At 72.5% G+C, this 57,374-nt stretch carries 48 protein-coding genes (1 of these 48 running past the window's edge); 25 read left to right on the top strand and 23 right to left on the bottom strand.

What is annotated here, in order from left to right; all coding sequences use genetic code 11:
• Positions 1–176: the 3' end of a TetR/AcrR family transcriptional regulator gene (locus tag AB0K34_RS24725; protein WP_364551088.1), read on the top strand. 424 nt of this gene lie to the left of the window's left edge; only the last 176 of its 600 coding nucleotides appear in the window; the start codon falls outside the window, past its left edge; its stop codon occupies positions 174–176.
• A 20-nt stretch (positions 177–196) separates the two neighbouring features.
• Positions 197–691, top strand: coding sequence for a MaoC family dehydratase (locus AB0K34_RS24720; protein ID WP_138634573.1), 495 nt, complete (start codon positions 197–199; stop codon positions 689–691).
• Between the two features lie 15 nt (positions 692–706).
• Here the strand turns inward: AB0K34_RS24720 and pcrA are convergent, their stop codons facing one another.
• The 4 genes from pcrA to dhaK form a co-directional block, all read right to left on the bottom strand.
• Positions 707–2,962 (bottom strand): DNA helicase PcrA, encoded by a 2,256-nt coding sequence (pcrA, locus tag AB0K34_RS24715; protein WP_171068858.1) that lies wholly within the window; start codon positions 2,960–2,962, stop codon positions 707–709.
• A gap of 129 nt (positions 2,963–3,091) precedes the next feature.
• A complete protein-coding gene (gene dhaM / locus AB0K34_RS24710; protein ID WP_138634570.1) occupies positions 3,092–3,478 on the bottom strand; it encodes a dihydroxyacetone kinase phosphoryl donor subunit DhaM in 387 nt (128 codons plus the stop codon).
• On the bottom strand, positions 3,478–4,131 hold the full coding sequence (dhaL, locus tag AB0K34_RS24705; protein WP_364551085.1) for a dihydroxyacetone kinase subunit DhaL: 654 nt from the start codon (positions 4,129–4,131) through the stop codon (positions 3,478–3,480). Before dhaL ends, dhaM begins: the two co-directional genes overlap by 1 nt.
• Positions 4,128–5,123, bottom strand: a complete 996-nt coding sequence (gene dhaK / locus AB0K34_RS24700; RefSeq protein ID WP_364551083.1) for a dihydroxyacetone kinase subunit DhaK — start codon at positions 5,121–5,123, stop codon at positions 4,128–4,130. Before dhaK ends, dhaL begins: the two co-directional genes overlap by 4 nt.
• Before the next feature lie 94 nt (positions 5,124–5,217).
• Between dhaK and AB0K34_RS24695 the strand changes: the two genes are divergently transcribed.
• From AB0K34_RS24695 to AB0K34_RS24680, 4 genes are all read left to right on the top strand, one after another.
• Positions 5,218–6,174, top strand: a complete 957-nt coding sequence (locus tag AB0K34_RS24695; protein ID WP_301174201.1) for a nucleoside hydrolase — start codon at positions 5,218–5,220, stop codon at positions 6,172–6,174.
• Positions 6,175–6,367: 193 nt separating this feature from the next.
• Positions 6,368–7,051: a PIG-L deacetylase family protein gene (locus AB0K34_RS24690; RefSeq protein WP_364551097.1), complete on the top strand. Its 684-nt coding sequence runs from the start codon at positions 6,368–6,370 to the stop codon at positions 7,049–7,051.
• Positions 7,052–7,155: 104 nt separating this feature from the next.
• A complete protein-coding gene (locus AB0K34_RS24685; RefSeq protein ID WP_138634561.1) occupies positions 7,156–7,611 on the top strand; it encodes an SRPBCC family protein in 456 nt (151 codons plus the stop codon).
• A gap of 43 nt (positions 7,612–7,654) precedes the next feature.
• Positions 7,655–8,560 carry a serine hydrolase gene (locus tag AB0K34_RS24680; protein WP_138634558.1) on the top strand — a complete coding sequence of 302 codons (906 nt, stop codon included), beginning with the start codon at positions 7,655–7,657 and terminating at the stop codon, positions 8,558–8,560.
• Positions 8,561–8,647: 87 nt separating this feature from the next.
• Here AB0K34_RS24680 and AB0K34_RS24675 read toward each other — a convergent pair whose 3' ends face one another.
• The 3 genes from AB0K34_RS24675 to AB0K34_RS24665 form a co-directional block, all read right to left on the bottom strand.
• Positions 8,648–9,406 (bottom strand): DUF4190 domain-containing protein, encoded by a 759-nt coding sequence (locus AB0K34_RS24675; protein ID WP_301174200.1) that lies wholly within the window; start codon positions 9,404–9,406, stop codon positions 8,648–8,650.
• Between the two features lie 125 nt (positions 9,407–9,531).
• Positions 9,532–10,173 carry a response regulator transcription factor gene (locus AB0K34_RS24670; RefSeq protein ID WP_138634552.1) on the bottom strand — a complete coding sequence of 214 codons (642 nt, stop codon included), beginning with the start codon at positions 10,171–10,173 and terminating at the stop codon, positions 9,532–9,534.
• A 53-nt stretch (positions 10,174–10,226) separates the two neighbouring features.
• The gene (locus tag AB0K34_RS24665) at positions 10,227–11,399 is read right to left on the bottom strand and encodes a PspC domain-containing protein (protein ID WP_364551095.1); all 1,173 of its coding nucleotides are present in this window, start codon (positions 11,397–11,399) and stop codon (positions 10,227–10,229) included.
• A 233-nt stretch (positions 11,400–11,632) separates the two neighbouring features.
• Between AB0K34_RS24665 and AB0K34_RS24660 the strand changes: the two genes are divergently transcribed.
• The 3 genes from AB0K34_RS24660 to AB0K34_RS24650 all read left to right on the top strand — a co-directional run bounded on the left by AB0K34_RS24660 (position 11,633) and on the right by AB0K34_RS24650 (position 13,965).
• Positions 11,633–12,913, top strand: a complete 1,281-nt coding sequence (locus AB0K34_RS24660; protein ID WP_171068857.1) for a PspC domain-containing protein — start codon at positions 11,633–11,635, stop codon at positions 12,911–12,913.
• A complete protein-coding gene (locus AB0K34_RS24655) occupies positions 12,906–13,139 on the top strand; it encodes a hypothetical protein (RefSeq protein WP_138634546.1) in 234 nt (77 codons plus the stop codon). The genes AB0K34_RS24660 and AB0K34_RS24655 overlap by 8 nt, the downstream gene beginning before the upstream one ends.
• Before the next feature lie 121 nt (positions 13,140–13,260).
• The gene (locus AB0K34_RS24650) at positions 13,261–13,965 is read left to right on the top strand and encodes a TetR/AcrR family transcriptional regulator (protein WP_364551079.1); all 705 of its coding nucleotides are present in this window, start codon (positions 13,261–13,263) and stop codon (positions 13,963–13,965) included.
• Here the strand turns inward: AB0K34_RS24650 and AB0K34_RS24645 are convergent.
• Positions 13,962–14,429, bottom strand: a complete 468-nt coding sequence (locus AB0K34_RS24645; protein WP_364551077.1) for a cysteine dioxygenase — start codon at positions 14,427–14,429, stop codon at positions 13,962–13,964. The two genes, AB0K34_RS24650 and AB0K34_RS24645, sit on opposite strands and share 4 nt — an antisense overlap.
• A gap of 257 nt (positions 14,430–14,686) precedes the next feature.
• Between AB0K34_RS24645 and AB0K34_RS24640 the strand changes: the two genes are divergently transcribed.
• The 6 genes from AB0K34_RS24640 to AB0K34_RS24615 all read left to right on the top strand — a co-directional run bounded on the left by AB0K34_RS24640 (position 14,687) and on the right by AB0K34_RS24615 (position 22,130).
• The gene (locus AB0K34_RS24640) at positions 14,687–16,210 is read left to right on the top strand and encodes an alkaline phosphatase D family protein (protein WP_301174195.1); all 1,524 of its coding nucleotides are present in this window, start codon (positions 14,687–14,689) and stop codon (positions 16,208–16,210) included.
• A 345-nt stretch (positions 16,211–16,555) separates the two neighbouring features.
• Positions 16,556–17,047 (top strand): (2Fe-2S)-binding protein, encoded by a 492-nt coding sequence (locus AB0K34_RS24635; protein WP_138634538.1) that lies wholly within the window; start codon positions 16,556–16,558, stop codon positions 17,045–17,047.
• Positions 17,044–19,443 carry a xanthine dehydrogenase family protein molybdopterin-binding subunit gene (locus AB0K34_RS24630; RefSeq protein WP_364551075.1) on the top strand — a complete coding sequence of 800 codons (2,400 nt, stop codon included), beginning with the start codon at positions 17,044–17,046 and terminating at the stop codon, positions 19,441–19,443. Before AB0K34_RS24635 ends, AB0K34_RS24630 begins: the two co-directional genes overlap by 4 nt.
• Positions 19,440–20,294 (top strand): xanthine dehydrogenase family protein subunit M, encoded by an 855-nt coding sequence (locus AB0K34_RS24625; protein WP_138634532.1) that lies wholly within the window; start codon positions 19,440–19,442, stop codon positions 20,292–20,294. The genes AB0K34_RS24630 and AB0K34_RS24625 overlap by 4 nt, the downstream gene beginning before the upstream one ends.
• Positions 20,295–20,458: 164 nt before the next feature.
• The gene (locus AB0K34_RS24620; RefSeq protein ID WP_364551073.1) at positions 20,459–21,283 is read left to right on the top strand and encodes an SRPBCC family protein; all 825 of its coding nucleotides are present in this window, start codon (positions 20,459–20,461) and stop codon (positions 21,281–21,283) included.
• Between the two features lie 145 nt (positions 21,284–21,428).
• Positions 21,429–22,130, top strand: a complete 702-nt coding sequence (locus AB0K34_RS24615; protein ID WP_364551071.1) for a class I SAM-dependent methyltransferase — start codon at positions 21,429–21,431, stop codon at positions 22,128–22,130.
• A gap of 45 nt (positions 22,131–22,175) precedes the next feature.
• On the opposite strand, the gene AB0K34_RS24610 is transcribed toward AB0K34_RS24615, so the two are convergent.
• The 4 genes from AB0K34_RS24610 to AB0K34_RS24595 all read right to left on the bottom strand — a co-directional run bounded on the left by AB0K34_RS24610 (position 22,176) and on the right by AB0K34_RS24595 (position 31,805).
• Complete coding sequence (locus AB0K34_RS24610) at positions 22,176–25,715, bottom strand: bifunctional glycosyltransferase family 2 protein/CDP-glycerol:glycerophosphate glycerophosphotransferase (RefSeq protein WP_364551069.1); 3,540 nt, start codon at positions 25,713–25,715, stop codon at positions 22,176–22,178.
• A 60-nt stretch (positions 25,716–25,775) separates the two neighbouring features.
• A complete protein-coding gene (locus AB0K34_RS24605; protein ID WP_364551067.1) occupies positions 25,776–29,210 on the bottom strand; it encodes a CDP-glycerol glycerophosphotransferase family protein in 3,435 nt (1,144 codons plus the stop codon).
• A 122-nt stretch (positions 29,211–29,332) separates the two neighbouring features.
• On the bottom strand, positions 29,333–30,277 hold the full coding sequence (locus tag AB0K34_RS24600) for a LysR substrate-binding domain-containing protein (protein WP_364551065.1): 945 nt from the start codon (positions 30,275–30,277) through the stop codon (positions 29,333–29,335).
• 73 nt (positions 30,278–30,350) lie between these two features.
• Positions 30,351–31,805 carry a carotenoid oxygenase family protein gene (locus AB0K34_RS24595; protein ID WP_364551063.1) on the bottom strand — a complete coding sequence of 485 codons (1,455 nt, stop codon included), beginning with the start codon at positions 31,803–31,805 and terminating at the stop codon, positions 30,351–30,353.
• 71 nt (positions 31,806–31,876) lie between these two features.
• On the opposite strand from AB0K34_RS24595, the gene AB0K34_RS24590 reads away from it, so the two are divergent.
• From AB0K34_RS24590 to AB0K34_RS24580, 3 genes are all read left to right on the top strand, one after another.
• Positions 31,877–32,512 carry a TetR family transcriptional regulator gene (locus AB0K34_RS24590; protein ID WP_364551061.1) on the top strand — a complete coding sequence of 212 codons (636 nt, stop codon included), beginning with the start codon at positions 31,877–31,879 and terminating at the stop codon, positions 32,510–32,512.
• A gap of 367 nt (positions 32,513–32,879) precedes the next feature.
• Complete coding sequence (locus AB0K34_RS24585) at positions 32,880–33,440, top strand: peroxiredoxin (protein WP_138634512.1); 561 nt, start codon at positions 32,880–32,882, stop codon at positions 33,438–33,440.
• 69 nt (positions 33,441–33,509) lie between these two features.
• A complete protein-coding gene (locus AB0K34_RS24580) occupies positions 33,510–34,052 on the top strand; it encodes a carboxymuconolactone decarboxylase family protein (protein WP_138634509.1) in 543 nt (180 codons plus the stop codon).
• A gap of 70 nt (positions 34,053–34,122) precedes the next feature.
• Here the strand turns inward: AB0K34_RS24580 and guaA are convergent, their stop codons facing one another.
• Positions 34,123–35,736 (bottom strand): glutamine-hydrolyzing GMP synthase, encoded by a 1,614-nt coding sequence (gene guaA / locus AB0K34_RS24575; RefSeq protein ID WP_301174185.1) that lies wholly within the window; start codon positions 35,734–35,736, stop codon positions 34,123–34,125.
• A 239-nt stretch (positions 35,737–35,975) separates the two neighbouring features.
• Here guaA and AB0K34_RS24570 point away from each other — a divergent pair, with 239 nt between their 5' ends.
• Positions 35,976–36,971: a zinc metalloprotease gene (locus tag AB0K34_RS24570; protein ID WP_364551058.1), complete on the top strand. Its 996-nt coding sequence runs from the start codon at positions 35,976–35,978 to the stop codon at positions 36,969–36,971.
• A gap of 24 nt (positions 36,972–36,995) precedes the next feature.
• Here AB0K34_RS24570 and AB0K34_RS24565 read toward each other — a convergent pair whose 3' ends face one another.
• Entirely contained in the window at positions 36,996–37,724 is a 729-nt protein-coding gene (locus AB0K34_RS24565; RefSeq protein ID WP_364551056.1) for a DNA alkylation repair protein, read from the bottom strand.
• 168 nt (positions 37,725–37,892) lie between these two features.
• On the opposite strand from AB0K34_RS24565, the gene AB0K34_RS24560 reads away from it, so the two are divergent.
• A complete protein-coding gene (locus AB0K34_RS24560; RefSeq protein WP_364551054.1) occupies positions 37,893–38,786 on the top strand; it encodes a zinc metalloprotease in 894 nt (297 codons plus the stop codon).
• 66 nt (positions 38,787–38,852) lie between these two features.
• Here AB0K34_RS24560 and AB0K34_RS24555 read toward each other — a convergent pair whose 3' ends face one another.
• Both AB0K34_RS24555 and AB0K34_RS24550 read right to left on the bottom strand, forming a co-directional pair.
• Entirely contained in the window at positions 38,853–40,604 is a 1,752-nt protein-coding gene (locus AB0K34_RS24555; protein ID WP_364551052.1) for a GMC family oxidoreductase, read from the bottom strand.
• 10 nt (positions 40,605–40,614) lie between these two features.
• Positions 40,615–42,195, bottom strand: a complete 1,581-nt coding sequence (locus AB0K34_RS24550) for a succinic semialdehyde dehydrogenase (RefSeq protein ID WP_364551050.1) — start codon at positions 42,193–42,195, stop codon at positions 40,615–40,617.
• Positions 42,196–42,469: 274 nt separating this feature from the next.
• On the opposite strand from AB0K34_RS24550, the gene AB0K34_RS24545 reads away from it, so the two are divergent.
• The gene (locus tag AB0K34_RS24545) at positions 42,470–43,207 is read left to right on the top strand and encodes a helix-turn-helix domain-containing protein (protein ID WP_364551048.1); all 738 of its coding nucleotides are present in this window, start codon (positions 42,470–42,472) and stop codon (positions 43,205–43,207) included.
• Positions 43,208–43,234: 27 nt separating this feature from the next.
• On the opposite strand, the gene glpD is transcribed toward AB0K34_RS24545, so the two are convergent.
• From glpD to guaB, 3 genes are all read right to left on the bottom strand, one after another.
• Positions 43,235–44,974, bottom strand: a complete 1,740-nt coding sequence (gene glpD, locus AB0K34_RS24540) for a glycerol-3-phosphate dehydrogenase (RefSeq protein ID WP_138640124.1) — start codon at positions 44,972–44,974, stop codon at positions 43,235–43,237.
• 98 nt (positions 44,975–45,072) lie between these two features.
• Positions 45,073–46,188: a GuaB3 family IMP dehydrogenase-related protein gene (locus AB0K34_RS24535; RefSeq protein ID WP_364551093.1), complete on the bottom strand. Its 1,116-nt coding sequence runs from the start codon at positions 46,186–46,188 to the stop codon at positions 45,073–45,075.
• A 205-nt stretch (positions 46,189–46,393) separates the two neighbouring features.
• Positions 46,394–47,890 (bottom strand): IMP dehydrogenase, encoded by a 1,497-nt coding sequence (guaB, locus tag AB0K34_RS24530; protein ID WP_138640125.1) that lies wholly within the window; start codon positions 47,888–47,890, stop codon positions 46,394–46,396.
• A gap of 244 nt (positions 47,891–48,134) precedes the next feature.
• On the opposite strand from guaB, the gene AB0K34_RS24525 reads away from it, so the two are divergent.
• Positions 48,135–48,524 (top strand): DUF5319 domain-containing protein, encoded by a 390-nt coding sequence (locus AB0K34_RS24525; protein ID WP_089324405.1) that lies wholly within the window; start codon positions 48,135–48,137, stop codon positions 48,522–48,524.
• 29 nt (positions 48,525–48,553) lie between these two features.
• Here the strand turns inward: AB0K34_RS24525 and AB0K34_RS24520 are convergent, their stop codons facing one another.
• The 4 genes from AB0K34_RS24520 to groES all read right to left on the bottom strand — a co-directional run bounded on the left by AB0K34_RS24520 (position 48,554) and on the right by groES (position 52,396).
• A complete protein-coding gene (locus tag AB0K34_RS24520; protein WP_364551045.1) occupies positions 48,554–49,393 on the bottom strand; it encodes a hypothetical protein in 840 nt (279 codons plus the stop codon).
• A complete protein-coding gene (locus AB0K34_RS24515) occupies positions 49,390–50,085 on the bottom strand; it encodes a sigma-70 family RNA polymerase sigma factor (protein WP_364551043.1) in 696 nt (231 codons plus the stop codon). The genes AB0K34_RS24520 and AB0K34_RS24515 overlap by 4 nt, the downstream gene beginning before the upstream one ends.
• Before the next feature lie 279 nt (positions 50,086–50,364).
• The gene (gene groL, locus AB0K34_RS24510; protein WP_364551041.1) at positions 50,365–51,999 is read right to left on the bottom strand and encodes a chaperonin GroEL; all 1,635 of its coding nucleotides are present in this window, start codon (positions 51,997–51,999) and stop codon (positions 50,365–50,367) included.
• 85 nt (positions 52,000–52,084) lie between these two features.
• Positions 52,085–52,396 (bottom strand): co-chaperone GroES, encoded by a 312-nt coding sequence (groES, locus tag AB0K34_RS24505; protein WP_200841863.1) that lies wholly within the window; start codon positions 52,394–52,396, stop codon positions 52,085–52,087.
• A gap of 232 nt (positions 52,397–52,628) precedes the next feature.
• Here groES and AB0K34_RS24500 point away from each other — a divergent pair, with 232 nt between their 5' ends.
• The 3 genes from AB0K34_RS24500 to AB0K34_RS24490 all read left to right on the top strand — a co-directional run bounded on the left by AB0K34_RS24500 (position 52,629) and on the right by AB0K34_RS24490 (position 57,277).
• Entirely contained in the window at positions 52,629–53,855 is a 1,227-nt protein-coding gene (locus tag AB0K34_RS24500) for a class I SAM-dependent methyltransferase (RefSeq protein ID WP_364551039.1), read from the top strand.
• Between the two features lie 627 nt (positions 53,856–54,482).
• Entirely contained in the window at positions 54,483–56,132 is a 1,650-nt protein-coding gene (locus AB0K34_RS24495; RefSeq protein ID WP_138641519.1) for an apolipoprotein A1/A4/E domain-containing protein, read from the top strand.
• A 200-nt stretch (positions 56,133–56,332) separates the two neighbouring features.
• The gene (locus AB0K34_RS24490) at positions 56,333–57,277 is read left to right on the top strand and encodes an aminoglycoside phosphotransferase family protein (protein ID WP_364551037.1); all 945 of its coding nucleotides are present in this window, start codon (positions 56,333–56,335) and stop codon (positions 57,275–57,277) included.
• The last annotated feature ends 97 nt before the right edge of the window (positions 57,278–57,374 follow it).

Here is a 57,374-nt window from a genome sequence, read left to right as displayed (position 1 = left end):
GCGGCGAGCTGCCCGGCTCCCGCGACGTGGACGAGGTCGTCGCGTCCGCCGCCGCCTTCGCGCACGGGCTCGTCGTCCACGCCCTCTTCGACCCCGCGGCCTTCCCGCCCGACCGGCAGATCGCCATGCTCGACGGGTTCCTGGCCTCCCTCGCCCCGGGCTCCCCCGCGGAGTGAGAACGCGCGATGCTGGGGCCATGACGATCAGCACGCGGGCCCTCGGCGCCGACTTCCCCACCCCGATCGACGACCGCTACTTCGAGGACTACAAGGAGGGCTCGGTCTACGAGTACGGCCACGTCACGCCGGACGAGGCCGAGATCATCGAGTTCGCCCGCCGGTTCGACCCGCAGCCGATCCACGTCGACCCGGAGTTCGCCGCGACCGGCCCGTTCGCCGGCATCATCGCGAGCGGCTGGCACACCGGCTCGATCATGATGCGGCTGTTCGCCGACCACTTCCTGTCCCGCGTCGCGAGCCTCGCCTCCCCCGGCGTGGACGAGCTGCGCTGGCCGGCGCCCGTCCGCCCCGGCGACCGCCTCCGGCTGCGCGTCGCCGTCCTGGAGGCGCGCCCGTCCCGCTCCAAGCCCGACCGCGGCATCGTCCGCACCCGGGCCGAACTCCTCAACCAGGACGACCAGGTCGTCCTGCACACCCTCCCGATGAACCTCCTGCGCCGCCGCCCCGCCTGACCGGGGCCGGGCGGGTCAGAGCTTCTCGATGGTGGCGAAGCGCAGGACGAGGGTGCGGACCCCGTACTCGCCGCCGAAGTCGATGCTGGCCTTCTCGCCGCGGTCGTAGACCGAGACGACGGTGCCGAGCCCGAACGCGTCGTGGGTGACCTTGTCGCCCGGGGCGAGGGACGGGACGGGGCGGTTCCCCGGTGAGCGGGTGCCGGGCCGCGCCGCCATGCGCGACATCGCCGGGCTGGACGTCGACGACGCCTCGCGCTCCCACTCGACGAGGCTCTTCGGGACCTCGCCGAGGAACCGGGACGGCGGGTTCACCTGCGGCGCGCCCCACGAGCTGCGCATCGCGGCACGGGAGACGTAGAGGCGCTGCCGGGCGCGGGTGATGCCCACGTAGGCGAGGCGGCGCTCCTCTTCGAGCTCCTTCGGGTTGCTCATGGCGCGCAGGTGCGGGAAGACGCCGTCCTCCATGCCGGTGAGGAACACGACCGGGAATTCGAGGCCCTTCGCGGTGTGCAGGGTCATCAGGGTGACGACGCCGTGCTCGCTCTCCTCGGGCTGCTCGCCCGGCGGGACGGGGCCGCCCTTGGCGCCGCCCGGAATGGAGTCGGCGTCGGCGACCAGCGCGACCTGCTCCAGGAACTCGGGGAGGCGGCCCTCGGCGGACTCGCCGTCGAGGCGCTCCTCGAACTCGCGGGCGACGGCCTCCAGCTCCTGGAGGTTCTCGACGCGGGTCTCGTCCTGCGGGTCCTTGGAGTTCTGGAGCTCCTCCAGGTAGCCGCTGGCCTTGAGCACCTCGGCGATCAGGTCGGCGGGGGTGAGCGACTCGGCGGCGGCGCGCAGCTCGTCCAGCAGGGTGACGAACTCGCGGACGGCGTTGATCGAGCGGGTCGCCATGCCGGGGACGTCCTCGGGCACGCGGAGCGCCTGCCAGAACGAGATGCGCTCGCGGGACGCGTACGCCTCGACGCACGCTTCGGCGCGGTCGCCGATGCCGCGCTTCGGGACGTTCAGGATGCGCCGCAACGAGACGGTGTCCTCGGGGTTGGCGAGGCAGCGCAGGTAGGCGAGGGCGTCGCGGATCTCCTTGCGCTCGTAGAACCGGACGCCGCCGACGACCTTGTAGGGCAGGCCGACCCGGATGAACACCTCTTCGAAGACGCGCGACTGGGCGTTGGTGCGGTAGAACACGGCGACGTCGCCGGGGCGGGCGTCGCCCTCGTCGGTGAGCCGGTCGACCTCGTGGGCGACGAACGCGGCCTCGTCGTGCTCGTTGTCGGCCACATAGCCGGTGATCTTGTGGCCCTCGCCCTGGTCGGACCACAGCTTCTTCGGCTTGCGGTCGGCGTTGCGCTCGATCACCGCGTTGGCCGCGGACAGGATCGTCTGCGTGGAGCGGTAGTTCTGCTCCAGCAGGATCGTCGTGGCGTCCGGGTAGTCGCGCTCGAACTCCAGGATGTTGCGGATCGTCGCGCCGCGGAACGCGTAGATCGACTGGTCGGCGTCGCCGACGACGCACAGCTCCGCCGCGCCGACCCCCTCCACGGGGGCGGTCAGCTCGCGGACGAGTTCGTACTGCGCGTGGTTGGTGTCCTGGTACTCGTCGACGAGGACGTGCCGGAACCGGCGCCGGTAGTGCTCGGCGGCCTCCGGGAACACCTGCAGCAGGTTGACCGTCATCATGATCAGGTCGTCGAAGTCCATGGCGCCGGCCTGCTGGAGCCGCGCCTGGTACATCTCGTACGCCTCGGCGAGCGTCTGCTCCATGTGGGTCGAGGCGCGGTCCTTGAACGTCTCGTAGTCGATCAGCTCGTTCTTCAGGTTGGACACCTGGGCGCTGAACGACTTCGGCGGATACCGCTTCGGATCGAGGTCGAGCTCGCGGCAGACCAGCGCCATCAGCCGGTTCGCGTCGGCCTGGTCGTAGATCGAGAAGCTCGTGGGGAAGCCCAGCCGCTTGGCCTCGCGGCGCAGGATCCGCACGCAGGCGGAGTGGAACGTCATCACCCACATGGCGCGCGAGCGCGGCCCGACGAGGGCGTCGACGCGCTCCTTCATCTCGGCGGCGGCCTTGTTGGTGAAGGTGATCGCGAGGATCTGGCCGGGGTGCACGTCCCGCTCGCCGAGCAGGTGCGCGATGCGGTGGGTGAGCACCCGGGTCTTGCCCGAGCCGGCGCCCGCGACGATCAGCAGGGGGCCGCCGGAGTGCACGACGGCGGCGCGCTGCTGCGGGTTGAGGCCATCGAGCAAGGGGTGAGCTTCGGTCTTCGACATCACGTGCGAGTCTACGGCGCGGCGCGGACGATTTCGGCGCCCTGCTGCAAGGGCCCGACACGCTGCAAGGCCCGACGCGACGTGACCGCGGCCGTGGCGGGCCGCGCACGGGCCCGCCACGGCCGGAGGTCAGGACGTCTTGCGGTGGTCGCGGGCCGACTCGGCGGCCGCGTGGACGGTGGCGAGGTCGGCGCCCGTCGCCGCCATGGACGCGGCGGCGACCGCGCCCTCCACCAGGGGAGCGTCCGCGAGCAGGACGTCGTCGCCGTCGGCGTCCTCGATGAGCATCTTGGCGGTGAGGACGGAACTGCCGAGGTCGGCGAGCAGCACCACGCCGTCGCCGTCGCCGGCGGCGGCGACGGCCTGCTCGACCAGGTCGATGCTGGTGCCGAGGCGGCCCTCGGAGTCGCCGCCGGCGGGCTCGACGACGGCCTTGCCGACGCCCATCGCGCGGGCGACCTCGGCGGCGCCCTCGGCCAGCGTCCGGCTGTGCGAGATGATCACGATGCCGACCATCAGCCCTCCCCCGTCACGTCGGCGAGCGCCCCGAACAGGAGCGCGGTGGACGCGGCGCCCGGGTCCAGGTGCCCGACGCTGCGCGCTCCGAGGTAGCTCGCGCGGCCCTTGCGCGCCTGCATCGGGACGGTGTCGTCCGCGCCCTTGGCGGCGGCCTCGGCGGCGGTGCGCACGCACCCGGCGAGGCCGGAGCCGTCCGCCAGCGCCGCCTCGTAGGCCGCGACGGCCGGGGCGAGCGCGTCGACCATCGTCTTGTCGCCGTCGGCGGCCTTCCCGAGGTCGCGGACGCCGTCCAGCGCGGCCCGCAGCGCGGCGCCGAGCGCGGCGGCGTCCACGTCGGCGGCGTCGCCGAGGGCCTTGCCCGCGCGGCGCAGCGCCGTCCCGTAGAGGGGGCCGGACGCGCCGCCGGTCTTGGACACGATGGCGCGCCCGGCCGCGATCAGCACCTTGCCGGGCGGGACGCCGTCCGGGAGGGCCTCGACGGCGGCGCGGAAGCCCCGGTCGAGGTTGTGGCCGTGGTCGCCGTCGCCGATGGCCGCGTCCAGCCGGGTGAGCCGCTCGGCGTCGGCGGTGACCAGTTCGGCGGCCTGCCGGATCCAGGAGGCGAAGTCGTCGGCGCTCATCGAGCCGGGGTTCATCGAGCCCGTGTTCATCGGCCCCACCGGAGCCCGGGGGTCTCGACGGGCGCGTCCCAGAGGCGGGTCAGGTCGGGCGTCATCCGGCAGACGCTGATCATGCAGCCGGCCATCTCCAGGCTCGTCACGTACGGGCCGACCAGGGTGCGGACGACGGTCGCGCCGTGCCCCTCCAGCCATTCGGCCGCCGCCGCGTAGGCGATGTACTGCTCGATCAGCGGGGTGCCGCCCATCCCGTTCACCAGCACCAGCACCTCGGCCCCGGACAGCGCCATGTCCGCGTCGATCGCGCTGAGCGACGCGGCCACGATCTCCGCCGCCGTGCCGAGCGCGACACGCTCCCGGCCAGGCTCGCCGTGGATGCCGATGCCGAGCTCCATCTCGCCCTCGCCGAGCTCGAACGTGGGGGTCCCGGCGGCGGGCACCGTGCACGGCGAGATCGCGACGCCGAACGACCGGCTGCGCTCGTTGACCTCCCGCGCCACCGCCGCGACCGCGTCCAGCGCCGCGCCCTCCTCGGCGAGCGCGCCGGCGATCTTCTCGACGAACAGGGTCGCGCCGGTGCCGCGCCGCCCGGCGGTGAACGTGCTGTCCTCGACGGCGACGTCGTCGTTCACGATGACCGAGGTGACCTCGATGTCCTCGTCCTCGGCGAGTTCGGCGGCCAGCTGGAAGTTCATGACGTCACCGGTGTAGTTCTTCACCAGGTGCACCACTCCGGCGCCGCCGTTCACCGCCATCGTCGCCGCGATGATCTGGTCGGGGACGGGCGAGGTGAACACTTCGCCGCAGCAGGCCGCGTCCAGCATGCCGTGGCCGACGAACCCGGCGTGCAGCGGCTCGTGACCGGATCCCCCGCCCGACACCAGGGCGACCTTCCCGGCGCGGGGCGCGTCCGCCCGCACGACGGTGCCGTTCGCCGGGTCGACGTTCAGCGAGGGGTGCGCGGCGGCCAGGCCGCGCAGCGCGTCGGAGACCACGTCCGCCGGGGCGTTGATGAGTTTGCGCATGTCTCTTGCTCTACCCCGGTGCGGCGCCGCGTCCCAGACCCAATCGCGGACGGTCCGCGATCTTCACCGCCCGCGCCCGTATAGGTTTTCGGTCGTGACCAACGGACCCGCGTTCCTCTACGACTGCGACACCGGCATCGACGACGCGATGACGCTGCTCTACCTGGCCTCGCTGGTCCGGGCGGGCGAGGCGGAACTGGCGGCGGTCGGCACGGTGCACGGCAACATCGACCCGCTGACCGGCGCGCTGAACACGCTGCGCGTGCTGGAGGCGGCCGGGATCACCGGGGGCGTCCCGGTCGCGGTCGGCGCGGACCGGCCGATGGCGCAGGACGTCCACTACGCCCTGGACTGGCACGGGACGGACGGCCTCGGCGACACGCACCTGCCCGACCCGGCGGGACGGCCGGTCGCCGAGCCCGCCCCGGCGCAGATCGTCCGGCTGGCGCGCGAGCGGCCCGGCGAGCTGACACTGCTCGCGACCGGCCCGCTGACGAACCTGGGCGCGGCGCTGCTGCTGGACGGCGAACTCCCGTCGCTGATCCGCGAGGTCGTCGTCATGGGCGGCGCGTTCGACCACCCGGGCAACATCACGACGCACGCCGAGGCGAACATCTGGCACGACCCGGAGGCCGCCGACCTGGTGTTCGCGGCGGACTGGCCGGTCGTGCTGGTGCCGCTGGACGCCACCCACCCGACCGCCGTCCACGACGACTGGCTCGACCGGCTCGCCGCGCACGACGGCGAGGTCGCCCGCTTCGCCGCCCGGATCCTGAAGTTCTACGAGGTCGCCTACACGCCGACGCTGAAGCGCCGGGGCGCGGTCATCCACGACGCGCTCGCCGCGATGCTGGCCGTGGACCCGGGTCTCGGCGAGTACGCCCACCGGCCCGTCCGGGTGGAGCTGCGGGGCGAGCTGACGCGCGGCACGACCGTGTGGGACGCGCGGTCGCTGCCCGCCGAGGACACCCGCCGCCCGGTCAAGGTCGCCGTCGGCAGCGACGTGGCGGCGTTCCAGGACCGGCTTCTCGCGGCGCTGACCTCGTTCTGAGCGCGTCCCGACCGCGCTCCGACCCCGCGGCGCGCGAATACCTGATCTTCCGGAGGTGCCCGGAACGTTCGCGGACCTTATTGTTGAAACCGTGACCAACGTTCTGGACGACGAGGGGCCGAGCGGAGCGCGTCCGCTGGACGGCGGCGGGCCGGGGCCGGAGGACGGCGGAGTGCGGCGGGTCCTCGCCGTGATGGCGCACCCCGACGACGTCGACTTCGGCGCGGCCGGGACCGTGGCGGGCTGGACCGACCAGGGCATCGAGGTCGTCTACCTCATGGTGACCGACGGCGACGCGGGCGGCTTTGACGACAAGGTCTCCCGCGCGGAGATGGCGACGCTGCGCCGGGAGGAGCAGCGCGCGGCGGCCAAGTGCGTCGGGGTGGCCGACGTCCGGTTCCTCGGCTACCCGGACGGCCGCGTCGAGGCGACCCTGGACCTGCGCCGCGACATCGCCCGGGTGATCCGGCAGGTGCGGCCGGACCTGGTGCTGATGCCGAGCCCGGAGCGCAACTACGAGCGGATCTACCCGAGCCACCCCGACCACCGGGCGGTCGGCTCGGCCGCGCTCGACGCCGTCTACCCCGACGCCCGCAACCCGTACGCGTTCCCGGAGCTGCTCGCCGACGAGGGCCTGGAGGCGTGGACGGCGCGGGAGGTGTGGATCAGCGGCGGTCCCGTCGTGAACCACTACGTCGACATCACCGACCGCTTCGAGCGCAAGGTGAACGCGCTGCGCGCGCACGTGAGCCAGACCGGGCACATGGGCGACGGGCTGCCGGAGATGCTGCGCGGCTGGCTGGGCGCCAACGCGGCGGCGGCGGGCCTGCCGGAGGGCCGCCTCGCCGAGTCCTTCCAGGTCGTCGACACCGCCTGAACGCACTCCCAAATTTCGGTCACGCTATAAATCCGCCCCCTTACATGCCGTAATTGGTCGCAGATCGGGCATGCACCCCACGTGACAGAACACGGGGGGTTGTCATGCCGCATGAGATCGAGGCCACCGCCAGATCCCGCGCCGAACCGGAAGTGATCTTCAAGCACCTGTGCCTCGCCGAGGCGTGGGGCGAGTGGGGCGGCTTCTGGATCCGCGCGCGGCGCGAGGCCGACGGGACCGAGCACCCGAACGGCATCGGGGCCGTCCGGACCGTCCCGCCCTGGCGCGAGGAGGTCGTGGCCTGGGACCCGCCGCGGCACTACGGCTACATCGCCCGCACCGGCCCGCCCCGGCGCCGCGTCCTGGTCGACGTGACGCTGGAGCCGCACTCCGGCGGGACGCTGATCCGCTGGCGCGGCGAGGTCGAGGGGTTCCCGGGGACCGGCCGCGTCACGCGGGCCGCCCTGCGCCGCCGGTTCGGGTCGTACGCGCGCCGCGTCGCCTGGCACGCCGAGCGCTGCGAGCCCGGCTGCCCGGCACGGCTGCCCGGCGTCCTCTAGCGCTCTCCGGAACATCACCTGTCGCACGAATTCGGGGGGATCGATGCGACGTCATATCATCGTGCTCGCCCTGGCCGCGGGCGCCACCGGAGCGGGACTCACCGCCCACTGGCTCGTCGCCGACGCACCGCAGCGCAAGAGCGGTGCGACCGTCGGCGCCACCGGACCGATCAAGGCCGGGCGGGAGGCGGCCGTGGCGAACGAGGCCCGGACCCGCCCGTTCGACCGGACGGCGCTGACCCAGGCCGTCCGCGCCTACCTCGGCACCCGTCCGGGCAAGGCGGGGATCATGGCCACCGACCTGCGCACGGGCCTGTCCTTCGGGGAGAACGAGAACGGGCGGTTCGTCACCGCGAGCGTCATGAAGGTCGACATCCTGTCCAGCCTCGTCCTGCGGCAGCAGCGCGGGCGGGACGCGCTGACGGCGGGGCAGCGGGACCTCGCCGGGCAGATGATCCGCGAGAGCGACAACTCGGCGGCCGACGCGCTCTACTCCGCGGCCGGCGGCAACGGCGGCGTCAGGAAGGCGAACCGGAGCCTCGGCCTGAGGAACACCACGCCGTTCGCCGGGTCGTGGGGCTCGTCCCTGACGACACCGGCCGACCAGGTGCGCCTGCTGCGGAACCTGGCATCGGACAAGAGCCCCATCAAGGCGGCGAACCGCCAGTACATCCTGGGCCTGATGGGCACGGTGGTGAAGGAGCAGGCGTGGGGCGTCAGCGCGGCGGCCCGTCCGGGCGAGAAGGTGGCGCTGAAGAACGGCTGGACGCCGGTCCGCTTCCAGGGGCACGGATGGGCGGTCAACAGCATCGGCCGCATCACCGGACGCGACCACGACTTCCTGATCGCGGTGTGCAGCGGGGACAGCCCGACGATGGAGAAGGGCGTGGACACGGTCGAGCACATGGCCGAGATGGTCGTGAGCACCATGCGCGACTCGCATCCGTGAGCCGGCGGGGTCGCGGGGCTCCCGGAACGGTCACGGGGTCCCGCGGGCCCGGGCGGCGGGCCGGCCGCCCGGCGGACGCCGGTCACCTCAGGGGCGCACCGGCCGGGTGAGCTTCGTGCCGTCGTTCGCCGCGACGATCACGCAGGTGACGGTGCGGTCGCCCTGCCGCCACGACTCGTCCGTGGGGTAGTAGAAGGAGTTCGCGAGGCGGCTCGCCGCCGGGTCGCGGTTGATGCGCGCGCGGGTGCGGAGCTTGCAGCCGTCCGACGCCTGCTGCTGCAGCTCGGACTCCGGCGGCATGAGGGAGCCCGTCAGCCGGAAGACCGCCGCGACCTCGCCGTCATGCGGCCCGGTGCACGGCACGATCTTCACGCTCTCGACCTCCACCGGCTCGGTGTCGGACGGGTTGGCCGCGGTCGCGGCGTCGTTGATGCAGTCGCCGACCTTCATCTTCTGCGCGTCCACCGTCTGGGTCTTGCTCTGCGACGGCCGCGGCAGCGCGCTGTCGCCGTCGGACGAGGAGTCGCTGGCGGCGGCCACGACGCCGACCACGACCGCGCCGAGGATCCAGAAGGAGGACAGGACGATGCCGGCGATCGCGAACCCGCGGCCGCGCCCGCCGTTCCGGCCGATCTGGCTCAGCGAGATCGCCCCGAGGATGATCCCGAGGACGCCGAGGCAGCCGAGCAGCCCGGTGATGAAGGCCGCGACCGCGAGCCCGTTGGTCGAGTCGTTGCGGTACGGGGAGCCGTACCCGGGCGGGCCGGGCGGGCCGGGCGGCGCCGGCGGCGGCTGGTAAGGGGGCTGCGGACCCGGGTACCCGGATCCGGGGGGAGGATATGTCATGACCAGTGACTGTATCGGGCACCGATATACGTTTGCGGCGTAATGATCGCCGCGTGGGCGGCCGGACCGGGCGCTGGTCAGACCGGGCGGCGATCAGACCAGGCGGTGGTCAGACCAGGCGGTGGTCAGACCAGGCGGCGGGCCGCGGCCCAGCGCGACAGCTCGTGCCGGTTCGACAGCTGCAGCTTCCGCAGCACGCTGCTCACGTGCGTCTCGACCGTCTTCACCGAGATGAACAGCTCCTTGGCGATCTCCTTGTAGGCGTAGCCGCGCGCGATCAGCCGCAGGACGTCCCGCTCCCGCTGGGTGATCTGGTCGAGCTCGGGGTCCACGGCGGGGACGTCGGACGCGGCGAACGCGTCGAGCACGAACCCGGCGAGCCGCGGCGAGAACACGGCGTCGCCCTCCGCGACCCGGCCGATCGCGTCCGTCAGCTCCGGCCCCGAGATCGTCTTGGTGACGTAGCCGCGCGCCCCGCCGCGCACGACCCCGATCACGTCCTCCGCCGCGTCCGACACCGACAGCGCGAGGAACTTGGACGGGACGGCGCCGTGCAGCCGGCGCAGCACCTCGATCCCGCCGCCGCCCGGCAGGTGCACGTCCAGCAGCACCACGTCCGGCCGCGCCTCGCGGATCACCGCCACCGCCTCGTCGACGTCGCCCGCCTCCCCGACGATCTCGACGCCGCCGCCCAGCTCCGCCTTCACGCCGGTCCGGAACATCTGGTGGTCGTCCACCAGCACGACCCGCTTCAACGCGTCACTCATGCCCTGCTCCTTCGAGGGGGGACGACCCCCCACGCCCCCCCGGATCGCTCCGCTCACGATTTCTTGATCTCCAGCCGAACCTCGGTGCCCTCGCCGGGAGCGGTGCGGACGGTCGCCTTCCCGCCGTTGCGCTCCATACGTCCGATGATGGACCCTCGGACGCCCATCCGGTCCGCCGGGACCGCGTCGAAGTCGAATCCCTTGCCCCGGTCGCGGACGAAGATGGCGATCTCCTCGCCCGAGACCTCCGCGTACACCGACACCGACGGCGCCTCCGCGTACTTGGCGGCGTTCACCATCGCCTCCCGCGCGGCCTGCAGCGCCGCGCCGAGCCGCTCGTCCAGCGCCGTGTCGCCCACGCAGACGATCTCGATGGGCACGCCGTGGTCGTCCTCGACCTCCCCGGCGGCCTCCCTGATCGCAGCGGCGAACGTCAGGTCGGGGTCGGCGCGCGGCTGGTAGAGCCACGTCCGCAGCGTCCGCTCCTGGGACCGGGCGAGCCGCTGCACCTCCCGCGTGTCGTGTGCGTTCCGCTGGATCAGCGTCAGCGTGTGCAGCACCGAGTCGTGGATGTGCGCGGCCAGTTCGGCGCGCTCCTGGGAGCGGATGCGCTCGTGCCGCTCGGCGTCGAGGTCCTGCCAGAGCCGCACCACCCACGGCGTCACGATCACCGCGACCCCGGTCAGGATGATCAGCATGGCGACGATCACGGACCGCGCCTGCGCGGCCTCCACGTTCTGCACGACGACGCCGCCGATGCCGCCGACGACCAGCAGCAGCCCGAGCAGGCTGCGCAGCCACCGCTGGCGGAGCGGCAGCGTCCACCGCTGCCGCTGGTCGCGGTCGGCCTGCTGCCACAGGATCGCGGCGCCGACCCCGCCGACGACGAACGGCCACAGCGCCCACTGGACGACCCCCGCCGCGCCCCACGGCAGCGCCGCGAGCCCCAGCGTGACGGCCGTGTAGGCGAGCAGCTGGCCCCAGTCGCGGCCGCGCCGGCGACCGCCCGGCACCGCACCCGTCCCGGTGGCCGTCGCACCGTCCCGCGGCGCCTTCTCGGCGACGGGCACCAGGATCCAGAACGCGGCGTACGCGGCGACGCCGAGCCCGCTCGCCACCGTCAGCAGCACGAACGCGGCCCGGACGAGCACCACGTCCACGCCCAGATGCCCGGCGAGGCCGCGGCACACCCCGGCCAGCAGCCTGCCCTCGGCGGCGCGCTCCAGCGGCGGCGACGGCACCGGCGCCGCGTCCGGGCGTCCCGCCGCCTCGGTGCCCGCCTTCTCCGTGCCCGCCGCCTCCCGGCTCACCGCCGCCCTTCCCTCGGAACTCCCACGTCACCGATCGTCACACGCCCCGGGCCCGGACCGCATCAGGGACCTACCCCGGTCCCGGTTCAGGGTCGGGTCAGGGACGTCCCCGATACCCCGCGCGGCGGGCCGCAGGCCACCATATGGGCATGGGCATGGCAGGGATGGACGCCGAGCAGGCGACGCGGGAGCGGACGGGGCCGGGCTATTCGCGGCTGGCGCGGGACGCCGACCGGCGGCTCCTCGCCGGCGTGTGCACGGGGCTCGGCCGCTACACCGGCATCGACCCGGTCGTCTTCCGGGTGGGCTTCGCGATCCTCGTGCTGGCGCACGGGCAGGGGGTCCTCCTCTACATCGCGGCGGCGCTGCTGATGCCCGGGAGCCCCGGCGAGTCGTCGCTCGCGGAGCAGCTGTTCAAGCGGTGGTTCGACGCGCAGGCCGTCCTGTCGATCCTCGGCGCGCTGCTGTGCGTCGGCGTCGCGCTCAGCCTGCTCGGCGGGGCCTACACCGACACGATCGCCGTGATGGTGGTGTTCGGGCTGGTGCTGGTGGTGGCGCACTCGCGGGGCGCGGACCTGGTGGCCGCCGCGCGGTCGGTCCCCGAGCGGCTCGCCGGGCACCCGCCGGAGCCGTCCGCCGCGTGGGAGCGGCCGGCGGCGGGCGGCGTGTCGCTCGACAAGGACGTCCCCGAGGGGCCGCGGGCGGGCGGCGGGCTGCCCGCCGGAATGATCGACCTCGCCGAGTACTCCGCCACGCGCGCCGGCGCGCACACCGAGGACGTCCCCGCGGCGAAGGCCGGCCGGGAGGCGTGCGGGAAGCGCGACCGGTCGCCGGCGACGGCGATCACGCTGCTGGCCGCGATGGCCGCGGGCGCGGCGCTGATCCCCGTCGCGAACGGGTACCCGGCGCCCGACTCGTGGCTGATCGTCATGGCGCCCGCGCTCGCGGTCGTCGGGCTCGGCCTCGTCGTCGGCGGCTGGTTCCGGACGCGGGGCCTCGCCACGGCGGGCACCCTGCTGACCCTGAGCATGCTGACCACGACCGTGGCGGGGGACATGCCGCGCAACGCCGAGTACGGGGCCGTCGACTGGCGTCCCACCGACATGTCGCAGACGAACCAGGTCTACAAGGTCGGCGTCGGCCAGGGCGACCTCGACCTCACGGCGCTGCCGATCGCCCCCGGCCAGCGCGTCACCATCGACGCGGAGGTGCTCCTCGGCGGGCTGGCGGTCACGCTGCCGCCCGGCGCCCGGGTCACCGTGGACGCGCGGATCGCGCTCGGCGACCTGCGCGTCCAGAACCGGACGACGAGCGGGCCCAACGCCAAGGTCACGCAGGTCCTCGAACCGGAGACGCCGGGCGGCAACCCGCCGCTGATCGAGCTGCGCATACGCGGGAAGGTCGGAGACGTGGACGTGAACCGTGGCTGAGCGGCGAGAGAGCGCGGGGAGCGCGGTGAAGCGGTACCGGTTCGACCCGGCGGGGCCGGTGACGGGGGTGTTCTTCCTCGCCCTGGCGGGGCTGTTCCTCGCCGAGGGGCTGTCGGACGAGCGGATCCTGTCCGGGACCGTGCTGGCCCCGGTGGTGCTGATCGGCCTCGGCCTCGTCGGGACCGTCCGGGTGCTGACCCGCGGGCGCCGCCGGCACCTGCGCTGATCCCGCCGCCGCCCGCGCTCGTCCCGCCGTCGCGGCCCGCGCTGATCCCGTCGCCGGGGAACGGGAAGTAGGGTGATCTCCGACGGCAGATGAGGGAGCGGATCTCCGGGAGCGGGTTTCCATGACGGGGCAGGCCGGGGCGCCCGACGCGGGCTGCGCGGACGTGCTGCCCGGATCCCGGTCCGCGCTGGACCCGGGCCGCGCCATCAAGCCCGGACGGCACGGCCTCTCCCCCGAGACCGTCGCCGGCATCCAGCGGGGGCGGCTGATCGACGCGTTCGTCCAGGTCGTCTCCGAGCGCGGGTTCGCGCACACCACGATCAGCCGGGTCACCGAGGCCGCCGGCGTCACCAAGAAGACGTTCTACGCGCACTTCACCGATCTGGACGAGTGCTTCCTCGCCGCCTACCGGCGCGGCATGGACATCCTGCTCGGCCGCATGACGCAGGCGTACGAGGCGGCGCCGAGCCCCCCGGACGGGATCCACGCGGCGCTGCGCACGCTGCTCGCCGCGCTGGCCCGCGAGCCCCGGTTCGCGCGGGCGTCGCTGGTGGAGGCGCACGCGGCGGGCCCGCAGGTGCGGCAGGCGCGGCTGGACGACCTCGCCCGGTTCCGCGCGTTCTTCACCGGCCCGTCGCTGCCGCCCGTCCCGGTCGCCGTGGTCGACGCGATCGTGGGCGGCGTCTACAGCGCGATCCACGTCCAGATGGAGACGGGCGACGCGGCGGAGCTGCCGTCGCTGCTGCCCTCGCTGACCTATTTCGCGCTGCTGCCGCTCGTCGGCCGGGAGGCGGCGTCCCGCTACCTCACCGACGAGGCGCGTTAAGGCCGGGCGTCCGGCTCGTCGGCGTGCGGGCCGACGGCGTGCGGGCCGACGGCGTGCAGGCTGACGGCGTGCAGGCTGACGGCGAAGGCCGGGCCGGGGTTGGTGAGCGCCTGCGGGCCGCCGTGCACGCGGACCCGGTTGGCGCGCAGCGGCCGCTCGGTGACGCCGCGCTCGGTGATCGCGACGACGGCCAGCTCCCCCGCGACGAGGGTGCTGACGCCGCCGTGCACGGTGCCGCCGTGGCCGGGCGGCCAGGTCGTCAGCCAGACGCCGTCGCCGAGCGGGACGTCCCGCGGGCCGGCCGCGTCGAACCGGACGAGCCGCCACCACGCGTCGGGGCGTCCGGCCAGGTCGCGGACGCGGGCGGCGAGCTGCCCGGCGGTCGGCGGGCGGACGGCGACGGCGCGGCCGTGCGGATCGTCCTGGCCGCGCATGGCGATGTCGGGAACCACGGAGAGGTCCATGGGAAGACGGGTCCTTCGTGTGTACGGATGTCGGGCCGGTGCGAACGGTTCAGCGACAACACGAAGGACACAGCGCGCTGGCCGCGCGGCGCAGGGCCACGGGGCTGCTGGTCGACGCCTGGGTCGACGGGCGCTCGGTCACGAGCACAAGGAGACACTCGGTCACCGAGGATTGTCAAACCGATCACCGCGTGTCCACCGCGAATCCGTTCCGCCCGGCGAGCATGCCCGGGAGCGGATCAAGGAACGGAGCACCCATGGACCGTCGAACCGTGCTGCGCGGTGGCCTTCTGATGACCGGCGCCGCGGCGCTGCCGACCGCGGCCGCGCGGCCCGCCGCGGCGCTGCTGCGCGGCCGCCCGGCCCTCACGCACGGCGTGCAGAGCGGCGACGTGACCGCGCGGGAGGCGGTGGTGTGGGCGCGTTCCGACCGTCCCGCCCGGATGCTCGTCGAGGTGGGCCGCCGGCCCGACTTCCGGGACGCCCGCACCGTGCGCGGCCCCGTCGTGACCCCGGACACCGACCTCACCGGCAAGGCGCTGCTGCGCGGCCTGCCGCCGGGCGAGGAGCTGCACTACCGGGTGCGGCTGGCCGACCTCGACCGGGGGCTGTCGTCCGAGCCGGTCGCCGGGCGGCTGCGCACCGCGCCCCGGCGGCGGCAGGACATCCGCTTCGTCTGGTCGGGCGACCTCGCCGGCCAGGGCTGGGGCATCAACCCCGACCTGGGCGGCTACCGGATCTTCACGGCGATGGACCGCCGCGATCCCGACTTCTTCCTGTGCAGCGGCGACTTCGTCTACTCCGACGGCCCTTTGACCGAGACGGTGGCGCTCCCGGACGGCCGTACGTGGCGCAACATCGTCACAGAGGAGAAGTCGGCCGTCGCGCAGACGCTCGCCGAGTACCGAGGGCAGTTCCGCTACAACCTGATGGACGCGAACCTCAGGGCGTTCAACGCGCGGGTCCCGATGCTCTACCAGTGGGACGACCACGAGGTCACGAACAACTGGTATCCGGGTGAGATCCTCGACCTCCCGCAGTACACCGAGAAGCGGGTGGACGTCCTGGCGGGGCGCGCGCGCAGGGCGATGCTCGAATACACGCCCGTCCGCACCGCGCGCTCCGGCCGCCTCTACCGGAAGATCTCCTACGGCCCGCTGCTGGACGTCTTCATGCTCGACATGCGGACGTACAAGTCCCCGAACGACGCCGGCACGTCCCCGACCCAGCGGGACGGCCTGCTCGGCGCCGAGCAGGCGGCCTGGCTCAAGCGCGAGCTGCGCCACTCGAAGGCCACCTGGAAGGTCGTCGCGGCCGACCTGCCCCTCGGGCTGATCGTCCCCGACGGCACCGCGCAGGAGTCCGCCGCCCAGGGCGACGGCGGCGCCCCGCTCGGCCGGGAGCGCGAGATCGCCGACCTGCTCTCGTACGCGCGGCGGCACCGCGTCCGGAACATGGTCTGGCTGACCGCGGACGTCCACTACACGGCGGCCCACTACTACGACCCCGCGAAGGCCGCCTTCTCCGACTTCGACCCGTTCTGGGAGTTCGTCTCCGGGCCGCTCAACGCCGGCGCCTTCGGCCCGAACAAGCTCGACGGCACGTTCGGTCCCCAGCTCAAGTTCGTCCAGGCGCCGCCTCGCGCGAACACGTCCCCGGCCGAGGGCTTCCAGTTCTTCGGGGAGGTCGAGATCGACGGACGGTCGGAGACGCTCACCGTCCACCTGCGGGACCTCCACGGCACCGCCCTGCACACCGAGATCCTCTCGCCGCGCCGCTGAACGGCCGCCGGGCCGGGCACCGGGTCAGCGGCTGATGAGCAGATAGACGAGCCCGCTGAGGACCAGCGTCAGAGCCAAGGAACCCAGACAGCCAAGGCGAGAGGAGGAGAAGAGGAACATAACGCCCTCTTACCCCGAAGGTTCCTTTTCGCGTGCAACAACGGCCATCGTTGCATCAGACGTCGGTAAATAAGCGATCCCAGGGGCTAGTACGGAATTCAACCCCGGCATAGGTTCGTAGGGTCGCCTTCCACGGAGGTGGCCCCGATGACGTGGCCTGACCAGCGCGCCCCGCCCTGGGGACTTCTCTCCATGTCCACCCCGAGACGTCCCTGGGAGAAACGCATGCCACGTATCCGTGTCGAGGTCGACGGGACGACGTACGAAGACGACGTCGAACCGCGCCTCCTTCTCGTCCACTATCTGCGCGAACGGCTGGGAAAGGTCGGGACCCCGGTCGGGTGCGACACCAGCAACTGCGGAGCCTGCACCGTCCTGATGGACGGGATGAGCGTGAAGAGCTGCTCCGTACTGGCCGTCCAGGCGGACGGCCGCGACGTGACGACCGTCGAGGGCCTCGGCATCGACGGAGAGACGCATCCGATGCAGCGGGCCTTCCACGAGGAGCACGCGCTCCAGTGCGGCTACTGCACGCCCGGCATGATCATGGCGTCGCTGGATCTGCTGCGGGAGAACCCCGACCCGTCCGAGGCGGAGGTCCGGGAGGGGCTTGAGGGCAACCTGTGCCGGTGCACGGGCTACCAGAACATCGTCAAGGCGGTGCGGCGGGCGGCGAGCGAGATGCGCGAGCCCGCCGGGCGGGAGGTGACGCCGTGACCGTGCAGGAGGTCGGCAGTCCGCGCAAGCGGTCGGAGGACGCCCGGCTCATCACCGGCCGCACCCGGTGGACCGACAACATGACCCCGGCGGGCACGCTGCACGTGGCGTTCCTGCGCAGCCCGCTCGCGCACGCGCGGATCACGGCCGTCGACACGTCCCAGGCGAAGAAGAGTCCCGGCGTGGTCGCGGTGTTCAGCGGGCAGGACCTCGCCGACGAGCAGGGGTCGCTGCCGTGCGCATGGGTCGTCACCGAGGACATGAAGCACCCGGACCACCCGCCCATGGCGGTGACCGAGGTGCGCTACGTCGGTGAACCCGTGGCGTGCGTCATCGCCCGCGACAAGGCCGCCGCCGTGGACGCCCTGGAAGAGATCGACGTCGACTACGAGCCGCTGTCCGCGGTGGTGGACATGGAGGCGGCACTGGCCGAGGGCGCCGACCTCGTGCACGACGACCTGGGGACGAACAAGTCCTACACGTGGGTGTTCGAGAACGGGGATCTCGACGCCGCGATGAGGGACGCCCCGGTCGTCATCGAGCGCCGCTACGTCCAGCAGAGGCTCATCCCCACGGCGATGGAGCCGCGGTCGGTGCTGTGCGTCCCGGAGGGCGACGAGTTCACGCTGTACTCGGCGACGCAGATCCCGCACATCCTGCGGCTGATGCTGGCCACGGTGACCGGCATCCCCGAGCACCGGATCAGGGTCGTCGCCCCGGACGTCGGCGGCGGCTTCGGCTCCAAGCTCCAGGTGTACGGGGAGGAGGTGCTCGCGCTGCTGCTGGCCCGCCGGCTCGGCCGCCCGGTCAAGTGGACGGAGACGCGCAGCGAGGGCAACATGACCGTCCACCACGGGCGGGACCAGATCCAGCGGCTCACGCTCGCGGCCGACCGCGACGGCCGGATCCGCGGCCTGAAGGTGGATCTGCTGGCCGACATGGGCGCGTACCTCATGCTGGTCACGCCCGGCATCCCGCTCCTGGGCGCGTTCATGTTCAACGGCATCTACAAGATGGACGCGCTGTCGTTCACCTGCACGGGCGTCTTCACGACGAAGATGCCCACGGACGCGTACCGGGGCGCGGGCCGTCCCGAGGCCACGTACGCGATCGAGCGGCTGATGGACGAGCTCGCCAACGAGCTCGGCATCGACCCCATCGAGGTGCGCCGCCGCAACTGGATCAAGCACGAGGAGTTCCCGTACGAGACGATCGCGGGCCTCACCTACGACTCCGGCAACTACGAGGCGGCGACCGACAAGGCCCTGGAGCTGTTCGAGTACGACAAGCTCCGCGCCGAACAGGCCGACCGGCGGGAGCGCCAAGACCCCGTCCAGCTCGGCATCGGCGTGTCCACGTTCACGGAGATGTGCGGGCTCGCGCCCTCGCGCGTGCTGGGTTCGCTCTCCTACGGCGCAGGCGGATGGGAGCACGCGGCTGTGCGCGTCCTGCCGTCCGGCAAGGTCGAGGTGGTCACGGGCTCGTCCGCGCATGGGCAGGGCCATGAGACGGCCTGGGCGCAGATCACCGCGGACAGGCTCGGCGTCCCGTTCGAGGACGTGAAGGTCCTGCACGGCGACACGGCCATCTCGCACAAGGGCATGGACACCTACGGGTCCCGTTCCCTTGCCGTGGGCGGGGTCGCGCTGTTCTCCGCCTGCGAGAAGGTCGTCGACAAGGCCCGCAAGGTCGCCGCGCACCTACTGGAGGCGTCCGAGCAGGACCTGGAGTTCAGCGGCGGACGGTTCAGCGTCCGCGGCGTCCAGCAGGAGGGCAAGACGCTGCAGGAGGTCGCGCTGGCCGCGTTCGCCGCGCACGACCTGCCGGATGGCATCGAGCCCTCGCTCGACTCCGACGCCACGTTCGACCCGGACAACTTCTCCTTCCCGCACGGCACGCACCTGTGCGCGGCGGAGGTCGACACCGAGACGGGCATGGTGAAGATCCGCAAGTACGTGGCGGTCGACGACGTCGGCAAGGTCGTCAACCCGCTCATCGTGGAGGGCCAGGTCCACGGCGGGCTCGCGCAGGGCATCGCGCAGGCGCTCTACGAGGAGGCCGTGTACGACGACGACGGCAACCTGACGACGACCACGATGGCCGACTACCTGATCCCGTCCGCGATGGACCTGCCGACGTTCACGACCGACCGCACGGAGACCCCGGCCACGTCCAACCCGATGGGCGTGAAGGGCGTCGGCGAGGCGGGCACGATCGCCTCCACCCCGGCGGTCGTCAACGCGATCGTGGACGCGCTGCGCCCGCACGGCGTCCACGACGTGCCGATGCCGTGCACGCCCGAACGCGTCTGGCGCGCGCTGCGCGCCGAATCCACGCCCGCGGCCGCCGAACCGGGCGCCGGCGGCGGGCTCGGCTCGGCCGGAGGTGACCTGTGATCCCCGCGACGTTCGACTACGCGCGGCCCGCCACGGTCGACGACGCCGTCAGGGCGCTGTCGGACGCGGGCGAGGACGCGAAGGTGCTGGCCGGCGGGCAGAGCCTGATGCCGCTGCTGCGGATGCGGCTCGCCATCCCGGACGCGCTGATCGACCTGGACCGGCTCGACGGGCTCCGCGAGATCCGCGACGCCGGCGACGCGATCGTCATCGGCGCGATGGCGACGCACCACCAGGTGATGCGCGACCCGCTGGTGCGCGAGCACGCCCCGCTGATCGCGGTGACGACGGAGACGGTCGCCGACCCGGCCGTCCGGCACCGGGGCACGTTCGGCGGGTCGCTCGCCCACGCCGACTCGGCCGCCGACCTGCCCGCGGTCGCGCTGGCGCTGGACGCGGTGCTGCTCGTCCGGTCCGTGCGCGGCGAGCGGGAGATCCCCGCGGCGGAGTTCTTCGTCGACTGGATGACGACGGCGATGGAACCCGACGAGCTGCTCGTGGGCGTGCGCGTGCCGAAGCTCGGCGCGGGCTGGGGCGTGCACTACGAGAAGTTCCACCGGACGGCGCAGGCGTGGGCGATCGTCGGCGTCGCGTGCGCCGTCCGCCGCGACGGTGACGGCGTCGGGGAGGCGCGGGTCGCGCTGAGCAGCATGGGCCCGGTGCCCGTGCGGGCGAGCGCGGTCGAGACCGCCGTCCGGGGCGGGCCCGCGTCCGAGGACGCGTACCGCACCGCCGCCGCGCAGGCCGCGGCCGGCACCGAGCCGCCCACCGACCTGCACGGGTCGTCGGAGTACCGGACGCATCTGGCGACGGTGCTCACCGCGCGGGCGCTGGCGGCGGCCGCCGGCTGATCTGAGCCGCGAGCATGCGGCCGGGTCCCGTCGCCCCGGGGCCCGGCCGCATGATCGCCACGCCGCCGGGTAACGGACCGCCTGTCGGCGGACCCCACTGGCGACGCGGCGGACCACCGCCGTAGGGTCGCGGACAAGTTCTCCGGACGATAAGGACTTTGCTCATGGAGCTCGACCACGAATTCACCGTCCCCGTACCGGTGGATCAGGCCTGGTCGGTGCTGCTCGACGTGGAGCGGGTCGCGGCCTGCATGCCGGGCGCGACGCTCGACTCGGTCGACGGCGAGGAGTACTCGGGGCGGATGAAGGTGAAGGTCGGCGCGATGACCATCACCTACCGCGGCACCGCGCGGATCGTCTCGGCGGACGAGGCCGGCCGCGCCGTGACGATGGAGGCCGCCGCGAAGGAGGCGCGCGGCTCCGGCACGGCGTCGGCGACCGTCCAGGCGCGGCTGCACGCCGAGGACGGCACCACGCGGGTGGCCGTGCACACCAAGCTGAACGTGACGGGGCGGCCCGCGCAGTTCGGCCGCAACATCCTGTCCGAGGTCGGTTCGAAGATCATCGCGCGGTTCGCGAAGGCGCTGGCGGCCGAGCTGGAGTCGTCCGGCGAGGCGGCCGGGGCCGCCGAGGCGCCGGCCGGGGCGGCCGAGGCGCCGGCCGGGGCCGCCGAGGCCCCCGCCAAGCCCGTCGCCGTGCCGGACCTGGAGCCGGAGGCGCCCGCGAAGCCGGCGGAGCCGGAGGACAAGCCGGGCCCCGTGAAGGCCACGGAGGAGGCCGCCGCCAGGGCCGAGGCGGCCGTCCCCGCCGCCGCGCCGGAGCGGCCCGCGCGGCGCCCGCTGCACGTGGCGGACGAGGAGGACGCGATCGACCTGCTGGAGGTCGCGGGGCCCTCGGTCGCCAAGCGGGCCGTCCCGGCGCTCGGCGGGCTGGTCGCGCTGCTGCTCGCCATCCGGTTCCTCGTGCGACGGCGCCGCCGCAAGCGCTGACGCCGGGACCGGTCTGCGGGGCCGGTCAGCAGGGCCGGTCGGCGGAGGGCCGAGCGCAGGGGCGGGGTCAAGCACGGGTCAACGATCCGCCCGCGTACGGCGACGACGGTGGAACGCGCCGCCGCCGATGCCGTCGGCTTGTCCCGTGGACACGATCGAGCTCCAGCGGGTCGCGCGGATCGAGAACGACAACTGGTGGTACCGCGAGCGGCGGGACGTCCTGACCGCGGAGCTGCTGCGGTTCAGCATGCCGGGGACGGCCGTCGACATCGGCTGCGCGTCCGGCGCGGCCTGCCGGGTCCTCGCCGAGCACGGCTGGCGCGCGACGGGCATCGACCTGAGCCCGGACGCGGTGTCCCTGGCGCGCGCGCACGGCACCGAGGCGTACGAGGGCGACGCGCGCTACCTGCCGCTGCCGCCGTCCGAGTACGACCTGGCGCTGGCGCTGGACGTCCTGGAGCACATCGAGGACGACGCGCGCGCGGCGGCGGAGATCGCCCGGGTGCTGCGGCCGGGCGGCGTCGCACTCGTGTCCGTGCCGTGCGACATGGCGCTGTGGTCGGCCCATGACGTCGCTGTCGGCCGCGTCCGCCGCTACACCCGCCGGGCGCTCACCGAGCTGGTCGAGGGCGCCGGACTGGTGCTGGAGGGGCTGTGGAGCCGGGGCGTGGTGCTCCGGCCGCTCCTGCGCCGGTTCAGGCACCGGACGGCCCGCCGCGAGGACCTCGCCCCGCTGCACCCGCTCGCCAACGAGGCGCTGCGGCTGTCCGCCGCGCTGGAGCGGCGGCTGCCGCTGGGCGGCTGCCCCGGGACCTGGCTGTTCGCGCGGGCCCGCCGCCCCGGCTGACCCGTCACGCGCCCTCCGTCACGGGCCCCCGTCACGCACGCCCCGTCACGCGCTCCCGTCGCCGAAGAGGCGGTCGACGACCCTGGCCGCCGCCTTCCCGTCGTCGTGCGGGCAGTACTTCACGAAGAAGCGGTCGTAGGCGTCCGCGTACTGCTCCTCGCTGCCGGGCGCGGCCTTGACCGCCTTGGCGACCTCGGTCGGCGTCCTCACGAGCGGGCCGGGCGCCTCCGCCTCCAGATCGATGTAGAGGCCGCGCAGATGGTCGCGGTACCACTCCAGGTCGTAGGTGTAGAGGACGATGGGGCGCCCTAGGACGGCGTAGTCGAACATGGCGGACGAGTAGTCCGTGACGAGCACGTCCGCCGCCATGTAGAGCTCGGCCACGTCGGGGTAGCGGGTGACGTCGATGACGAAGTCGTCCGTCACCACAGGGGCCTTGTCCGTGACGGCGTGGTGGGCCCGCAGGAGGACGACGTGGTCGTCGCCCAGGACCTGGCGCATGGCGTCCATGTCGAGTGCGAGCGAGAAGCCCTGCTTGCCGGGGGCGTGGCGCCGGTCGTCCCGCCAGGTCGGGGCGTACAGGACGACCTTCTTGCCGTCAGGGATCCCCAGGCGCTTGCGTATGCCCGTCCCGATGTTCTCCCACTCGGGGTTGCTGAGGACGTCGTTGCGCGGGTAGCCCGCCTCCATGACCTCGCCCTCGTAGTGGAACGCCTGACGCATGACCTCGGTGGCGTACGGGCTCGGGGACAGCAGCAGGTCCCATCGCGGCACCTCCCAGTCCAGCCAGGGGCGCTGCTCGCTGCGCTGGTAGGGGACGTCCTTGAGGTCGTGGCCGATGCGCTTCAGCGGGGTGCCGTGCCAGGTCTGGACGTAGGTCTGGCCCTCACGCTTCATGTACCAGCCGGGGAGACAGTGGTTCGTGATGATGTGCCGTGCGCGCGCGAGCACGCGGTAGTGCTCGCGGGTTCCTTCCAGCACTGTCCTGGTCTTGGCGTCCTCTTGGGCGTCGATGGAGAACTGGCCGTCCTGGGTGACCCACACGCACTCCACGTCGGTGTTACGGCGTACGAGTTCCTCGTAGATGGCCCTGGGGCTACAGCTGTACTGGGTTCCGGCGTAGCTGCAGAAGACGGCGACGTCCGCCAGGGGGCTGCGCAGGTAGACGGGGTAGTCGCGCTGCCAGAGCTGCACCTGCGCGTGCCCGCCTCGCTCGTCGTCGCCGTAGGCGGGACGGCTGTGCAGTACCAGCGCATCGATCTGGTGGACGCCCACCTCGAACTCGTGCGTGCCGACGCGCCGCCAGGCGGGCAGAGCCGCGATCGCCTCGCGCTCGACGACGACCGCCACGTCCCCCTCGGTGGATCGCGCCAGCACGTCCCATGTGCCGCTGCTCAACGGCAGGTCCGTCCCGAAGACGGCCATGGCGGCAGGTGTGAAGGCCGCGGAGAAGTTGTCCTCTTCCCAGGTGACGGGGACGCGCTGCTCGTCGCCGGACCTGCGCCGCCGGAGCACGAAATGGTCGGGGCGGTTCTCGGGGTCGGCGAAGTCGCCGTGCAGCGTGAGCCGTCCGTCGGCGTCCCACTCGGCCGTCCGGACGACCGGGCGGACGCTGCGCTCGACGCCGCGCAGGTTGCCGAACGCCGTCCGCGTCAGCGCGAACTCCCTGCGCCCGCCGCCGGCGGCCGCGGGCAGCAGGCAGCGCACGGGCTTGACGTTGCTCGCGACGGTGAGCCGCAGCGGGCCGCCCTCGCCGGTCAGCCGGACGTCCCAGTCGATGGCGTCCCGCAGGTGCGCCTGGCGGGGCGCGGGGCCGTCCCGCAGGGAGGACAGGAACTCCAGCGGCAGCCGGGCGGTGAAGTCGAAGCCGGTGCCCTCCGCCATCCGCAGGACGGACGACTGGCGCAGCGTCACCTCGCCGCGGACCTCCTCCCCGCCGTGCCGGCGGGCCGCGACCATGGCGGCGCCGGCGCCGAGGGCGCGCCGCGTCCAGCCGGACAGTTCGAGCGCGTCCCCGTCGACGCGGATGCGGGTGAGGACGGCCTTGGCCCGCTTGACGTGGACCACGAACAGGTCGTCGTCACCGGCGGCGGGCTGGACGGCGACGTGCTCGTCCACCTGCCGCGCCGCCGTCCAGCGCACGGCCGGGGCGGTCGCGGTGAGCCGCTGCGCCGCCCTGCGCCCCGCCGTGGAGACCTCGGCGAACAGCTCGTAGGTGGCCGTCCGCCACTCGTCGCCGTCCAGCAGGTACTCCGGCTCCACCCGCGCGGTGAAACCGGACCAGTCGTAGGACACGGCCGACTGGCCTGACGCCGCCGTGACGTCCGGGCGGCGGACCCGCTCCACCGGCAGCCGGATCTCCCGCCCGGTCTTCGCGTCCCGCATCCAGAGCCGGATGCGGGAGTCCGCCTCCGACGACACCTCGAACCGGTCGAAGCGGGCGTGCCCTTGGATGATGAGGGTGTCGACGTCCCATTCGACCCCGTCGACGTCCGCCAGCAGGCCGATCTCCTCGGTGACCTCGTACACGGCCTCGGGGATGCGGAGCTCGGCGTCCTCGTAGAACGGGTAGCGGGCGTACCAGCGCGGACGCAGGCGCCCCTTGGACACGACCGGAACGTCCTGGAGGCCGTTCGCCTCGAAGCGGAGCACGTCGAGCAGTTCGGGCACCTTCCGCTCGCTGAGCAGGTGCAGTTCCAGGCGCCGGATCGCCTCCAGCCCGGCGGCGGCCGAACGGTCGGCGTCGGCGACGACCTCCGCGCCGAGCTTGACCAGGCGCTCGCGCTCCTCGTCGGTGGCGCCCGGCAGGGCGAGCATCAGCTCGCGCACGTCGAGGTCCAGCGCGTACATGTCGTGGACGGCGAGAAGCTCCGGCGCGTGGTCGTGGACGTAGTTCCGCACGGCGGCGAGGGTCGCCATCCGGTGGGTGATGTGGGCCGAGTCGGGACGGAGCCGCGTGGCCGTTCCCGGGCGGTCGCGCCAGTAGTAGACGGTCGTGTCCAACACGTCCACGAGGGAGGCCAAGAGCTGGGTCTGGACGGCGACCAAGGCGTCCTGGTCCGTGCCCAGTTCGAGGTTGTGCGCGTCCCAGAACGAACGGCGGTAGACCTTGTTCCAGAGCATCCGGTCCTGGAGGAGGGCGGGGTGCCGGGTCACGTGCGTCGACCGCATCGTCTTCGCGTAGGGCTCGCTGTGCAGCGGGGACTGCCACACCTGCTCCTCGTCCAGGCACATGACGTTTCCGCCGGCGATGTCCGATCCGGTGGAGTCCAGGGTGCCGACCAGCAGCTCGTAGGCGTAGGGCGGGAGCGCGTCCTCGCCGTCCGCGAACGCCAGGTACCTGCCCTTGGCCTGTTCGACGCCGGCGTCACCGGCGGGTGCGTCGGGGCCGGGCCGCAGCAGCGTGAAGCGGTCGTCGCGCCCGGCGAACTCCTCGGCGACGGCGACGTCGCCGCCGTCGGCCGCGTCGTCCACCATGAGCACCTCGACGTCGCGCAACGTCTGCGCGGCGAGCGACTCCAGGCACTCGGCGAGGCGGCCGCCGGTGCTGCGGAACGGGACGACGATGCTGATCTGCGGGGACACGAGCGACTCCGTGATGGGGTGGAAGCGGGGTGAGCGAGGTGGTGCGGCGGGCGGCCGGGGTCAGCGCAGCACGCGGTCGAGGACGCGGGCGGCGGCCTGGCCGTCGTCGTGCGGGCAGTACCGGGCGGTGAACGCGGCGCGCGCGTCCCGGAACCCGGCGTCGAGCGCGGCCGGGTCGCGCAGCGCCTCGACGACCTCCCGCGACGTCCGCAGCAGCGGCCCGGGGGCCTCCGCGTCGAAGTCGAAGTAGAAGCCGCGCACGTGGTCGCGGTAGCGCTCCAGGTCGTAGGCGAAGAACACCATCGGCCGGCCGGTGACGGCGAAGTCGAACATGGACGACGAGTAGTCCGTGACGAGCACATCGCAGATCAGGAAGAGTTCGGAGATGTCGGGGTAGACGGACACGTCCATCACGCAGTCGCCCGGCCGCAGCTTCGGCCGGTCGGTGACGAGGTAGTGCGTGCGCAGCAGCAGGACGTGGTCGCGGCCGAGCGCGGCCCGGAACTGGTCGAGGTCGAGTTCGAGGCTGAACGCGCGCTTTCCGATGGCGTGGTGGAAGTCGTCCCGCCATGTGGGCGCGTACAGCACGACCCGCTTGTGCCCGGGGATGCCGAGCCGCCGCCTGACCGCCGCCGCGATCTCTTCGCGGTGCGGGCTGTTCAAGATGTCGTTGCGGGGATAGCCGCTCTGGAAGACGTCACCGCCGTAGCGGAACGCCCGCCGGAACAGCGGCACGGAGAACGCGTTCTGCGCGAGGAGCAGATCCCACTGGGGGACGTCGTACTCCATCCAGTCGACGCCCTCAGTGCGCTTGAAGGGCATCTCCTTGACGTCATAGCCCAGCTTCTTCAGCGGCGTGCCGTGCCAGCACTGCACGTACGTCTGGTCTTCGCGTTTGATGAACCAGTCCCTCTGCGACCAGTTGCCGAACACGTAGCGCGCGCGGGCGAGCGCCTCGTAGTGCTCCCGCGTGCCGACCAGGACGGTGCGGGCACCCGCCGGACGGCCGAACTGCCCGTTCTCGGTGACCCACACGCATTCCAGGTCGGTTCCGCGCCGCCGCAGCTCGTCGTAGATGCCGCGCGGATTGCACGAGTACTGGCGTCCCCGGTACGCGTCGAACACGGCGAGGTCGCGCACGGGCAGGTTGAGGTGGCGTCTGTAGTGCCCGGACCGTATCCGGCTCTGCGCGTAGGCCCCGCGCTCGTCGTCGTCCAGCGCGGTCTCGACCCGCAGCAGCAGCTGGTCGGTCTTCTGGACGCGGACGGTGATGCGGTGAAGGCCCGCCTCGAAGGGCTCCGGCAGGGCGCGCAGGCTGTGGCGCCTGATGACGACCGGCTGCTCCTGCCCGCCGACGGTCGCGAGGACGTCCCAGCGGCCGGCCACCAGAGGACGCGACAGCCCGAACACGGGCATGCGCGCGGGTGCGAACTTCGCGGTGAAGCGGTCGCCGTCCCACAGCAGCCCGACGGCGTGCTCCTCGGACGAGCGCCGCCGCCGCAGCGTCAGGGAGTCGGGCCGTCCGACGCGGTCCGTGCACGTCCCCGCCAGGTGCAGGGCGCCCTCGGGCGACCAGGACACCTCGTCGACGATGAGGGCCCGCCCGCGCACGACGATCCGCAGCGTGCTCCGCCGCGTCCTGGCGATCTCCAGCTCGCCGCCGGGGAAGGGCAGCCCGGTCCCGGCCGCGTCGGCGTCCAGGTACGGCTTGACGCCGCCCGGCAGGGCGATCTCCCAGTTCCCCTCCCGCCGGACCAGCCCGGCGACCGGCAGCCGGGCCCGGAACCCCTCGCCGCCGACGCTCTCGACCGGGCCCGTCACGGTGGCCCGGCCCGCCTTCGGCGTCGCGGTGACGCGCGGCTCGTCGCCGAGCGGGGCGCGGGTCCAGCCGTCCAGGCACAGCTCGCCGCCCTCCAGATGGCAGCCGACGACCGCGGCGGGCGTCCGCCGCACCTGCACGGTGAACCGGTGCCGCCCGGCGACGCCCTGCACGCGGACGCCCGGCGCGCACTCAAGGTCGTCCGGCCACTGCCGGGGGGTGAGGCGCGGGTTGCCGAGCGTGGCGCGGCGCCGCAGCCCCCGGTTGACGATCTCCACGCACGGCACCCAGTCGACGTCCCGCCAGCGCCCGAACATCTTCAGCGCCGCCGGGTCGATCTCGGCGGCGAAGCCGGACCAGTCGTAGGACACCGCCGACTGCCGCGACCGGGCGGTCACGTCCGGCCGCCGGACCCGGGTGACCGGCACGCGCATGAGGCCGCGCTTGTTCGCCGCCACCAGCCACAGCCGGATCCGGGACCCGTCCTCGGTGGAGGAGTCCAGGTGCCGGATGTAGGCGTGCCCCTCGATGCGGAGCCGCCCGTCCACCCAGTCGGCGCGGTCGACGGCCGCGACCGGCGTCAGCTCGTCCGTCACGTCGTAGACGTGCGCGGGGACGCCCCGCTCCTCATCCTCGAAGAACGGGAACTCGGCGTACCAGCGGTGCCGCAGGCCGCGCCGGACGCGCGGCGCGTCCGCCACCCTCCGCAGCCGGACGAACCGCAGCACCTCCAGCAGTTCCGGCAGCATCCGGCGGCAGAGCAGGTGCAGTTGCAGGCGCATGATCGCGGGCTGCCGCTTCAGCACGCGCGGGCCGATCCGGCGCGCCAGCGCGGCGCCCGTCGCGACGAGTTCCTCGCGGTGCTCGTCCGGCGTCCTGGGGAGGGCCTCCAGGAGGATGCGGAGGTCGATCTCGATGAGGGAGTGCTCGTCGTAGGCGTTCAGGAACTGGGGCGCGTACTCGGCCATCGCCTCCCGCAGCGCGGACGCGGACGCGAACCGCTGCTGGATGTTGTCCCGGTCATGGCGGTCGCCGGTGATGGACCCCGGCCGCCTGCGCCAGTAGTAGACCGTCTCACTGAGGACGTCCACGGAACGGGCCAGCGCGTGCGCGCGCGCCATGACGGGAGGGTCCTCGTAGAAGCCGGTGGGGAACTCCAAGGCGGCCTTGTCCCAGAAGGCACGCCGGTACACCTTGTTCCACGGCGTGCGGTCGCGCATGAGGACCGGCTTGGACGACACGTGCGTCCGCAGGCACGTCTCCGTGAACACACCGTCGTGCAGGGGCGACTGCCACGTGCGTTCCTCGTCCATGCGCTGGACGTTGCCGCCCGCCATGTCGGAACCCGTCCGGTCCAGGGACGCGACGAGCCGCGTATAGGCGTCCCGGTCCACGACGTCGTCGGCGTCGGCGAAGGCCAGGTACTCGCCCCGCGCCTGCCGCACCCCCGCGTTGCGGGCCGTCCCGGGACCTTCCTGCTCACGCATGAACAGGCGGAACCGGGGGTCGCGGGCGCACATCTCCTTGGCGATGACGGCGCTGCCGTCGGTGGACCCGTCGTCCACCAGGATCACCTCAAGGTCGCGCAGCGTCTGACCGGCCAGCGACTCCAGGCACTCCTGGAAGTACTCCTCGATGTTGTGGAACGGCACGACGACGCTGAGCTTCGGGGACATGGGGCCTCCTCCTCGCCCCACAGAGCATGGTGACGTTACGCCACCACATGAACACGCATCGCCATTGCCGTCCCGTCCCCTGACGCAGACTTGACCTCACCTGGCCGCGATTTACCGCAGCCTTACGCTTCGGCGCTTGACCCGCCGGGACGGACCCCGTCGGCCACCCCGGAGTCGGCGACGGCGCCGCGGACGCTCTCCGCGAGCGCCTCGAACTCGTCCGCGCGCGGCGACGTCGACCGGAATCCGAGCCCGATCCGGCGGAACGGCGCCGGCGCCGCGAACCGGTGCAGGCCGAGGTTCGGCGCCCGGCGCGTCTCCACCGGCAGCGCCGTCTCCGGGACGAGCGTCACGCCGAACCCGCCCGACACGAGCTGGACCAGCGTCGCCAGGCTCGTCGCGTAGGTCGCGGCGGCGGCGCGCGCGCCGACGTCCCGGCAGATGTCCAGGGCCTGGTCGCGCATGCAGTGGCCCTTGTTGAGCAGCAGGACGTCGAGGTCGTTCAGCGCCTCGCGCGGGACCTCCTCGTCGCCCAGCTCGAACCCGGGCGGCGCGACGAGCACGAAGTCCTCGTCGTACAGGACGATCTCCGCGACCCCGTCCGCGGCGACGGGCAGCGCCAGCAGCACCACGTCGAGGCGTCCGGCGAGCAGTTCGGCGACGATGTGCTCGGTCTGCTCCTCGTGGACCGACAGCTCCAGGTCGGGGAACTCCTTGGCGAGCCTCGGCAGGACCAGCGGGAGCAGGTACGGCGCGACGGTCGGGATCACGCCGACCCTGAGCGGCCCCACAAGCGTCCCTTGGACGGCCTTGACCTCGTCTACCAGGCGGTCCAGTTCGGCTAGGACGACCTCCGCCCGCCGTGCGACCCGCTCTCCCGCCGGGGTCAGCAGGACCTTGCGGGTCGTCCGTTCGACCAGCCGGGTGCCGAGGGTGTCCTCCAGCGCGGCCACGGCTCCGGACAGCGCGGGCTGGCTCATGCGCAGCGCGGCGGCGGCGTCCCTGAAGTGCAGATGCTCGGCGAGCGCAAGGAACGCCCGCAACTGCGCCACCGTCGGTCTGCTCATCGCCATCTCGACCGAACGGTATCGAACCGCCATTACGAAGAGTGATGCGGCCCTGGTCAAACGGCCGTGGCGTTCACCACAGCGGGAGGCGGCCGGGGTGCGGGATGGGGGCGCCGGGGTCGGCGACACGGCTCGTGAACGTGCCGTGGAAACCGAACGGAAGGTGGTGCCTCAGCTTCAGCGCGGCGACGCTCTCCAGGCCGCGAGCGTCCAGGATGGTGAGCTGCGACCGGTGTTCTGCGGCGAGGTACACCACGGCCAGCAGCCAGCCGTCGTCCTCGGCCGCGTCGGGCGAACGGGGCACGAAGATGGGCTCGCCCACGTACGCGTGCGGCCCGACCTCATGGGTCTCTGTACGGCCGGTGTCGTTGTCGACTTTCAGGACCTGGTCGTACTGACCTTCGGAACCCGTCCGTCCAGCCATGTAGGTGTACCGGTGCCTGCGCGTGGAGCGACGCCAGTCGTACTGCGGGAACTCGCCGGTCACGTCGGCCAGCGGCGTCTCGATCACGCGTCCCGATGGCGTGATCCGGTACCGCATCAGCCGGCTGGACGGCAGCCCGGGGAAGCGCGCGCGGAAGCCGGTGAGGTCGCGCCTGATCGCCTCGTAGTCGTCGAACTGCACCAGGTCGACGACGGTGTCCGCGCCGTCCTCGAAGGCGTTGGCGACATGGAGGTGGACGAGCGTCTCGTGCTCCACGATCCGCGCGGGGCCGCCGTCACGGGGCACGAGCACGAACCGGGTGCCCTTCTCCGGGCGGTGCCTGATCGCGTCGAAGACGGGCCCGCCGCGCAGCATCGTGCGCACGTCGAACATGTACGGGTCCAGGACGAAGACCATGTGCCGCGCGGTCAGCGCCACGTCGTGGTTCCAGGGCAGGTCCAGCATCCGCACCGTGGCGAGCCGGCGCATCCGGCCCCGCCGGTCGACCTTCCAGCAGTTCAGCGAGGGGAACGGCACGAACTCCTGGCCGAAGTTGAACATCTCCCCGGTCGCCGGGTCCCACTTGGGGTGGGCGGAGAACGCCTTGAGCATGCCCCGGAGCCGGCCGCGGAAGTCGTCGACGCCGAGGGTCTCCAGGGTGTCGGGGTCGAGCCGGTACGGCGGCCCGCCCTCCCAGAGGGCCAGCAGCCGCTCGGCGTGCACCGCGATCCCGGTGTTGGCGGCGTTGGCGGGGCCCTTCGACTTCGCGAAGTTCGTCCAGAAACCGCCGGGGAGGGCCGTCCCGACGCCGGGCTTCCGGGCCCGGCCGGCGACCATGCCGTCCCGGAACTGCGGCGTCCGCACGTAGCGGTTGCGGAACCGCACCGAGCGCCCGTCGAAGGCGAACTGGGCCACCATCCCGTCGCCGTCGAACAGGTGGTGCATCAGGGTGCGCCCGACCTCCCACTTCCCGGGGCCGATCCGGTACAGCGTCCCGGTGAGCCCGGACGGGAGCTCCCCGTCGATCTCGTCGACGGCGTAGTCGTGCTCGTGCATCAGCGGGGTGAAGATCTTCCCCATGTCCGGAGCGGTGGTCAGGGCCATGGCGGCCTCCATCTGGCTACATCCGTTTCCAGAAACGTAGGATCTGGCAACGGCTGTGTCAAGATTGCGGGGTGAGTTCCCGCACCTACGGCGGCGTCACCGCCGAGCGCCGCCGCGCCGACCGCCGCGCGGCACTCCTGGAGGCCGCGCTCGACCTGCTCGGCACCGAGGGCCTGCCCGCGACCTCCGTACGCGCCGTCTGCGCGCGCGCCGGGCTCAACCCGCGCTACTTCTACGAGAACTTCACCGACCTGGACGCCCTGCTGACCGAGGTCTACGACCGCATCGTCACCGAGATCACCGAGGCCGCCGCCCGCGGCGTCGCCGCCGCCGGGTCCGGCGCCGGGCTCCGCGCGACCGTCCGCTCCGCCGCCGTGGAGGCCCTCGCGGTCGGCGCCGCCGACCCCCGCAAGGTCCGCGTGGCGCTGATCGAGGCGCCCGCCAGCCCCGTCCTGCGCGCGCGCCAGCGCGCCGCGCTCCGCCACAACACCCGCCAGGTCATCGACTACGCGCGGACGTTCTACGACGTCCCCTCCGCCGCCGACGCACAGATGCGCTTCACCGCCACGATGCTCGTTGCGGGCTGGAGCGAGAACCTCATCGCCTGGCTGGACGGCGAGCTCGACGCCGCCCCGTCCGACCTGGCCGACATGTTCGCCGACGCGGCCGAGGCCCTCGCGACCCACGCCGCCGCCCGCGCCCGCTGACCACGGGGTCACCGGGGCGATCGCGACACCTCTCCCGAGGTGAGTCGTTAGTCACCTGTTGTGCACGGAAAGCCGAACGCCCTAAACTTGCGCGCTACGCAGTGTTAAGCCCGATTTGTGGCGAGTCTGTGTGATTTACGTCTACCGCTCGTCCGGGCGGCGTTTTCCGGGTGCGACATCTCCGCTGGTCACCGCGGTGCACTCGGGATTGATAGGCGATGCCTATCGCATTCGTGGGATTTATCGATTTCTCTTTTTGATCGAGCGGCGGCACTCTGAGTGACATCGGCCGCCGAGGCGGAAACCCCGCGGCCCTCCTGCGCCTCCTCATGCGGAGGCGACCCTTTCTCATGACGAAGGAGCATGCGTGCTTACTGTCGGTGACCAGTTCCCCGAGTACGAGCTCACCGCCTGCGTCTCGCTGGACGCCGAGAACGCGTTCGAGACGATCAACCACAAGTCCTACGAGGGCAAGTGGCGCGTCGTCTTCTTCTGGCCGAAGGACTTCACCTTCGTGTGTCCGACCGAGATCGCCGAGTTCGGCCGCCTCAACGAGGACTTCGCCGACCGCGACGCCCAGGTGCTCGGCGCGTCCGTCGACAACGAGTTCGTCCACTTCGCGTGGCGCAAGGACCACCCGGACCTGCGCGAGATCCCGTTCCCGATGATGTCCGACCTCAAGCGCGAGCTGAGCGAGGCCCTCGGCATCCTCACCGCGGACGGCGTGGCGCAGCGCGCGACGTTCATCGTCGACCCGAACAACGAGATCCAGTTCGCGATGGTGACCGCCGGGTCCGTCGGCCGCAACGTCAAGGAGGTCCTGCGGGTCCTCGACGCGCTGCAGAGCGACGAGCTGTGCCCCTGCAACTGGAACAAGGGCGAGGACACCCTCGACGCGACCAAGCTGCTGGCCGGCGCCGGCGCCTGATCCCCCCTCGTTCGTCGACGGCCGGCCGCGTCGCGCGGCCGGCCGTTCGCATGGAAAGGACACTTGATCATGAGCGTTGACGCGCTGAAGGGCGCCCTCCCGGGCTACGCCAAGGACACCAAGCTCAACCTGGGCTCGCTGACCTCCACCTCCCAGCTCACCGAGCAGCAGCTGTGGGGGACGGTCCTGGCCTGCGCCCTCGCCACCCGGAGCGCCGTCGTCATCCGCGAGCTGGCCGAGGAGGCGGGCGACTACCTGACCGCCGAGGCGTTCGAGGCGGCCAAGGGCGCCGCGTCGATCATGGCGATGAACAACGTGTACTACCGCGCCACCCACCTCATCGGGGACGAGACGTACGCGACGCTGCCCGCCAAGCTGCGGATGTCGATCATCGGCCGGCCGGGCGTCGACAAGGTCGACTTCGAGCTGTGGTGCCTCGCCGTGTCCGCGATCAACGGGTGCGGGCGCTGCCTGGAGTCGCACGAGAAGGTCGTCCGCGAGGCCGGCCTGTCCCGCGAGCTCGTCCAGGAGGCGCTGCGGATCGCCGCCGTCGTCAACGCGACGGCCGCGACCCTGGACGCCGAGGCCGCGCTGGCCCCCGCGACCGTCTGACCCGGAACATGCGGAAGGCCCGGACGGTGCGCCGTCCGGGCCTTCGGCCGTTCGGGTCACGCCCGGCCGCTCACTCCCACTCGATGGTGCCCGGGGGCTTGGACGTGATGTCGACCGTGACGCGGTTGATCTCGCGGACCTCGTTGGTGATGCGGGTGGAGATCCGCTGCAGCAGGTCGTAGGGCAGCTTCGCCCAGTCGGCCGTCATGGCGTCCTCGCTGGTCACCGGGCGCAGCACGATCGGGTGGCCGTAGGTGCGGCTGTCGCCCTGCACGCCGACCGAGCGGACGTCGGCCAGCAGCACCACGGGGAACTGCCAGATGTCGCGGTCGAGGCCGGCGCGGGTCAGCTCCTCGCGGGCGATGGCGTCGGCGTCGCGGAGGATGTCGAGGCGCTCGCGGGTGACGGCGCCGATGATGCGGATGCCGAGGCCGGGGCCGGGGAACGGCTGGCGCCAGACGATCTCGGTCGGCAGGCCGAGCTGCTCGCCCAGCGCGCGCACCTCGTCCTTGAACAGCGAGCGCAGCGGCTCGATCAGCGCGAACTGCAGGTCTTCGGGGAGCCCGCCGACGTTGTGGTGCGACTTGATGTTCGCGGCGCCGGTGCCGCCGCCCGACTCGACCACGTCCGGGTAAAGGGTTCCCTGGACGAGGAACTCGACCGGCTCGTCGGCGTCCTCCGCCTCATTCTGGGGGGACGACCCCCCAGACCCCCCGGAACCGCCCTGGACGATCTCGCGCGCGGCCTCCTCGAAGACGCGGATGAACTCGCGACCGATGATCTTGCGCTTCTGCTCGGGGTCGGTGACGCCGTCGAGCGCGGCGAGGAAGCGCTCCTGGGCGTCCACGACGTGCAGGTTCACCCCGGTGACGGCGACGAAGTCCTTCTCGACCTGCTCGGGCTCGCCCTTGCGCAGCAGCCCGTGGTCGACGAACACGCAGGTCAACTGGTCGCCGATGGCCCGCTGGACGAGGGCGGCGGCGACGGCGGAGTCCACCCCGCCCGACAGCGCGCAGATCGCCCGGCGGTCGCCGACCTGCTGCCGGACGGCCTCGATCGACTCCTCGGCGATGTTGACCATCGTCCAGTTCGGACGGCATCCGGCGCCTTCGTACAGGAAGCGGCGCAGGATCTCCATTCCGTGCTCGGTGTGCAGAACCTCCGGATGGAACTGGACGCCGAAGAAGCCGCGGTCCCGGTCCTCCATGCCGGCGACCGGCGTGACGTCGGTGCTCGCCGTCACCGTGAAGCCCGCCGGGGCGCTGCTGACGAAGTCGCGGTGGGACATCCACACCGCCTGCTCGTGCGGCAGCCCCGCGAACAGCATGCCCGGGGACGTGACGGCCACGGTCGCGCCGCCGTACTCGGCGATGTTGGAGTTCTCCACCGTCCCGCCGAGGGCCTGCGCCATCACCTGGTGGCCGTAGCAGATGCCGAGCGTCGGGACGCCGATCTCGAACAGCCCCTCGGGCGCCACCGGCGCGCCCTCCGCGTACACCGACGCGGGGCCGCCGGACAGGATGATCGCCTTCGGCCGCTTGGCCAGCATCTCCGCCGCCGGCATGGTGGACGGGACGATCTCGCTGAACACATGGCACTCGCGGACGCGCCGCGCGATCAGCTGCGCGTACTGCGCGCCGAAGTCGACGACGAGAACGGTGTCAAAGGACTGGTCTGCGGCCACCAACTAAGCCTTTCGCACGGCCGGAAGGGGCTTCCAGTCTACGGGCCCGCTGCCTGCGCCTATGCCCCGCACCCCCCGCCCGGTCGTCACATGGTGCGATTCACCGATAACGGTCGGCATCCATTTACCTTGATCACACTCATCGGGGCGCTGCGTTCTGATACGAGTTAATGACGCCCTGTAGTCGATCGCGCACGCCTGCATGGCTCCCGTCCGCAAGCGACCTCCCTAGGAGTGCCGTGAAGCTGCTCGCCGCCACCGCCCTGCTCGCCGCGCTCGTCCCGGCGGCGCCGTCCTTGCCGGCCGCGCCGGGGGGGCCGGCCACGCCGTCCGGGCCGCCCTCCGCCTCGCCCGTGCGCGCGGGCGCGGACGACTGCGGGCACCCGCAGGCGCGCCTGCGGTCGGGCTCCCACGGCCGCGAGCGCAACGACCTGACGCCCGCGCAGGCCGCCACCGTCGAGCAGCGCCTCAACCGCCTCCTCGACCGGCTCGGCCTCGGCCCGGTGGACGAGACCGGCGGCCAGTCGGACGCCGGCGACCTCCGCTCGGCGCCGCGGATCACGATCCCGGTGTTCTTCCACGTGATCCACGACGGGCAGCGCGGCAACGTCTCCACCGCCGCGATCAACCGCCAGATCGCCACCATGAACGCCTCCTACGGAGGACGGAACGGCGGCGCGGACACGCGCATCTCCTTCGCGCTCCGCGGGATCAGCCGCTCCGACAGCGCCGCCTGGTTCCAGGACCCGGAGCGCTACGAGGGCACGTACAAGCCGATGCTGCACCAGGGCGGCAAGGGCACGCTGAACCTCTACAGCACCTACATCGGCGGCGACCTGCTCGGCTGGTCGACGTTCCCGTGGAAGTACAAGACCGACCCCCAGATGGACGGCGTGACCATCCACTACGGCAGCATGCCGGGCGGCGCCATCGAGCACTTCAACAAGGGCTTCAGCGCCACCCACGAGGTGGGGCACTGGCTGGGGCTGTACCACACGTTCCAGGACGGCTGCGGCGGCCAGGGCGACCGGGTCGCCGACACCCCGGCCGAGCGCGAACCGTCGAACGGCTGCCCGACCGGCAAGGACACCTGCCCGTCCCCCGGTGCCGACCCGGTGCACAACTACATGGACTACAGCTACGACACGTGCATGACGTCCTTCACCGCGGGCCAGGGCGCCCGCATGCACAAGGTGTGGACGGCCTACCGCGCCGAGCGCGCCCAGCGTGCCTGACACGCCCAGCGCGTCCCGCCGCGTTCAGGACGGCCGCCCGCGCAGCCGGGCGGCCTCCTCCGCGGGGAGCCGCCGGACGGCCTCGCGCAGCGTCACGCCCGGGATGGCGTCCAGGCGGGGCTCCACCCACTTCACCACCCAGGACGGGTCCTTCTTGGAAAGCTCCCGGAGGACCCATCCCAGGGCCTTCCTGATGAAGAACTCGCGCTCGCCCAGCAGCGCGTCCCCGTACCGGCTGATTCGTTCCAGATCCGGGTCTCCCGCTCGGACGCCCGGCAGCAGCGCCAGGACGGCCGTACGCCGTATCCACATGTAGGGGTCGGCGACCCACGCGTCCAGTGCCGCCGCCAGGTCCGGGTACCGCACGACCAGGCCGCCGACAACCTTCTCCGCGAGATGGTCGACGTACACCCAGCTCGCCGAGTCGCGGATGAGCGCTTCGGCCACCCCCAGGTCGGGAGGCTCCAGCAGGGCCGCCCGCTTGACGAGCACGTCGATCGCCGCCATACGGGCCTCATGGACGGGACGTCCGTCGTCGGTGACGTCCCAGAGGAGCCGGACCAGGGACAGCACCTCTTCCCGCGTGGGCTTGCCCATGACCGCAGAAACGGCCACTTTGCGAAGCGCGGGCACGGTCACGCCGATGTGGACGAACTCGCTCTTCAGATAGCTCTTCTCGCTCTGCGCGCGCGCCGGATCGCCCTGGGCGCGCAACTCCGCCAGGACCCGCGCCGCCTCGGCCTCCACGTCCATGCGGGACACGCTACGCCGCCGCGCTACGGCGCCGTATTCAGCGTTATCCATTCCGATTCGTCCAGGTTTGCCAAAGACGTGATGTTTGTTCGCATTCACCCTTGTTGCAGCGATGACTCCGCTCCCCCCGCGCGCGCTCCCCCGCTCGCGCCGCCCCCAAGGAGTTCCATGAAACGCGCCGGAATCGCCACCGTCCTCGGCCTGGCCGCCGCCTTCACGGCGTACGCGCCCGCCGCCCCCGCCACCCTCGCCGCCCCGTCCACCGCGTCCAACGCCTGCGTGGAGCAGCCCGCGCAGGCCCGCGTCCGCGCCGGGGCCCACGCCACCGAACGGAACCAGCCGAGCGCGGCCAAGGTCGCCGCGATGGAGAAGGACTTCCAGAACCGCGTCGGCAAGCTCAAGAAGGCGCAAACGGCCGCGGCCATCACGGTCAGGGTGCACTTCCAGGTCGTCTACGGCAGCGCGGGCAACGTCTCGGACACGGTCCTGGGCCGGCAGCTCGACGTCCTCAACAACGCCTATTCGGGCAGCGGCGTCACGTTCACGCTGGCGGAGATCAGGCGTACGAACAACGCGGCCTGGTTCTCCAACCCGGAGGGCTATGAGAGCCAGATGAAGAACGCCCTGCACACGGGCAACGCGCAGGACCTCAACGTCTACACCGCCGACCTCGGCTCCAGCCTCCTCGGCTGGGCGACGTTCCCGAGCAGCTACCGCTCCCAGCCGTCGATGGACGGCGTCGTCATCCACTACCAGAGCCTGCCGGGCGGTTCCCTGGGCAACTACAACGAGGGCGACACCGCCACCCACGAGGTGGGCCACTGGATGGGGCTCTACCACACGTTCCAGGGCGGATGCGGCGGCCAGGGAGACCGCGTCTCCGACACCCCCGCCGAGCAGAGCCCCGCCTCAGGCTGCCCGACCGGGCGCGACACCTGCTCGTCCCCGGGCGCCGACCCGATCCACAACTTCATGGACTACAGCTACGACTCGTGCATGTACGAGTTCACGCCGGGCCAGAACGCGCGCATGCAGTCCCAGTGGGCCGCCTACCGCGCCTGACCCGAACACCCCTGTGAGCCCACCGCGAGCACTCTCGCGGTGGGCTCTCACCCTCTGGTGAAGGGATCAGGTGATGTCGACGATGGGCAGCTTCAAGGCCGCCGGAGCCGTGGCCGGGACGGCCGGGTTCTTCGGCAGGACGGGCCCTATGCGGCGGTAAGCCTCACCCAGGGCCGGGCGCGGGTCGTCCTCGGCCCGGTTAGGCCAGAACGACATCGCGCGCTCGGCCTGGGCCGTGATGGTCAGCGACGGGTTCACGCCCAGGTTGGCCGAGACGGCGGAGCCGTCCACGATGTGCAGGCCGGGGTGCCCGTAGACGCGGTGGTAGGCGTCGATGACGCCGGAGTCGGCGGAGTCGCCGATGGGGCAGCCGCCGAGGAAGTGCGCGGTCATCGGAACGTCGAACAGGTCGCCCCACGTGCCGCCCGCGATGCCGCCGATCTCCTCGGCGATCAGCCGCGTTGCCTCGTGGCCCTCCGGGATCCAGGTCGGGTTCGGCTCGCCGTGCCCGGCGGACGCGCGGACGTCCCAGCCGAACGGCCCCTTCTTCGGGCGCAGCGTGATCGAGTTGTCGCGGGTCTGCATGACCAGCGCGATCACCGTCCGCTCCGACCAGTGCCGCACGTCGAACAGCTGGATCAGGTCGCGGGGGCGCCGCACCACCTCGCGGGCGAACTTCCGCAGCCGGGGCGTGTGCCGCTCGCCCGGCCGGTCCCCGTCGACGAGGAGGGTCTGCAGCCCCGCGAGCAGGTTGGAGCCCCGCCCGTACCGGACGGGCTCGACGTGCGTGTCCGGGGCCGGGTGGAACGACGACGTGATCGCGACGCCCTCGGAGAAGTCGGGCCCCGGCTTCCCGTTGCCGCGCCCGCCGCCGAGGATCGCCTCGGAGTTCGTGCGGGTCAGGGCGCCGAGCCGGTCCGACAGGCGCGGCAGCGCGCCCGTCGCCTTGAGCTTGTGCAGCAGCTTCTGCGTCCCGTAGGTGCCGGCGGCGAACACGACCTGCCCGGTCGTGAACGTCTTGCGGTCGCGGCCGAACGAGCCGGTCCGCACGATCGCGACCTCGTACCCCCCGCCGGGCAGCGGCCGGACGGACGTGACGCGGCTCAGCGGCATCACCCGCGCGCCGGCCTTCTCCGCCAGGTAGAGATAGTTCTCCGTGAGCATGTTCTTCGCGCCGTGGCGGCAGCCCACCATGCACTCGCCGCACTCCAGGCAGCCGCGGCGGCGCGGGCCCGCCCCGCCGAAGTACGGGTCGGCGCTCTCGATCCCGGCGCCGCGCCCGAAGTAGACGCCGACCGGGGTCTTGACGAACGTGTCGCCCTTGCCCAACCGGTCGGCGACCCGCTTCATGACCTTGTCGGCCTCGGTCGTCGTGGGGTTCTGGACGACGCCCAGCATGCGCTTGGCCTGCTCGTAGTAGGGCGCAAGCTCGTCCTGCCAGTCGGTGATGTGCGCCCACTGCCGGTCCTTGAAGAACGGCTCCGGCGGGACGTACAGCGTGTTGGCGTAGTTCAGCGACCCGCCGCCCACGCCCGCGCCCGCGAGCACCATCACGCGGCTCGACTTCGCGCCCCGGATGAGGTGCATCCGCTGCATGCCGGTGAGGCCGAGCGCCGGCGCCCACAGGTAGCGGGCGATCCGCCAGTTGGTCTTGGGCAGCTGCGGGTACCGGGACCCGGGTGCGCCGGCCGGGTTCGTGTCGAAGCGGCGCCCCGCCTCGATCACGCCGACCTTGTACCCCTTCTCGGTCAGCCGCAGCGCGGCGACGCTGCCGCCGAACCCCGACCCGACCACCAGCACGTCGAAGTCATGCTTCACGGGCGCTTCCCTACTTGATCCGCAGCTTCTTCATGAGCCTGATGCCGTTCGCCATGTAGTCGGCGAACGTGTCGTAGCCGATGCCGGCGGGCGGTTCGAGGTCCATGAGGTGCTGGCTCGCGACGGTCTGCACCTCGGTGAACTTCAGCAGGCCCTCGGCTCCGTGGCGGCGTCCCACGCCCGACTGCTTCATCCCGCCCATCGGCGAGTCGTAGGAGGCGTACGCGGCGCCGTAGCCGTCGTTGATGTTGACCGTCCCCGCCTGGATGCGGGCGGCCAGCCGGCGGGCCCGCGCCGGGGACTTCGTCCACACCGACGCGTTCAGCCCGTAGTCGGTGTCGTTGGCGCGGGCGACGACCTCGTCCTCGTCCCGGTACTTGTAGACGGCGACGACGGGCCCGAACGTCTCGTTCGCGCACAGGTCCATGTCGCCGCTGACGTCCGCGAGGACGGTCGGCTCGTAGAACAGCGGGCCGACGTCGGGCCGCGCCTTGCCGCCGGCGAGGACGGTGGCGCCCTCCTCGACGGCCTGGTCGACGTGCCGGGTCACCGCGTCCAGCTGGCGCCGGTGGGTCAGCGAGCCCATCTCGGCCTCGAAGTCGAGGCCGGTGCCGAGCTTCATGCCCTTGACCAGCTCGACGAACCGGGGCACGAACCGGTCGTAGACGTCCTCGTGGACGTACATCCGCTCGATCGAGATGCACAGCTGCCCGGCGTTGGTGAAGCAGGCGCGGACGGCGCCGCGCGCGGCCCGCTCCACGTCGGCGTCCGCCATGACGATCATCGGGTTCTTGCCGCCGAGCTCCAGCGAGTAGCCGATCAGCCGGGGCGCGACCTTGGCCGCGATCGCCTTGCCGCCGCGCGTCGAGCCGGTGAAGGAGACGTAGTCGGCCTCCTCCAGCAGCGGGTCGCCGATCTCCGCGGGGTCGCCGACGACGATCTGCCAGAGGTCGCGGGGCAGTCCGAGCGAGATCAGCAGGTCCAGCACCCACAGGCTGGACAGGCAGGTCTGGGTGTCCGGCTTGTGGATCACCGCGTTGCCCGCCATCAGCGCGGGCGCGATGTCGCTGGCGCCCAGCGCGAAGGGGTAGTTCCAGGGGGCGATCAGCGCCACGACGCCCTTCGGGTGCCGCAGCTCCCGCACCCGCGTCAGCCCCGGCATCATGCCCTGCCGGCGCTTCGGCTTCAGCAGCCCCGGGGCCCGCCGGGCGTAGTACAGCGAGCACAGCGCCACGTCGAGGAACTCCTCCAGCGCGTGGCGGCGCGCCTTGCCCGTCTCCAGCTGGATGACGTCGAGGATCTCCGCGCGCCGGGCGACCAGCGCGTCCGCCAGCCGCAGGAACGGCTTGACCCGCTCGCCGGCCGGCAGCGCCGCCCAGGCCCGCTGCGCCTCCCGGGCGCGCGCGTACGCCTTGCGGACGTCGTCGGCACCGGAGATCGGGACGGTCGCGAGGGGCTCACCGGTGAACGGACTGGGGATCGTCGCGGTCTCGGAGCCGTCCGAGGCGACATGGGAGGCCAGCCGGTCGATCAGGGTCTGGGGGAGCGTGTGCTCTGCCGCGCCTTTGGCAGGGACCGTCGGGGATGCCATGCAGGCAGCGTATGACCACCCGCCCATTTTGGCTACCCGCAAGTAACGCGCTACTTGGAGTGATATGCCCCACCTGATCGCGTTACGTCCGTCCCCACCTGACAAGCCGCGCCGAACGGAGCGTTCCAACCGCCCGGACTTGCGCAACCGGGAGACTGACCATGCTCCGCCGGTGTATCCCCGAAGGAGAGAATCTCGGGCGCGCGTACCGCGGACGGAGGGACGGACCGCGCGCCCCGGTGCGCGCGGGTCTCGACACGGAGGGGAACAGCGAATGACGGACGCCCACGGCGACCAGCGGCCAGCGGCGGGGGCGACCGGCCGGCCGCCGTCCGGCGGCGGACCGCGCCCGCGCCGCGACCGGCGCGAGCAGACCCGCACCGCCCTGCTGGCCGCCGCCGAGCGGCTCTGGGCCGAGCGCGGCATCCACGGCGCCTCGCTGGACGACATCGCGGCGGCCGCGGGCCTCACCAAGGGCGCCGTCTACTCCAACTTCGCGGGCAAGACCGACCTGCTGCTGGCCCTGATGGAGCGCATCACCAGCGACCGCACCGGCCCGGAGGTCTGCGACGAGCTCCGGGCCGCCGAGCGGGACGCCGCCCGCGACGCCGCCCGGGAGGCCGCCGTCACCGGCCGCCCGCCCCGCCGCGGCACCGCCGACGACCGCCCCCGCCGCCTCGCGCTGCTGCTCGTCGAGTTCTGGCTCTACGGCATGCGCGACTACGCCGCCGGCTGGCGCATCGCCGACTGGTACGCCGAGCGCCGCGACCGGCTCGCCCGCGAACTCGAACCCGCCGACGGCGGCGGGCCGGCCGAAGACACCGCCGGGGAGGGCGGTGCCGGAGAGGGCGGCGCCGACCGCATCGGCCCCGCCGACCGCGCCGCCCTCACCATGGCCCTCGACTTCGGGCTGGCCTTCCAGCACCTGCTGGACCCGGCCCGCGTCCCCGCCGACCTCTACGCGACCGGCAAGAGCCTGGTGCAGGCGCCCCGCCCCGACCGGCCCGCCTGAGCGCGGCGCCGGCCGGGGCGATCGGGATCACGGAGTCGCTATCGGCACGATGTCCGGGGCGCCGCGCCGGTGCGCGTCCGCCTCCTGGTCGCCCTCCTGCGTCTGGGAGGCGCGCTCGGCCTCCACCCGCTTGCGGTAGTACTCGATCTCGCGGTCGCGCTGCTTCTTGGACCAGCCGAGCACCGGGGCCAGCAGGTCGGCGGCCTCCTGGGCGACGCCGACGCCGCGGTCCCACGTCTCGATCGAGATGCGGGTGCGGCGGGCGAGGACGTCGTTGAGGTGCCGGGCCCCCTCATGGGTGGCGGCGTAGACGACCTCGGCGCGCAGGTAGTCGTCGGCGCCGGTGAGCGGCTTGGCCAGGTCCGGCTTGTCGGAGATCAGGCCGAGCAGGTCGTCCAGCAGGGTGCCGTAGCGGCGCAGGAGGTGCTCGATGCGGGCGACGTGCAGGCCCGAGCGGGACGCCAGCCGGTGGCGCGCGTTCCACATGGCCTGGAAGCCGTCGCCGCCGACGAGCGGGATGCGGTCCGTGCAGGACTCGGCGACCTTGCCGTCCAGGCCGTGGGCGACGGCGTCTATGGCGTCCTTGGCCATCACCCGGTACGTGGTGTACTTGCCGCCCGCCACGAGGACGAGGCCGGGCACCGGATGCGCGACCACGTGCTCGCGCGACAGCTTCGACGTCTCCTCGGTCTCCCCCGTGAGGAGGGGGCGCAGGCCCGCGTAGACGCCCTCCACGTCGTCGTGCGTGAGCGGCGTGGACAGCACCGAGTTGACGTGGTCGAGGACATAGTCGATGTCGGCCTTGGACGCGGCCGGGTGCGCGCGGTCGAGATCCCACGCGGTGTCGGTCGTGCCGATGATCCAGTGCCGGCCCCACGGGATCACGAACAGCACGGACTTCTCCGTGCGCAGGATGATGCCCGTCGAGGAGTGGATGCGGTCCTTCGGGACGACCAGGTGGATGCCCTTGGACGCCTTCACGTGGATCTGGCCGCGGCCGCCGACGAGCTCCTGGATGTCGTCCGTCCAGACGCCGGTGGCGTTCACGACCTGCTTCGCGCGGACCTCGCTGGTCGTGTTCCCCTCCAGGTCGCGGATCCGCAGGCCGGTGACGCGCTCGCCCTCCCGCAGGAAGCCGAGGCACTGGGTGCGGGACGCGATCTGGGCGCCGTACTGCGCGGCCGTCCGCAGCGCCGTCATCACGAAGCGCGCGTCGTCGACCTGCGCGTCCCAGTACTGGATCGCGCCGGTGAACGAGTCCTTGCGCAGGGACGGCGCCAGCCGCAGCGCCCCGCGCCGGGTCAGGTGCCGGTGGTGCGGGACGCCGCGCGTGCTGCCCATCTGGAACGCGAGCGCGTCGTACAGGGCCACGCCCGCGCCGAGGTACGCCCGCTCCCACACGCGGTGGGTCGTCGGCAGCAGGAACGGGACGGGCTTCACCAGGTGCGGCGCGATCTGCTGCAGCAGCAGGCTGCGCTCGGTCAGCGCCTCCCGGACGAGGTCGAAGTTGTACTGCTCCAGGTAGCGCAGGCCCCCGTGGATCAGCTTCGAGGAACGCGACGAGGTGCCGGACGCGAAGTCCCGCGCCTCGACCACCGCGACCGACAGGCCGCGGGTCGCCGCGTCGAGCGCCGCGCCCGCACCGACGATCCCGCCGCCCACGACGACCACATCGAACTCCTCGCGGGCCATCCGATCGAGCGCCGCGGCCCGTTCGGCCGGGCCCAGCCGGGAGCTTCCGAGGCCCGTCACCGGTGATGCCGTCATCGCTTATCCCCCCACAGCGTTCGGTTTCCGAGCAGTACCTACCCAAGAGTAAGGATGGGCCCACCCCGGAAATTTCCGCACGAGGCGTGGGTTCGCTCTCAGTCGGTGGACCGGCGGGGAGCCACCACGACCTGTACCCGCTGGAACTCCTTCAACTCCGTGTAACCGGCGGTCGCCATCGCGCGGCGCAGCGCCCCGATGAGGTTCATCGAGCCGTCCGCGACATGGGACGGGCCGTGCAGGATCTGCTCCATCGTCCCGATCGTCCCGAGATCGAGGCGGGTGCCGCGCGGGACGTCGCCGTGGTGCGCCTCGCTGCCCCAGTGGTAGCCGCGGCCCGGGGCCTCGGTGGAGCGGGCGAACGGGGAGCCGACCATCACCGCGTCGGAGCCGCAGGCGAACGCCTTGGCGATGTCGCCGCTGTTGACCATGCCGCCGTCGGCGATGACGTGCACGTACCGGCCGCCGGACTCGTCCATGTAGTCGCGGCGGGCGGCGGCCACGTCCGCGACCGCGGTCGCCATCGGGACGGCGACGCCGAGGACGGTCCGCGTGGTGTGCCCGGAGCCGCCGCCGAACCCGACGAGCACCCCCGCCGCGCCGGTCCGCATCAGGTGCAGCGCGGCCGTGTAGGTGGAGCAGCCGCCGACGATCACCGGGACGTCGAGGTCGTAGATGAACTGCTTGAGGTTCAGCGGCTCTGCGCGGCCGGACACGTGCTCGGCGGACACCGTCGTGCCGCGGATCACGAACAGGTCGACGCCCGCGTCGATCACGGCCTTGTGGAACTGGGCGGTGCGCTGCGGGGACAGCCGCGCCGCGACGGTGACGCCCGCCTCCCGGACCTCCTCGATCCGGCGGCCGATCAGCTCCTCCTTGATCGGCTCGGTGTAGATCTCCTGGAGCCGCTGGGTGGCGCGGACGTCGTCCAGCGAGGCGATCTCGGCGAGCAGCGGCTCGGGGTTGTCGTACCGCGTCCACAGCCCTTCGAGGTCGAGCACGGCGAGGCCGCCGAGCCGGCCGACGGCGATCGCGGTGGCCGGGCTGACGACGCTGTCCATCGGCGCGACGACCAGCGGCATCTCGAACCGGTAGGCGTCGATCTGCCAGGCGACGCTGACCTCCTCGGGGTCGCGCGTCCGGCGGGACGGCACGATGCCGATGTCGTCGAAGGCGTACGCCCGGCGGCCGCTCTTGCCCCGGCCGATCTCCACCTCAGCAGCCACTCTGTTCCTTTCATCGCCCTTGGCGTCAGGTGCCGGAGCACCTTCCTTCGGCGGGCGACGCGGCGATCGCTGCATCGCTCCGACTCGCCCAGGGGGCTCGCTGCGCGATCAGGTTCTCGCAAGCTCGAACCTGGCTTCGCACGCGATCGCGACGTATCGGTTGTTGCAGGTTGGGGTTCCTACCCTGGGGATTCTATCGGCCTTGGTAATTCGGGGCCTCGACGGTCATCTGGATGTCGTGGGGGTGGCTCTCCCGCAGCCCGGCGGCGCTGATCCGCATCAGCTGGCCGCGTTCCTGCAGCTCGGGGATCGTCCGGGTGCCCGCGTACCACATGGACTGGTGCAGGCCGCCGACGAGCTGGTGCGCGACGTTGGCGAGCGGGCCGCGGTAGGGCACCTGGCCCTCGACGCCCTCGGGGATCAGCTTCTCCTCGGCGCTGACGTCGGCCTGGGCGTAGCGGTCCTTGGAGTAGGACGCGCCGCGCTCGCGGTTGCGCATCGCGCCGAGCGACCCCATCCCGCGGTAGGACTTGTACTGCTTGCCGTGCACGAAGATCAGCTCGCCCGGGGACTCCTCGACCCCGGCGAGCAGGCTGCCGAGCATCACGGTGTCGGCGCCCGCGACCAGCGCCTTCGCGATGTCGCCGGAGTACTGCAGGCCGCCGTCCCCGATCACCGGGACGCCGGCCGGCCGCGCCGCGCGGGCCGCCCCGGAGATCGCGGTGATCTGCGGCACGCCGACGCCGGCGACGATGCGGGTGGTGCAGATGGAGCCGGGCCCGACCCCGACCTTGATCGCGTCGGCGCCCGCGTCCACCAGGACCTGCGCGCCGGCCTCGGTCGCGACGTTGCCGCCGACGACCTGCACCCCCGAGTTGCCCTTGATCGAGGCGATCGTGTCGGCGACGCCCTTGGAATGGCCGTGCGCGGTGTCGACGATGATGACGTCGGTGCCCGCCTCGATGAGCGCCTTCGCGCGGCGGATCGCGTCCTCGCCGACGCCCACGGCGGCGGCGACGAGCAGCCGGCCGTCGCCGTCCTTGGTGGCGTCCGGGTACTGCTCGCTCTTGGTGAAGTCCTTGGTGGTGATGAGGCCCTTGAGCCGGCCGTCGGCGTCCACCAGCGGGAGCTTCTCGACCTTGTTGCCCGCCAGCAGCCGGAACGCCTCGTCCCGCGCCACCCCGACCGGCGCCGTCACCAGCGGCATCGGGGTCATCACCTCGCGGACCGGGCGGGACAGGTCCGACTCGAAGCGCATGTCGCGGTTGGTCACGATGCCGACCAGCACGCCGCGCACGTCGGTCACCGGCACGCCGGAGATCCGGTAGCGGGCGCACAGCTCCTCGACGTCGGCGAGCGTCGCGTCCGGCAGGCAGGTGACCGGGTTGGTGATCATCCCGGACTCGGACCGCTTGACCCGGTCGGCCTCCTCGGCCTGGTCCTCGATCGACATGTTGCGGTGCAGCACGCCGATGCCGCCCTGCCGGGCCATGGCGATCGCCGTCCGCGCCTCGGTCACCGTGTCCATCGCCGCCGAGACGAGCGGGATCCGCAGCGAGATCTCGCGGGTCAGCCTGGTCGTGGTGTCGGCCTCGCCGGGCTGGAGGTCGGAATAGCCCGGGAGCAGGAGCACATCGTCGAAGGTCAGGCCCTGCGGAAGGAACTTGTCGGGCTCGGCGGCGGGGTTCATGACAACCTTCCCGTATCGGTTGCGGCATCGGGCCAGGTCACAAGGACCCTGTCCCCATGGTAGGGCGTTCGCCCGCACCGGCGCGGGCTCTTGCACGCTGCGGCCGCGTGGCCTTGATGACATCAGGAAACACGCCGGACGCCCCTGAGCATTCCCCCGCCCGGCGGACACTCCGCGTAATTGTTCGCGCACAGAGGAGACCGGGGGGTGCACCTTTCGGGGGCTCCGGCAGTAGCGTGGGAGTGTGCACGATGACGCACCGCTCGACCCGTTCGCCGGAGACCCGGAGGATCCGGCGGCGGCGCTCGGCGACCCCGGAGACGAGGCCGCTCCGCTCAGCGTGACGGAGCGGGAGGACGTGCTGGCCGACCTCGCCGACCTGGAGGTCTTCCGTGCACTGCTGGAGCCGCTCGGCGTGCGCGGCCTCACCGTCGACTGCGGCGACTGCGGCAAGCTCCACTACATCGACTGGGAACTGCTGCACGGCAACCTGCGCCACCTGCTGGACGCCGGGCTCCCCCGCGTCCACGAGCCCGCCCTGTCCCCCGATCCCGTCGACTACGTCAGCTGGGAGTACGCCCGCGGCTACGTCGACGGCGTGATCGACAGCGAAGAGGGCCGCGACGAGAACTAGCGCCCGCCGGGCCCGGCCGCCGGCCGGGATCAGTCGTCCCAGCGCGGTGCCCGGTAGCGGTCGGTGCGGCGCTCCGCCTCCCGCCGCAGCGCGGCCAGGTCGTCCAGATCGAGGACGGGGTCGTCGCCGGGCGCGGCCTCCGGGCGGTCGGACGGGGCCGCGCGCGTGATCCTGACCGGGCCCTCCGGGCGGCGCTCGTGGTGCCGCCGGGGCGGGAAGAGGTCGTCCAGGCGGCGCTTGAGGCGCGTGATGTCCTCGCGCTCCCCGCCGCGGGACGGCCTGCCCGTCCTCGTCGGTTCCGGCACGGGCGCCGGCGCGGCGGACGGCTCCTGCGGGCGGGCGCGGGTCGCGGCGTCGGCGTCGCCCGCGGCGGGCATGGCGGCCGGGGCGGCGTGCTCGGACGCGCGCGGCGCCGGCGCGGCGCCCGTGGAGCGGTCGGCGCCGCCGCCCGCCGCCGCGACGCCGGTGCTGGCGAGGACGGCGCCCGCCACGCCGAGGGCGACGATCGTGCGGGACCCGCGGCGGCGCGGGCCGGGCCCGGACGGCGCGGGCGGCGCCGGCGGGGCGGGGTCGGCGGTCTGCTCGTCCACGTCGATGATCAGCGCGTGCAGCAGCCGCACCGCCGGGTCGGGATCGTCACCCGCGCACGCGGGCGGCGCCGGGTGCGGGGCGGCGGGCGCGGGCGGACGCCGCGCCGCCAGCGACTCGATGAGGGCGTCGGTGCGGCGGACGGCCGCCAGGTCCGCGGCCGGCGGACCGGCCGGGGCGCGGGCATGGGCCGGTGCCGGGGCCGGGGCATCACCGGAGTGCGAGGGCTCGGCCGGATTCGGGGCGCCCCCGATGCCGGTGAGGGGGCCTCGCTCCGTCAAGCGATCGACTCCTCTCTCGCCATCGCCCGGAGCCGGGCCAGGGCGCGGTGCTGCGCGACCCGCACGGCGCCGGCGGACATGCCGAGCACGTTGCCGGTCTCCTCGGCCGACAGCCCCGCGACGACGCGCAGCAGCACCAGTTCGCGCTGGTGCTCGGGCAGCCGCGTGAGCAGGTCGCGGGCCCGCTGCGCCTCGATGTAGCGGACCACCGTCTCCTCCGGCCCGGGCCGGTCGTCGGGGCCGTCCGGCAGGTCCTCGGTGGGCACGGCGGCGCGCACCGCGCTGCGCATCGCGTCCGCGATCTTGTGCGCGGCGATGCCGAAGACGAACGAGGCGAAGGGGCGGCCCATGTCCCGGTAGCGGGGCAGGGCCGACAGCACGGCGATGCAGACCTCCTGGGCCACGTCGTCGGCGATGTGGTACTGCCCGGACACCCGGCCGAGCCGGGCCCGGCAGTACCGGACGATCATGGGGCGCACCTCGGCGATGAGGACCTCAATGGCGCCCGGATCGCCCTGGACGGCGAGGTTCGTCAGCTCCTTGAGGTCGCCGTCGGCGGCGTCCGCCGCGCGCAGCGCCCGCGTCCCGCGGCCGGTGTCGCGGGCGGCGTCACGGGGCGGTGGCGGGGCCGGACCTCCCGAGGGTTCGGCAGCGCGCGCGGTCATGGTCCCGGCGAAGCATCCCTCGGTCACGTCAAGCATGATGCCCAGCGCCGCCGGGCGTGTCTGCCCCGTCGTTGACAACGGAATGGTCACAGTGCTGGAACGAACCTGGGAATATTACGTCATGCGATCATTTCATTGCCACGCGTCACGAAAGATCAAACCGCCCACCGGATAAAGAACTTCCCATTCGGGTACATGCCAGCGACCCCCGTCCACCGGGTGGACGGGGGTCGCGGAGCCGGTCGAGCCGGCGCGGCCTCTCCCACGCGGCCGGGGCGGACGGCCCCGGCCGGGACGCGGGAAGGGTCAGTGGCCGTGCCCGTGGCCGTGGCCGTGGCCGTGGCCGCCGCCGGCGGCCTCCTCGGCCTCCTCCGGCTTGTCGACCACGAGCGCCTCGGTGGTGAGCAGCATGCTCGCGATCGAGGCGGCGTTGGTGACCGCGGAGCGGGTGACCTTCACCGGGTCGATGACGCCCTGGGCGATCAGGTCGCCGTACTCGCCGGTCGCGGCGTTGTAGCCGTGGCCGGCCTGCAGCGCCTGCACCTTGGAGACGACGACGTAGCCCTCCTGGCCGGCGTTCTCGGAGATCCAGCGCAGCGGCTCGTTGAGCGCGCGGCGGACCGCCTCGGCGCCGGTGGCCTCGTCGCCGGACAGGCCGAGGGTGTCGAAGCCCTCCTTGGCCACGTGCACCAGCGCGCTGCCGCCGCCGGAGACGATGCCCTCCTCGATCGCCGCGCGGGTCGCCGAGATGGCGTCCTCCAGGCGGTGCTTCTTCTCCTTCAGCTCCACCTCGGTGGCGGCGCCGACCCGCAGCACGCAGACCCCGCCGGCCAGCTTGGCCAGCCGCTCCTGCAGCTTCTCGCGGTCCCAGTCGGAGTCGGAGTTCTCGATCTCGACCTTGATCTGGTTGACGCGCGCGGTGATCTCGTCCGCGGAGCCCTCACCGTCGACGATGGTGGTGGCGTCCTTGGTCACGGTGATCCGGCGGGCGCGGCCGAGGTCCTCCAGGCCGATGGAGTCGAGCTTGAGGCCGATGGCCTCGCTGACGACCTGGCCGCCGGTCAGGGTGGCCATGTCGCCCAGCATCGCCTTGCGGCGGTCGCCGAAGCCCGGCGCCTTGACCGCGACGGAGGTGAAGGTGCCGCGGATCTTGTTGGCGACGAGCAGCGCCAGGGCCTCGCCCTCGACGTCCTCGGCCACCACGAGCAGCGGCTTCTTGGTCTGCGCGACCTTCTCGGCCAGCGGCAGGAACTCCTGCACGTTGGAGATCTTGCCGTCCACGATGAGCACGTAGGCGTCCTCCAGGACGGCCTCCATGCGCTCGTGGTCGGTGACCATGTGCGGCGACAGGTAGCCCTTGTCGAACTGGAGGCCCTCGGTGAACTCCAGCTCGAGGCCCATGGTGTGGGCCTCCTCGACGGTGATGACGCCGTCCTTGCCGACCTTCTCGAACGCCTCCGCGATCAGCTCGCCGATCTGCGGGTCCTGCGCGGAGATGGTCGCGACGTGCGCGATCTCGTCCTTCTCGACGATCTCGCGGGCCGACTTCAGCAGCTGGTCGGACACGTGCTGGGCGGCGGCGTCGATGCCGCGCTTGAGCGCGAGCGGGGACGCGCCGGCGGCCACGTTGCGGGTGCCCTCCCGGACCAGCGCCTGCGCGAGGACGGTCGCCGTGGTGGTGCCGTCGCCCGCGATGTCGTTGGTCTTGGTCGCCACTTCCTTGGCGAGCTGGGCCCCGAGGTTCTCGTAGGGGTCCTCCAGCTCCACCTCGCGGGCGATGGTGACGCCGTCGTTGGTGATGGTCGGCGCGCCGAACTTCTTGTCGATGACGACGTTGCGGCCGCGCGGGCCGATCGTCACCTTGACGGCGTCCGCGAGAGCGTTGACGCCGCGCTCAAGAGCCCGGCGAGCGTCCTCCTCGAACTCCAGGATCTTCGCCATGCGGATACTCCTCTATTACGCGATCCGCCCCGGCAGCCCCGCCGAAGGCGGCGCCGACCGGGGCGGGTGCATCACGTCTCGGTGATTACTTCTCGATGACCGCGAGCACGTCGCGGGCCGAGAGGACGAGGTACTCCTCGCCGTTGTACTTGACCTCGGTGCCGCCGTACTTGCTGTAGAGCACGACCTCGCCGACCTTGACGTCGACCGGGACGCGCTCGCCCTTGTCGTCGACGCGACCCGGGCCAACGGCAAGGACGGTGCCCTCCTGGGGCTTCTCCTTGGCGGTGTCCGGGATCACCAGGCCCGACGCGGTGGTGGTCTCGGCCTCAAGCGGCTGGACGACGATGCGGTCCTCAAGCGGCTTGAGAACAACCTTGGTGGCGGTCGTCACGATCTGACCTCCCCTTCGATTGGTCCTCGGCCGGCCACGGATGACCGGCCAGCACATGTGACAGAAGAGGCGACCCTGGACCGGCCTGCCGTCGCGGGTGCCAGACCGACCTTGTCGCTGTTGTTGGCACTCTCAGTACGAGAGTGCCAGTCATGGAGACTATTCCGTGCTCGGGAGCCCGTCAACACGGACACGGAGGCACCGGGCGCCGTTCACCCGACGCTAACTTCGCTCCATGGACATCGCGTCGTTCCGGGCCCTGCGCACCCCCTCCGGCCAGGCACTCCTCGGCGAGGCGGCGGCGGCGGACGTCGGCGAGGACGGATTGCTCGCCACGGCGACGCGGCTGCGCGAACGACACGATCCCGCGCTGGTCGCAGCGGCGCTCACGCAGGTGCGGCTCCGGGAGCGGGCACGGGCCAAGTTCGGCCCGGACGCCGACCGCATGTACTTCACGCAGGCGGGCCTTGAGCAGTCCACCCGTGCGAGTGTGGCGGCGCACAGAGCCCGACGGTTCGCCGACCGGCTGGACGGCGCGCGTGTGCTGGACATGGGCTGCGGGATAGGGGCCGACCTCATCGCGCGGGGGCGCGCGGGCCTCACCGGGGAGGGCGTGGAACTCGACCCGTTGACGGCCGAGGTGGCGCAGGCGAACGTGACCGAATTCGGCCTCGACGCGTCCGTGCGCGTCGGCGACGCGACTGAGGCCGCTCTGGACGGCTTCGACGCGGTGTTCGCCGACCCCGGGCGCCGCACTGCACGGGGCAGGGTCTTCGACCCGCGCTCCTACGAGCCGCCGCTCGACGTCGTCCTGGACAGAGCACAGAAGGTCCCTGGAGCGTGCGTCAAGGTGGCGCCCGGCATCCCGCATGAAGCCGTCCCGGACGGCGCAGAAGCCGAGTGGGTGTCGGTCCACGGCGACGTCAAGGAGGCGGCCCTCTGGCTGGGGTCGCTCGCAGGGGACGTCGGCCGCCGGGCCACGCTGCTGTCGTCCGACACCGACCCGCAGGTCTGGACATTGACCCCGCAAGTGTCGGACGGCCCCGATGTCCGCCCATGGGGCCGTTACCTATACGAGCCCGACGGAGCGGTGATACGCGCCCATCTGGTGGGCGAGGTGGCAGAACTGGTCGGCGGCGGGCTGGCCGATCCGCAGATCGCGTACATCACGTCCGACCGGCTGTTCCCGACGCCGTTCGCGTCCGCCTACGAGATCGAGGACGTCCTGCCGTTCTCGGTGAAGCGCCTGCGCGCCGAGCTGCGCCGCCGCGAGGTCGGGGTGCTGACGGTCAAGAAGCGCGGCTCGGCCGTCGACGTCGACCGGCTGCGCCGCGACCTCGGCTTCGCCGGGCGCCGGCCGGGGCACGGCGCCGCGGAGGCGACGCTCGTGGTCACCCGGGTCGGCCGCGATCCGGTCGCCCTACTCGCCCGCCCCGCCGCGCCCGCTCCCCCGGCGGGCTGACCCGGCGGCTGACCCGCCCGGAGCGGGGCCGCCCGGCAACCGTGCCCAAAGATCTTCCGCGCGGCCGGGCAACGCCAAGCGGGGCCGGGCGACGCGCCACGGCGGTGCAAATCATCGGCGTTTTCCGGCATCGCGTCCACCAGGGATTGCGGGCGCCCGGCAACGCGGCGGCTCCGGCCCCGAATCGGCGCGCCGGGACCGACGCGCCCGAAAACACCGGGACGGGTTCACCGGCCGGGACTTCGGCGCCGCGGAATACCCTCCGAAATAGGGCTTGAATCCGCCCCGCGCCGCCTCGCGGCCGCGGCCGCGCACCGGCGGGCCGCCGCCGCGCCCGGTTCGGGAACTGCCGATGTTGGACGAGATGTACGGACACGGCACCGTCCCCGGCGACCGCGCATCCCCGCCACATCATGACGATCAAGGCGATTGCCGCGTAGCGGTGACCAACCCCGCTCCCGGCTATTTCTCACTTTCCGCCCCAGCCGGATAACAGGCGCATTCCGCAGAACTCGCAATCTTCTCTGCTACCCGTTTTAGCGGTCCCTCACACGCACTACAGTGGCCACCTCAGAGATTCATTTGCCGTGCGTCATTTCGTCGCGCCGGCACACGAAGGAGCATCGGGTGGAAACGAATCACAACTTCCTGCAGACGGGAGGTCAACCGGTCTCGGATCGGATGCGGGAGTTGCTCGCCCGTGCGGCGCAGGACCACGTCTATGAACAGCGCTCACAGGGTCAGGTCCTGGACGAGATTCGCCAGCGGCTGGAAGGCATGGAGTGGCTGCTCCGCGAGGTCCGCGAGCGGGAGCTCACCGGGCTGACCGGGCAGCTCGAGAGCGTCCGCGGGCAGGTCGACGAACTGTCCGGCAAGCCCCCGGAATGGGCCGAAGGACTGGCCGAGCACATCGAGTCGTTCGGCGAGCGGGTCAAGCCCGTCGCCGAACTGCCGGCGCTGTGGGCCGACGTCGGCGTCGTCGCCGAGAACGTCGACGAGGGCCTGACCCGCATCCAGGCCGTCCTCGACTCCGCGCAGCACATCACGGACGCCACGCAGCAGGCGTCCCAGCGCATGGACGAGATGACCAAGCGGCTCGACAAGCTCCAGGGCAGCATGGAGGCCGCGTCCGTCCGGTTCAACCGGCTGGACAAGTCGCTCGCCGAGCTGGGCCACCGGTCCGAGCGGCTGGAGCACTCGATCAACGGGGTCACGGCCCGGGTCGACCAGGCGCTCGGCGAGATGGCCGAGCGGATGGAGCAGGGGCTGGAGGCGGTCAACGGCCGGGTCGAGGGCGTCGGCGGCCGGCTCGACGGGCTGGACGGGCGGCTGGACGGCGTCGACGGCCGGCTGGAGGGGCTGTCGGGCAAGCTGGAGGGCCTGGACGGCCGGTTCGAGAGCCTCGACGGCCGGCTCGACGGGCTCGGCGAGCGGATCGGCCGGCTCCCCGCCACGCTGGAGATCGCCGAGGTGCACCGGCTGCTGGCCGAGATCGCGCAGCGTCCGGCGGCCGAGTACGGCGACCGGTTCGACGCGCTGGAGAAGCACCTCGCCGAGGCGGTCGACCCGCTGATCGAGGAGCTGCGCGCCCGGCCGGACCGCGACGAGGTCAAGGCGACCATGTCGCAGATCGCCGAGACCGCCTACAGCGACGTCGCCAAGCGGATGGACGAGTTCTCCCGCCGCTTCGAGGACGTGCACGAGGACGTCCGCAAGCGCATCGAGAACATCCACGAGGAGGTCGCCAAGCGGGTCGACGTCGCGCTGGAGGAGTTCACCGCGCAGGTCGACATCGTCTCCCGCCGGGTGGAGTCGGTGCACGCGGACGTCGCCAAGCAGGTCGAGTCCGTGCACAGCGAGGTGGCGCGGCAGGTCAGCGGCGTCCACGACGACTTCGGCAAGCGGATCGGCGACATCCACGAGGACGTCACCCGCCAGGTGGGCAGCATCCACGAGGACGTCGCCAAGCAGGTCGGCAACATGCAGGAGGACGTCGCGCGGCAGGTCGGCGGCGTGCACGCCGAGTTCGCGCGGCGCGTGGAGAGCATGCAGGACGAGGCCGGCCGCCGGGCCGACGCCGCGCAGGCCGAGTTCGCCAAGCGCTTCCTGCACGTCGAGGACGAGGTGGGCCGCAAGGTCGACGGCGTCCACGACGAGGTCTCCAAGCAGGTCAACGCGGTGCACGAGGACGTGCTGAAGCGGCTGTCCACGCTGGAGGAGACGATGCTCGCGCTCGCCGAGGCCCTGCTCCGGCCCCGCCGCGAGCCGAAGGACTGACCGGCGATCGGAACCATCGGGTGGGGCCCGGCCGCGGGCCCCACCCGAGCCGCATTCGGATACCGGACGGAATCCGCGGCGTTTGTCCGGCAAACGCCCGCGACGACCGGAGATACTCCCTCACCCGACCCCGCTGACGTGCAATTTGTTACGTTCCGTCTTCGCAAAATCACTCCCAATACCCTTCGGAATCCGTTTTCATGGATCAGGTGACTCGCACACCGGCTGCCTGCCTGCCGACCGGAGCCCCGCCCGGCCACCCCACCCTGCGCTGGGTCGAGGAGTGCCTCGGCCGCGGCGCCGAGGTCCGCATGGTGCGGCCGCTCGCCGGCGGGACCGCGCACGCCAACCACGCCCTGCTCGTGGAGAGCGGCTCCGGCAGCGCCCACCGCCTCGTCCTGCGCCGCTGGACGGGCCGCCCCGCCGACGGCCGCGCCGCCCGCCGCTACGGCGACGCCGACTTCTCCCCCGAACGCGAGATCGCCGCGCTCGCCCTCCTCGCCGGCTGCGAGATCCCCACCCCAGAGCTCGTCGCCGCCGACCCCGCCGGGGCCTACTGCGACGTCCCCGCCCTGCTCATCACCCGGCTCAGCGGTCACCCGCCCCGGCCGTCCCCCGACGACCTGCCCGAATACCTCATCCAGCTGGCCGCCGCGCTGCTGTCGGTGCACGCTCTGAACGGCGCGTCCACGATGCCCCCGTACGTCCCCTACAACCGGCTCGACGTGCGCCGCCCGCCCAAGCACGCGCTCCGCCCCACCCTGTGGCAACGCGCCTTCGAGGTCGCGGCCCGGCCCGCCCCCGAAGCGCCCGCCCGGTTCATCCACCGCGACTACCACGCCGACAACACGCTGTGGTCCTACGGCAAGCTCACCGGCGTCGTCGACTGGTCGGACGCCTCGTCCGGCCCCGTCTCCGTCGACATCGCCCGCATGCGCCGCGGCCTGGCCCTCCGCTACGGCCCGTCCGTCGCCGACCGCTTCCGCGCCACCTTCGACCAGGTCTCCGGCGGCCACGCCCACGACCCGTACTGGGACGTCCGCAGCCTCCTCGACCTCCTCCCCGAAGACGACGACCGCGTCCTGGACGAGGCCCACGTCCCCCTCTACGAGGACTACCTGGCCAAACTCCTCCCAGAATGTTGAAGGGAGAGCACGCTGAACCTCAACCGGCGGCCACGGGTCGGGCGGCCGGAGGGCGCCCTAGCGCCCGGAGGCCGCACGACCCGCCGACCCACGTCTC

This window comes from Actinomadura sp. NPDC049382, from assembly GCF_040677125.1.
Lineage (GTDB): Bacteria > Actinomycetota > Actinomycetes > Streptosporangiales > Streptosporangiaceae > Spirillospora > Spirillospora geliboluensis.
The sequence above is the reverse complement of the archived record's forward strand: the minus strand, read 5'-3'. Positions and strand labels throughout refer to the sequence as shown.

Bases quoted from the DNA above. Each gene is read 5' to 3' on its own strand.
- AB0K34_RS24720 (WP_138634573.1), top strand. From the start codon at position 197: ATGACGATCAGCACGCGGGCCCTCGGCGCCGACTTCCCCACCCCGATC.
- pcrA (WP_171068858.1), bottom strand. From the start codon at position 2,962: ATGTCGAAGACCGAAGCTCACCCCTTGCTCGATGGCCTCAACCCGCAG.
- dhaM (WP_138634570.1), bottom strand. From the start codon at position 3,478: ATGGTCGGCATCGTGATCATCTCGCACAGCCGGACGCTGGCCGAGGGC.
- dhaL (WP_364551085.1), bottom strand. From the start codon at position 4,131: ATGAACACGGGCTCGATGAACCCCGGCTCGATGAGCGCCGACGACTTC.
- dhaK (WP_364551083.1), bottom strand. From the start codon at position 5,123: ATGCGCAAACTCATCAACGCCCCGGCGGACGTGGTCTCCGACGCGCTG.
- AB0K34_RS24690 (WP_364551097.1), top strand. From the start codon at position 6,368: ATGGCGCACCCCGACGACGTCGACTTCGGCGCGGCCGGGACCGTGGCG.
- AB0K34_RS24685 (WP_138634561.1), top strand. From the start codon at position 7,156: ATGCCGCATGAGATCGAGGCCACCGCCAGATCCCGCGCCGAACCGGAA.
- AB0K34_RS24680 (WP_138634558.1), top strand. From the start codon at position 7,655: ATGCGACGTCATATCATCGTGCTCGCCCTGGCCGCGGGCGCCACCGGA.
- AB0K34_RS24675 (WP_301174200.1), bottom strand. From the start codon at position 9,406: ATGACATATCCTCCCCCCGGATCCGGGTACCCGGGTCCGCAGCCCCCT.
- AB0K34_RS24670 (WP_138634552.1), bottom strand. From the start codon at position 10,173: ATGAGTGACGCGTTGAAGCGGGTCGTGCTGGTGGACGACCACCAGATG.
- AB0K34_RS24660 (WP_171068857.1), top strand. From the start codon at position 11,633: ATGGGCATGGCAGGGATGGACGCCGAGCAGGCGACGCGGGAGCGGACG.
- AB0K34_RS24650 (WP_364551079.1), top strand. From the start codon at position 13,261: ATGACGGGGCAGGCCGGGGCGCCCGACGCGGGCTGCGCGGACGTGCTG.
- AB0K34_RS24645 (WP_364551077.1), bottom strand. From the start codon at position 14,429: ATGGACCTCTCCGTGGTTCCCGACATCGCCATGCGCGGCCAGGACGAT.
- AB0K34_RS24640 (WP_301174195.1), top strand. From the start codon at position 14,687: ATGGACCGTCGAACCGTGCTGCGCGGTGGCCTTCTGATGACCGGCGCC.
- AB0K34_RS24635 (WP_138634538.1), top strand. From the start codon at position 16,556: ATGCCACGTATCCGTGTCGAGGTCGACGGGACGACGTACGAAGACGAC.
- AB0K34_RS24620 (WP_364551073.1), top strand. From the start codon at position 20,459: ATGGAGCTCGACCACGAATTCACCGTCCCCGTACCGGTGGATCAGGCC.
- AB0K34_RS24605 (WP_364551067.1), bottom strand. From the start codon at position 29,210: ATGTCCCCGAAGCTCAGCGTCGTCGTGCCGTTCCACAACATCGAGGAG.
- AB0K34_RS24600 (WP_364551065.1), bottom strand. From the start codon at position 30,277: ATGAGCAGACCGACGGTGGCGCAGTTGCGGGCGTTCCTTGCGCTCGCC.
- AB0K34_RS24595 (WP_364551063.1), bottom strand. From the start codon at position 31,805: ATGGCCCTGACCACCGCTCCGGACATGGGGAAGATCTTCACCCCGCTG.
- AB0K34_RS24580 (WP_138634509.1), top strand. From the start codon at position 33,510: ATGAGCGTTGACGCGCTGAAGGGCGCCCTCCCGGGCTACGCCAAGGAC.
- AB0K34_RS24565 (WP_364551056.1), bottom strand. From the start codon at position 37,724: ATGGACGTGGAGGCCGAGGCGGCGCGGGTCCTGGCGGAGTTGCGCGCC.
- AB0K34_RS24560 (WP_364551054.1), top strand. From the start codon at position 37,893: ATGAAACGCGCCGGAATCGCCACCGTCCTCGGCCTGGCCGCCGCCTTC.
- AB0K34_RS24550 (WP_364551050.1), bottom strand. From the start codon at position 42,195: ATGGCATCCCCGACGGTCCCTGCCAAAGGCGCGGCAGAGCACACGCTC.
- AB0K34_RS24545 (WP_364551048.1), top strand. From the start codon at position 42,470: ATGACGGACGCCCACGGCGACCAGCGGCCAGCGGCGGGGGCGACCGGC.
- glpD (WP_138640124.1), bottom strand. From the start codon at position 44,974: ATGACGGCATCACCGGTGACGGGCCTCGGAAGCTCCCGGCTGGGCCCG.
- guaB (WP_138640125.1), bottom strand. From the start codon at position 47,890: ATGAACCCCGCCGCCGAGCCCGACAAGTTCCTTCCGCAGGGCCTGACC.
- groL (WP_364551041.1), bottom strand. From the start codon at position 51,999: ATGGCGAAGATCCTGGAGTTCGAGGAGGACGCTCGCCGGGCTCTTGAG.
- AB0K34_RS24500 (WP_364551039.1), top strand. From the start codon at position 52,629: ATGGACATCGCGTCGTTCCGGGCCCTGCGCACCCCCTCCGGCCAGGCA.
- AB0K34_RS24490 (WP_364551037.1), top strand. From the start codon at position 56,333: ATGGATCAGGTGACTCGCACACCGGCTGCCTGCCTGCCGACCGGAGCC.